The sequence below is a fragment of the Thiovibrio sp. JS02 genome (genome assembly GCF_053485635.1).
Genome location: NZ_CM130715.1, coordinates 1,768,290 through 1,825,145 on the forward strand (window position 1 = coordinate 1,768,290; position 56,856 = coordinate 1,825,145).

The 56,856-nt window shown below is 59.2% G+C and carries 56 protein-coding genes and 1 pseudogene (2 of these 57 running past the window's edge); 18 read left to right on the forward strand and 39 right to left on the reverse strand.

All coding sequences use genetic code 11. The annotated features are described in order from the left end of the window. From ACUUL3_RS08200 to ACUUL3_RS08250, 11 genes are all read left to right on the forward strand, one after another. On the forward strand, window positions 1-284 hold the final stretch of the coding sequence (locus ACUUL3_RS08200) for a transposase (protein ID WP_448556268.1). 1,120 nt of this gene lie to the left of the window's left edge; 284 of the gene's 1,404 nt are visible here — the last part of the coding sequence; the start codon falls outside the window, past its left edge; it ends in the stop codon at window positions 282-284. 199 nt (window positions 285-483) lie between these two features. Further along, on the forward strand, window positions 484-765 hold the full coding sequence (locus ACUUL3_RS08205) for a type II toxin-antitoxin system Phd/YefM family antitoxin (RefSeq protein WP_448556270.1): 282 nt from the start codon (window positions 484-486) through the stop codon (window positions 763-765). Then, on the forward strand, window positions 762-1,091 hold the full coding sequence (locus ACUUL3_RS08210; RefSeq protein ID WP_448556272.1) for a type II toxin-antitoxin system RelE/ParE family toxin: 330 nt from the start codon (window positions 762-764) through the stop codon (window positions 1,089-1,091). Before ACUUL3_RS08205 ends, ACUUL3_RS08210 begins: the two co-directional genes overlap by 4 nt. Window positions 1,092-1,219: 128 nt before the next feature. Beyond that, entirely contained in the window at window positions 1,220-1,663 is a 444-nt protein-coding gene (locus tag ACUUL3_RS08215; RefSeq protein WP_448556274.1) for a transposase, read from the forward strand. Window positions 1,664-1,881: 218 nt separating this feature from the next. Next, window positions 1,882-2,559 carry a DUF4136 domain-containing protein gene (locus tag ACUUL3_RS08220; RefSeq protein WP_448556275.1) on the forward strand — a complete coding sequence of 226 codons (678 nt, stop codon included), beginning with the start codon at window positions 1,882-1,884 and terminating at the stop codon, window positions 2,557-2,559. 78 nt (window positions 2,560-2,637) lie between these two features. Then, window positions 2,638-2,916, forward strand: coding sequence for a type II toxin-antitoxin system RelE/ParE family toxin (locus ACUUL3_RS08225; protein ID WP_448556276.1), 279 nt, complete (start codon window positions 2,638-2,640; stop codon window positions 2,914-2,916). Between the two features lie 10 nt (window positions 2,917-2,926). Beyond that, the gene (locus ACUUL3_RS08230) at window positions 2,927-3,241 is read left to right on the forward strand and encodes a HigA family addiction module antitoxin (protein WP_448556278.1); all 315 of its coding nucleotides are present in this window, start codon (window positions 2,927-2,929) and stop codon (window positions 3,239-3,241) included. Window positions 3,242-3,676: 435 nt separating this feature from the next. Next, window positions 3,677-5,131, forward strand: coding sequence for a NapC/NirT family cytochrome c (locus ACUUL3_RS08235; protein ID WP_448556280.1), 1,455 nt, complete (start codon window positions 3,677-3,679; stop codon window positions 5,129-5,131). 6 nt (window positions 5,132-5,137) lie between these two features. Next, window positions 5,138-5,950 (forward strand): sensor histidine kinase, encoded by an 813-nt coding sequence (locus ACUUL3_RS08240; RefSeq protein WP_448556282.1) that lies wholly within the window; start codon window positions 5,138-5,140, stop codon window positions 5,948-5,950. Between the two features lie 136 nt (window positions 5,951-6,086). Continuing rightward, window positions 6,087-6,470, forward strand: a complete 384-nt coding sequence (locus tag ACUUL3_RS08245; protein ID WP_448556284.1) for a response regulator — start codon at window positions 6,087-6,089, stop codon at window positions 6,468-6,470. Between the two features lie 707 nt (window positions 6,471-7,177). Beyond that, the gene (locus ACUUL3_RS08250; RefSeq protein ID WP_448556286.1) at window positions 7,178-7,993 is read left to right on the forward strand and encodes a hypothetical protein; all 816 of its coding nucleotides are present in this window, start codon (window positions 7,178-7,180) and stop codon (window positions 7,991-7,993) included. Between the two features lie 136 nt (window positions 7,994-8,129). Here ACUUL3_RS08250 and ACUUL3_RS08255 read toward each other — a convergent pair whose 3' ends face one another. From ACUUL3_RS08255 to ACUUL3_RS08265, 3 genes are read right to left on the reverse strand one after another with little or no spacing between them, the layout of a single operon-like run. Then, entirely contained in the window at window positions 8,130-9,251 is a 1,122-nt protein-coding gene (locus ACUUL3_RS08255) for an NAD(P)/FAD-dependent oxidoreductase (RefSeq protein ID WP_448556288.1), read from the reverse strand. Between the two features lie 43 nt (window positions 9,252-9,294). After that, on the reverse strand, window positions 9,295-10,476 hold the full coding sequence (gene chrA / locus ACUUL3_RS08260; protein ID WP_448556290.1) for a chromate efflux transporter: 1,182 nt from the start codon (window positions 10,474-10,476) through the stop codon (window positions 9,295-9,297). Further along, window positions 10,463-10,897 carry a DsrE family protein gene (locus ACUUL3_RS08265; protein ID WP_448556292.1) on the reverse strand — a complete coding sequence of 145 codons (435 nt, stop codon included), beginning with the start codon at window positions 10,895-10,897 and terminating at the stop codon, window positions 10,463-10,465. The genes chrA and ACUUL3_RS08265 overlap by 14 nt, the downstream gene beginning before the upstream one ends. A 287-nt stretch (window positions 10,898-11,184) precedes the next feature. Here ACUUL3_RS08265 and ACUUL3_RS08270 point away from each other — a divergent pair, with 287 nt between their 5' ends. After that, window positions 11,185-11,886 carry a PEP-CTERM sorting domain-containing protein gene (locus tag ACUUL3_RS08270; RefSeq protein WP_448556293.1) on the forward strand — a complete coding sequence of 234 codons (702 nt, stop codon included), beginning with the start codon at window positions 11,185-11,187 and terminating at the stop codon, window positions 11,884-11,886. Between the two features lie 32 nt (window positions 11,887-11,918). Here the strand turns inward: ACUUL3_RS08270 and ACUUL3_RS08275 are convergent, their stop codons facing one another. From ACUUL3_RS08275 to ACUUL3_RS08300, 6 genes and pseudogenes are all read right to left on the reverse strand, one after another. Next, on the reverse strand, window positions 11,919-12,617 hold the full coding sequence (locus tag ACUUL3_RS08275; protein WP_448556295.1) for a rhomboid family intramembrane serine protease: 699 nt from the start codon (window positions 12,615-12,617) through the stop codon (window positions 11,919-11,921). A 17-nt stretch (window positions 12,618-12,634) separates the two neighbouring features. Then, window positions 12,635-14,032, reverse strand: coding sequence for a sensor histidine kinase (locus tag ACUUL3_RS08280; protein ID WP_448556297.1), 1,398 nt, complete (start codon window positions 14,030-14,032; stop codon window positions 12,635-12,637). A gap of 91 nt (window positions 14,033-14,123) precedes the next feature. Beyond that, window positions 14,124-14,657, reverse strand: coding sequence for a bifunctional pyr operon transcriptional regulator/uracil phosphoribosyltransferase PyrR (pyrR, locus tag ACUUL3_RS08285; RefSeq protein ID WP_448556299.1), 534 nt, complete (start codon window positions 14,655-14,657; stop codon window positions 14,124-14,126). 133 nt (window positions 14,658-14,790) lie between these two features. Beyond that, the gene (gene purN, locus ACUUL3_RS08290) at window positions 14,791-15,357 is read right to left on the reverse strand and encodes a phosphoribosylglycinamide formyltransferase (protein ID WP_448556301.1); all 567 of its coding nucleotides are present in this window, start codon (window positions 15,355-15,357) and stop codon (window positions 14,791-14,793) included. A gap of 48 nt (window positions 15,358-15,405) precedes the next feature. After that, window positions 15,406-15,981, reverse strand: a pseudogene (locus ACUUL3_RS08295) (IMP cyclohydrolase); the annotation flags it as partial. Between the two features lie 100 nt (window positions 15,982-16,081). Next, the gene (locus ACUUL3_RS08300; protein ID WP_448556303.1) at window positions 16,082-16,474 is read right to left on the reverse strand and encodes an RNA-binding S4 domain-containing protein; all 393 of its coding nucleotides are present in this window, start codon (window positions 16,472-16,474) and stop codon (window positions 16,082-16,084) included. Between the two features lie 105 nt (window positions 16,475-16,579). On the opposite strand from ACUUL3_RS08300, the gene folE2 reads away from it, so the two are divergent. After that, entirely contained in the window at window positions 16,580-17,317 is a 738-nt protein-coding gene (gene folE2 / locus ACUUL3_RS08305) for a GTP cyclohydrolase FolE2 (protein WP_448556305.1), read from the forward strand. Window positions 17,318-17,322: 5 nt separating this feature from the next. Here the strand turns inward: folE2 and ACUUL3_RS08310 are convergent, their stop codons facing one another. Next, the gene (locus ACUUL3_RS08310; protein ID WP_448556307.1) at window positions 17,323-18,702 is read right to left on the reverse strand and encodes a sensor domain-containing diguanylate cyclase; all 1,380 of its coding nucleotides are present in this window, start codon (window positions 18,700-18,702) and stop codon (window positions 17,323-17,325) included. A gap of 206 nt (window positions 18,703-18,908) precedes the next feature. On the opposite strand from ACUUL3_RS08310, the gene ACUUL3_RS08315 reads away from it, so the two are divergent. Beyond that, a complete protein-coding gene (locus ACUUL3_RS08315; protein WP_448556309.1) occupies window positions 18,909-20,558 on the forward strand; it encodes a Na/Pi cotransporter family protein in 1,650 nt (549 codons plus the stop codon). 31 nt (window positions 20,559-20,589) lie between these two features. Here the strand turns inward: ACUUL3_RS08315 and nadD are convergent, their stop codons facing one another. The 21 genes from nadD to ffh form a co-directional block, all read right to left on the reverse strand. Next, window positions 20,590-21,258, reverse strand: a complete 669-nt coding sequence (gene nadD, locus ACUUL3_RS08320) for a nicotinate-nucleotide adenylyltransferase (protein ID WP_448556311.1) — start codon at window positions 21,256-21,258, stop codon at window positions 20,590-20,592. Between the two features lie 11 nt (window positions 21,259-21,269). Then, complete coding sequence (locus ACUUL3_RS08325) at window positions 21,270-22,526, reverse strand: glutamate-5-semialdehyde dehydrogenase (RefSeq protein ID WP_448556313.1); 1,257 nt, start codon at window positions 22,524-22,526, stop codon at window positions 21,270-21,272. 173 nt (window positions 22,527-22,699) lie between these two features. After that, window positions 22,700-23,857: a glutamate 5-kinase gene (proB, locus tag ACUUL3_RS08330; RefSeq protein ID WP_448556315.1), complete on the reverse strand. Its 1,158-nt coding sequence runs from the start codon at window positions 23,855-23,857 to the stop codon at window positions 22,700-22,702. Then, entirely contained in the window at window positions 23,841-24,860 is a 1,020-nt protein-coding gene (gene obgE, locus ACUUL3_RS08335) for a GTPase ObgE (protein WP_448556317.1), read from the reverse strand. The genes proB and obgE overlap by 17 nt, the downstream gene beginning before the upstream one ends. 182 nt (window positions 24,861-25,042) lie before the next feature. Beyond that, window positions 25,043-25,306, reverse strand: coding sequence for a 50S ribosomal protein L27 (gene rpmA, locus ACUUL3_RS08340; RefSeq protein ID WP_448556319.1), 264 nt, complete (start codon window positions 25,304-25,306; stop codon window positions 25,043-25,045). 27 nt (window positions 25,307-25,333) lie between these two features. Beyond that, window positions 25,334-25,645 carry a 50S ribosomal protein L21 gene (gene rplU / locus ACUUL3_RS08345; protein WP_448556321.1) on the reverse strand — a complete coding sequence of 104 codons (312 nt, stop codon included), beginning with the start codon at window positions 25,643-25,645 and terminating at the stop codon, window positions 25,334-25,336. A 261-nt stretch (window positions 25,646-25,906) separates the two neighbouring features. Beyond that, window positions 25,907-27,451, reverse strand: coding sequence for an Rne/Rng family ribonuclease (locus ACUUL3_RS08350; RefSeq protein WP_448556323.1), 1,545 nt, complete (start codon window positions 27,449-27,451; stop codon window positions 25,907-25,909). A gap of 198 nt (window positions 27,452-27,649) precedes the next feature. Further along, entirely contained in the window at window positions 27,650-30,202 is a 2,553-nt protein-coding gene (locus ACUUL3_RS08355) for a TIGR03960 family B12-binding radical SAM protein (RefSeq protein ID WP_448556325.1), read from the reverse strand. Window positions 30,203-30,306: 104 nt separating this feature from the next. Beyond that, complete coding sequence (locus ACUUL3_RS08360) at window positions 30,307-31,092, reverse strand: hypothetical protein (RefSeq protein WP_448556327.1); 786 nt, start codon at window positions 31,090-31,092, stop codon at window positions 30,307-30,309. Window positions 31,093-31,127: 35 nt separating this feature from the next. Beyond that, entirely contained in the window at window positions 31,128-32,882 is a 1,755-nt protein-coding gene (locus ACUUL3_RS08365) for a tetratricopeptide repeat protein (RefSeq protein ID WP_448556329.1), read from the reverse strand. Between the two features lie 58 nt (window positions 32,883-32,940). Next, window positions 32,941-33,552: a dTMP kinase gene (gene tmk / locus ACUUL3_RS08370; RefSeq protein WP_448556331.1), complete on the reverse strand. Its 612-nt coding sequence runs from the start codon at window positions 33,550-33,552 to the stop codon at window positions 32,941-32,943. A gap of 12 nt (window positions 33,553-33,564) precedes the next feature. Further along, complete coding sequence (gene pdxA / locus ACUUL3_RS08375; RefSeq protein ID WP_448556458.1) at window positions 33,565-34,602, reverse strand: 4-hydroxythreonine-4-phosphate dehydrogenase PdxA; 1,038 nt, start codon at window positions 34,600-34,602, stop codon at window positions 33,565-33,567. A gap of 11 nt (window positions 34,603-34,613) precedes the next feature. After that, window positions 34,614-34,991 (reverse strand): YraN family protein, encoded by a 378-nt coding sequence (locus tag ACUUL3_RS08380; protein WP_448556333.1) that lies wholly within the window; start codon window positions 34,989-34,991, stop codon window positions 34,614-34,616. Continuing rightward, window positions 34,988-35,638 (reverse strand): ribonuclease HII, encoded by a 651-nt coding sequence (locus ACUUL3_RS08385; RefSeq protein WP_448556335.1) that lies wholly within the window; start codon window positions 35,636-35,638, stop codon window positions 34,988-34,990. Before ACUUL3_RS08385 ends, ACUUL3_RS08380 begins: the two co-directional genes overlap by 4 nt. A 174-nt stretch (window positions 35,639-35,812) precedes the next feature. Next, window positions 35,813-36,160 (reverse strand): 50S ribosomal protein L19, encoded by a 348-nt coding sequence (gene rplS / locus ACUUL3_RS08390; RefSeq protein ID WP_448556337.1) that lies wholly within the window; start codon window positions 36,158-36,160, stop codon window positions 35,813-35,815. Window positions 36,161-36,224: 64 nt separating this feature from the next. After that, window positions 36,225-36,818, reverse strand: coding sequence for an RNA methyltransferase (locus tag ACUUL3_RS08395; RefSeq protein WP_448556339.1), 594 nt, complete (start codon window positions 36,816-36,818; stop codon window positions 36,225-36,227). After that, the gene (gene trmD, locus ACUUL3_RS08400; protein ID WP_448556341.1) at window positions 36,815-37,591 is read right to left on the reverse strand and encodes a tRNA (guanosine(37)-N1)-methyltransferase TrmD; all 777 of its coding nucleotides are present in this window, start codon (window positions 37,589-37,591) and stop codon (window positions 36,815-36,817) included. Before trmD ends, ACUUL3_RS08395 begins: the two co-directional genes overlap by 4 nt. Window positions 37,592-37,658: 67 nt before the next feature. Next, window positions 37,659-38,207 (reverse strand): ribosome maturation factor RimM, encoded by a 549-nt coding sequence (rimM, locus tag ACUUL3_RS08405; RefSeq protein ID WP_448556343.1) that lies wholly within the window; start codon window positions 38,205-38,207, stop codon window positions 37,659-37,661. Between the two features lie 6 nt (window positions 38,208-38,213). After that, window positions 38,214-38,444: a KH domain-containing protein gene (locus ACUUL3_RS08410; protein ID WP_448556345.1), complete on the reverse strand. Its 231-nt coding sequence runs from the start codon at window positions 38,442-38,444 to the stop codon at window positions 38,214-38,216. Between the two features lie 6 nt (window positions 38,445-38,450). Further along, a complete protein-coding gene (rpsP, locus tag ACUUL3_RS08415; protein ID WP_448556347.1) occupies window positions 38,451-38,696 on the reverse strand; it encodes a 30S ribosomal protein S16 in 246 nt (81 codons plus the stop codon). Between the two features lie 88 nt (window positions 38,697-38,784). Continuing rightward, a complete protein-coding gene (ffh, locus tag ACUUL3_RS08420) occupies window positions 38,785-40,149 on the reverse strand; it encodes a signal recognition particle protein (protein WP_448556349.1) in 1,365 nt (454 codons plus the stop codon). Window positions 40,150-40,751: 602 nt separating this feature from the next. Here ffh and ACUUL3_RS08425 point away from each other — a divergent pair. Next, window positions 40,752-41,573 (forward strand): PEP-CTERM sorting domain-containing protein, encoded by an 822-nt coding sequence (locus ACUUL3_RS08425; RefSeq protein WP_448556351.1) that lies wholly within the window; start codon window positions 40,752-40,754, stop codon window positions 41,571-41,573. 358 nt (window positions 41,574-41,931) lie between these two features. Beyond that, window positions 41,932-42,624: an outer membrane beta-barrel protein gene (locus ACUUL3_RS08430; RefSeq protein WP_448556353.1), complete on the forward strand. Its 693-nt coding sequence runs from the start codon at window positions 41,932-41,934 to the stop codon at window positions 42,622-42,624. An 89-nt stretch (window positions 42,625-42,713) separates the two neighbouring features. Here ACUUL3_RS08430 and fabD read toward each other — a convergent pair whose 3' ends face one another. The 4 genes from fabD to ACUUL3_RS08450 all read right to left on the reverse strand — a co-directional run bounded on the left by fabD (window position 42,714) and on the right by ACUUL3_RS08450 (window position 47,341). Continuing rightward, window positions 42,714-43,655 carry an ACP S-malonyltransferase gene (gene fabD, locus ACUUL3_RS08435; protein ID WP_448556355.1) on the reverse strand — a complete coding sequence of 314 codons (942 nt, stop codon included), beginning with the start codon at window positions 43,653-43,655 and terminating at the stop codon, window positions 42,714-42,716. A gap of 59 nt (window positions 43,656-43,714) precedes the next feature. Then, window positions 43,715-44,191, reverse strand: a complete 477-nt coding sequence (lspA, locus tag ACUUL3_RS08440) for a signal peptidase II (RefSeq protein ID WP_448556460.1) — start codon at window positions 44,189-44,191, stop codon at window positions 43,715-43,717. Window positions 44,192-44,208: 17 nt separating this feature from the next. Then, window positions 44,209-47,001 carry an isoleucine--tRNA ligase gene (ileS, locus tag ACUUL3_RS08445; RefSeq protein WP_448556357.1) on the reverse strand — a complete coding sequence of 931 codons (2,793 nt, stop codon included), beginning with the start codon at window positions 46,999-47,001 and terminating at the stop codon, window positions 44,209-44,211. Window positions 47,002-47,158: 157 nt separating this feature from the next. Beyond that, window positions 47,159-47,341: a hypothetical protein gene (locus ACUUL3_RS08450; protein ID WP_448556358.1), complete on the reverse strand. Its 183-nt coding sequence runs from the start codon at window positions 47,339-47,341 to the stop codon at window positions 47,159-47,161. On the opposite strand from ACUUL3_RS08450, the gene ACUUL3_RS08455 reads away from it, so the two are divergent. Further along, window positions 47,340-48,098 carry an ATP-binding protein gene (locus ACUUL3_RS08455; protein WP_448556360.1) on the forward strand — a complete coding sequence of 253 codons (759 nt, stop codon included), beginning with the start codon at window positions 47,340-47,342 and terminating at the stop codon, window positions 48,096-48,098. The genes ACUUL3_RS08450 and ACUUL3_RS08455 overlap by 2 nt on opposite strands. A 240-nt stretch (window positions 48,099-48,338) precedes the next feature. Continuing rightward, entirely contained in the window at window positions 48,339-50,222 is a 1,884-nt protein-coding gene (locus ACUUL3_RS08460) for a flagellar hook-basal body complex protein (protein ID WP_448556362.1), read from the forward strand. 576 nt (window positions 50,223-50,798) lie between these two features. Here the strand turns inward: ACUUL3_RS08460 and ACUUL3_RS08465 are convergent. From ACUUL3_RS08465 to ACUUL3_RS08480, 4 genes are all read right to left on the reverse strand, one after another. After that, a complete protein-coding gene (locus tag ACUUL3_RS08465; RefSeq protein WP_448556364.1) occupies window positions 50,799-53,273 on the reverse strand; it encodes a flagellar hook-basal body complex protein in 2,475 nt (824 codons plus the stop codon). Window positions 53,274-53,315: 42 nt separating this feature from the next. After that, window positions 53,316-53,987, reverse strand: coding sequence for a flagellar hook assembly protein FlgD (locus ACUUL3_RS08470; RefSeq protein ID WP_448556366.1), 672 nt, complete (start codon window positions 53,985-53,987; stop codon window positions 53,316-53,318). A gap of 18 nt (window positions 53,988-54,005) precedes the next feature. Then, window positions 54,006-55,817, reverse strand: coding sequence for a flagellar hook-length control protein FliK (locus ACUUL3_RS08475; RefSeq protein WP_448556368.1), 1,812 nt, complete (start codon window positions 55,815-55,817; stop codon window positions 54,006-54,008). A gap of 364 nt (window positions 55,818-56,181) precedes the next feature. After that, on the reverse strand, window positions 56,182-56,856 hold the 3' portion of the coding sequence (locus tag ACUUL3_RS08480) for a response regulator (RefSeq protein WP_448556369.1). It continues 396 nt past the right edge of the window; 675 of the gene's 1,071 nt are visible here — the last part of the coding sequence; its start codon lies beyond the right edge, outside the window; its stop codon occupies window positions 56,182-56,184.

Genomic DNA, 56,856 nt, shown 5'->3' on the forward strand with positions numbered 1-56,856 from the left:
TGAGCCACTGTGTATGCCCGGCAGGAAAACGGCTGTACCGCAGCGGCAACAATGTCGCGGTGAGAAATTTTTTGGCCACCAAATTCAAGGGGCCGGAATCGGCTTGTGTTCCCTGCAAGCTCCGCACGCAATGCCTTCGGCATCCCGAGCGGAATATGGGGGTCAAATCTTTATCCTTGACACAACATCCCCCCTTCTCTACCATCATGAAAAAAAGAGAAGGTCAAAGGACAAGCAGCTGCAAGCCATATACGCAAAAGCCGAAGCGCTGCCGTCAAGAATAAAGATTTGCCCCCGCCCCACAATGACTCATAAGTGCTCAGGGTCTAATAGAATACTACCTAAAGCAAATACAAAATTAAACACTGAAAAATCAAACACATAACAAGGCAATACCTTTAGGCGTTAACAGTCTAAAAGCGCAAAAATCCAGGTTGACAGTCAGTCTTAATGTGGTACTATATTCGGACAGGAGGTCACAACATGAACATCTCATCCGATATCAAACCAATTTCCTTCCTCAAATCCCACGCTGCTGATATTCTAAAACAAATCAACGACACCCACCGCCCGGTTGTCATTACCCAAAATGGCGAACCAAGGGCCGTTCTTCAAGATCCCGAAAGCTATGACAACATGCGTAAAGCTATTGGCCTATTGAAACTCATTTCCCAAGGCGAAGAAGACATAAAACAAGGGAAAACAAAAAGCCAAGAGCAAGTTTTTAAAGGCATTGAAAACATTTTGGCAAAACATGACAAATGAACCCAACATACAAGGTAATTTGGGCCAGTGTTGCAGAGGATGATCTCAAAAATATCATTTTGTATATTGCCGAAGACAGTCTCGCTAATGCCGAAATAATATTTGAAAAAATAAAAGAAAAAGCATCAAGCCTCAAGCAGTTTCCAGAGAGAGGCCGCTTTGTTCCTGAACTCCAAGAACAGGGCATTTTCCTTTACCGGGAACTTATTGTCTCGCCTTGGAGGATTATCTACAGAATTTCAGACAAAAAAGTTTATATATTGTCAGTACTGGATTCACGCCAGAACGCTGAAGATATCCTGCTGAAAAGATTAATAAAACAATAAAAACAAAAAGACTGTTAACAAAAGTATTAAGCCCTTCTCTACCATCATGAAAAAAGGGGAAGGTCAAAGGACAAGCAGCTGCAAGCCATATACGCAAAAGCCGAAGCGCTGCTGTCAAGAATAAAGATTTGACCCCCGCCCCACCCTTCGCCAGCCAGATCCTGCCCGGCACCTTTGACAGGAGCGGCAACAATGTCGCGGTGAGAAATTTTTTGGCCACCAAATTCAAGGGGCCGGAATCGGCTTGTGTCCCCTGCAAGCTCCGCACGCAATGCCTTCGGCATCCCGAGCGGACGAAAATCAGACAGGTTGCCTACTTCCATGGCCGGTCCGCCAAGGGAAAGGAAACATTCACCGAAAAGATGAAGCGAAAGATCGACTCCACCGCAGGTCGTGCCCTGTACAGCATGCGTGTAGCCATCGCGGAGCCGCCCTTTGCCAACATCTGCCACATCATGGGCCTGGACCGTTTTACCTTGCGGGGCAAGAGAAAGGTGAACATCCAGTGGAACCTGTTCTGCATTGTCCACAACCTGAAAAAAGTGGCGAGATACGGACCGAGTATGGCGTAATAGGCGGTAACAAGCTGAAACTGTTTGACAAAAAAACTGGTTCTGGCAAAGTAATGGAGCCGGAGGGCAGGAGCAGGCAAGAAAGAAGCTGGAAACAGAACAGATAAACCGGGAAGCCAGATCGGAAGCGGTAAAAAAATCAATCCGCCATTAGAGGGCGAACCATTTGAAATCGGGTTTTTCTACAGACTCGTTAGCCTGAAGAAAAGAGGTTGAAAATGAATCAATCAAGAATCAAGAGTTCATTATATTTTTTACTTTGGACCACGATTTTTGCGCTGGTAAGTAGTTGCGCAACAGCACCGTCAACGCCCACAGATCCGAGGATGCTCATAGGTTACGGATTTCCGGTAAAAATCGATGCAATTGCGGATCCCAACTCGAATTTAAAGGGCAAAACCTATCTCATTATATCAGCTATGCAAGGCGTCAAAGACAATGATTTGCAGTTTCAGGAGTTTGCGAGATATTTATCGAATGCTTTGTCTTCTAAAGGATGTATGCGGTCAAATGACCCCAAAAACGCTGATCTTCTAATCCGATTGGCTTATGGAATTGGAGAGCCGCAAACAACCTCAAAGACCTTTGTTACGTCATATGGGTATAGCTATCCGGTCGGATGGATGTGGTTTACTGTTCCTCCGAGTACCGAGACAGTTGAAAAAACGGAGTACACGAAAACACTGGTATTGGAAGCGTACGACCTGAAAGATCATAATCGACAGGCACAATTGTGGAAAACAACTGCCAAAACAATTGGCCCTCAAGATGACTTGAGAATTATGCTTGCTTATATCATTGCGGCTTCAGCCGATTATTTTGGAACGAACCAAGGACGTCTGATAGATGTTCACATAAATGGGGATGACCCAAGAGTATTGGATATTTGGAAGTGATTTAGGGCTAATCGGCGCTCGCTGTAACCATAAAATTCACACATTGACATATGTAACCTGTGAGGTTACAATTTATTCATGATCAAATCATTCAAGCATAAAGGGATAGAATTTTTTTTTTATTCCGGCACCAAGAAAGGCATTAAACCTGAACATGCCAGCAAATTGGAAAGAATATTGGATCGACTCAATGCAGCGAGTGATTTAAAAGATATGAATTACCCTGGCTCAAACTTACACTCATTGAGCGGTGACCGAAAAGGCCAATACTCAGTAAGAGTTTCAGGAAATTGGCGTATAATTTTCGAGTTCGTCAATGGAGACGCATACGTAGTTGATTATGACGATTATCATTAGGAGGTGTCACATGGGAACGATGAAAAGACAACCAACACACCCCGGCAATATTTTAAAAGAAGACTACCTGAAACCACTATCCATCACAATTCAGGACATGGCTTCCATTTTGGGTGTTTCAAGAAAAACATTGTCAAAAATTATTAACGCCCATGGAGCTGTCACGCCTGACATGGCATTGAGGCTGTCGAGGGCATTTGATACTACTCCGGAATTATGGCTCAACCTCCAAAAAAATTATGATTTATGGCACGCAGCTCATGACTCAAAAGAATGGAAAATGGTTAAGCCAATTCTTTCTGATTTCATGAATTCTCACACATAAAAACAGCGAACAAAGCGCTACCTTAAGGCGTTAAAAGTCAAGCCTCTCCTGTAAAGAGGAAAAAATTACAATAGACGCTCCTTCAAGTTTAATGACTGTACTGAGATGGTATTCACCCGACACCGCCTCCCGGCGGGGACAGAATCCAATTCTCAACCTCTGTTCTCATCCTGGCCGCCTTTCCCATACGAAATCAGACTCCCCGCAAATGACTGATGACATATCCTTCTTGCTGTGTAAGATGTGTAGGAATGGCAGGGTCTTTTCAAGCGTGGGTGGCCCGACTCCCAGACACACCAGAAACTTCGCCACATCATGAGATTAGGCCAGGATATTCACCCCAATGGTGAATGCCCCATGAGGAAAAAACTGACTGCGTGAACGACTCGGTCCCTGCTGCCACCGACCGGCGTCAGTCCGTAACGGAGTGGAATCTTGCATAGACAAGGCGGAATAATCCTGACGCTGCTGCGGGTAATCTTTCGCAGACCGGCCACCCTGGTCGGGGCGACCATTTTCGCCCTGCTCTTTCCGATCCTGGTGCTTTCCACCCTGATCGATCTGCAGGGCGGCATCGAAAACCCCTATTTCAGCCTTTTTATCTATCTGATCCTGGGGCCCCTCGCCCTTGTCGCCCTCATCCTCATGGTGGCCGGCCTGGTCCGCGCCAGAAGCAAGGTCGCCCGGGAGCCCTATACCTATGAATTTTTCAAGGAACAGCTCACCAATCCGGAGCGCTGCAAGGGGATTCGTCGGCTTGTCTACACCGCCACCATTCTGGTGGCGGCGTTCCTGCTGTTTTTGGGGGTTGTCGCCTATTCCGGTCACCGCTATACCGATTCCACGCAATTTTGCGGAACGTTCTGCCATACGGTCATGGCGCCCGAATTCACCACCTTTAAAAACTCCCCCCACTCCCAGGTACCCTGTGTTGCCTGCCACATCGGCAAGGATGCCCAGGGGGCGGCCAAGGCAAAGTTCACCGGGCTCAAGCAGCTTTACTCCACCCTGTTCAACGCCCATGAGCGGCCGCTGAAAACACCGCTCGCCAGCCTGCGCCCCAGCCGGAAGCTCTGCGAAGAGTGCCACCGACCGGAAAAATTCCACGGCCACATGCTCTATTTCATCGACAGCTTTCTGCCGGACGAGGCCAACAGCCACGTGCAGACCGCCATGATCATGAAGATCGGTTCCGGCGGCTACCTGGGCCGCTCGGCCCAAGGGATCCATTGGCATATCTCCGAGCAGCACCAGCTCTTCTACGAGGCGGCCGACCGGGAGGGGAAAGAGATCACCCGGGTGGTGCTCCAGGACGCCGCCGGAGTTCGCACGGTTTACAGGAATAAGAATTATGAATCCCGGGAAAAAACCACCGGCGGCAGCCAACGCCTGATGGACTGCGTCGATTGCCACAACCGGCCCACCCATGTCTTCCTTGCCCCCGGCCCGGCCCTCGACCAGAAAATTCTTGCCGGCCAGATCCCGGCCGAACTGCCGTTCATCAAACGTGAGGCCCTGGCCGTGATCACCCGGCAGTACCCGGACCCGGAAACCGCCCGCCAGGCAATCGCCGATCAGCTTCGCCAGTGGTACGGCACGCACTACCCGGAGCTGACCGCCTCACGGAGCGACCTCCTTGCCCAGGCCGTTGCCGGAACGCAACAGGCGTATGCTGAAAATGTTTTTCCGGAAATGAACATCCATTGGGAAACCTATCAGAGTTTCATAGGACACCGGAACGGCTCCGGGTGTTTCCGCTGCCACAACGACGCCTTTACCAGCGAGGACGGCAAGGTCATTTCACGGGATTGCGATCTCTGCCATCTCATCCTTGCCGAAAAGGCGCCGGCGGAAAAGAGCCTGGAGATGTTCCGGAACCTTGGCCGGTAAACCACCATGAAAACCAGCATATTCACCGTTCTCCTCTTCGGCGTTTTCATCATCATCCTCGCGGTGGCCTTTCTTTTTTTCTTTGAACTGCTCTTCCGGCTCGGGCAGCAGCTCATGGAAAAAAGCAATGCCCTTGAAGAGGAGATTGCCCAGCGGCAGGCGGCCCAGAGCCAGGCGGAAACCTCTCTTTGGGAAAAGGAGCTGCTGCTCAAGGAGATTCATCACCGGGTGAAGAACAACATGCAGATCATCTCAAGCCTGTTGCGCATGCAGGCGCGTCGCCTGGGCGACGCCAGGATTCTTGAGATCATCAACGAAAGCCGGAGCCGGATCGGCGCCATCGCCCTTGTCCATAAAGCGCTTTACGGGCCCGGCAACCTCTCCAGCGTGTCGCTGCATGAATATGTGCAGGAACTGACAACCCAGCTCTTTGATTTTTACGCGGTGGAACAGGACCGCATAACACTGAGCACCGATGTGGAAACGATCTCCCTCAACATAGAAACCGCCACCCCTTGCGGGCTGATCATCAACGAGCTGGTAACGAACAGCTTCAAATACGCCTTTCCCGGCGACCGGAAAGGCGAAATAACCGTTTCCCTGAAGCGCAACGGCCAGGGCGGCTACCTGCTCCGGGTCGCCGACAATGGCGTCGGCCTGCCGGCAGGCTTTGATATCCGCAGCGGCAACTCCCTCGGCCTGCAACTGGTGGTCAACCTTGCCGAACACCAGCTGCAGGGCCGGCTCGAAGTAACCAGCAACGGAGGAACGAGTTTCGCCATAGCCTTCAAGGAAACAGGGTACGTACAACGCATCTGAGGCAAGACAAGAAGAACGGGCGCAGGCCCACCCCGGAAAAACACACCGTTTCACGACGGTAAACCCAAAAGTTGCCAATCAATAACCGTTGGCGTCGCGATTGTTGCGATTCCGACCCACGAACAAGAGGATGAATATGAAAGCGAAGATTCTGGTGGTAGAGGATGAGTGGATTATTGCCAATGACATCAAGGACAGCCTCATCGACATGGGCTATCGGGTGACGGCCATAGCGTCTTCCGGCGAAGAAGCCATGGCCAGGGCGGAAGAAGAGCCCCCCGATCTGATGCTGATGGATATTGTCCTGAAGGGGAGCATGACCGGCATCGATACGGCGCGAGCCATTCTCGCCCGCCGCGACATTCCGGTCATCTTTTTAACCGCGTACGACAATCAGATCATGGTCGATCAGGCAAAAAAAATCCCAAACTCCGGCTATCTTCTCAAGCCCTTCAAGGATCGGGAACTGCACATCGCCATTGATATGGCCCTCCACAAAAAGCAGCAGGCCAGACCGTAGCGGGCTTCGGAGCATTCCGGGGAGGTGGGCCGCGAGTAAAGGCCGGGGGCAAAGTGTTTTCAAGGAATTGTCCCGTGCGGCAAGAAGGCGCGTTTGCCGAGCCGGAGACGTGGCCCCTGCTGGAAGGCGGCGGACCGGGCATCCTTTCGAGCCGTGGCCCGGGGGGGAATCCCTGCGGAATTCCCCCCCCGTTTATTGCCACCGGCGAAATTGCAGAGCCGGCGGGCGAGAAAAAACAACGGGCGCGCCCAGGCCGGAAGCGCTCCCCTCCATCACGCCCCAGGGCCATCAGGACGCGGTGAATCAACGCATCGTCATCCCTCCTCGCCCATGCACCTCTTCCCCTTGCCGAACAAGAACTGCGGCCGCTGATACTTTTATTTTTTCTTTCATTACAGTAAGTTACAATAAAAAATCGCCGGAACGGCTACACCTCTTCCATTTTTCCGAAAAAAAGAAAGGGAAGGCATAATCGGTCGCCTCCCCCTTTCCTTCCTGGCAAACAAAATACGCAATTCCGGAAAACTGAATCCGCGGATCTGCAAATTCTTCTTTCCGACCCATCTTGATCGCCGTAACAGCCCGAAACAACAGGGGGAGTTCTTTATCCTACGCTGGAATATTTCTTGCACCTTTATCGGAACAGGTGCATTGGCAACTCATTGAAAATTCGCGTGCGCGAAGACATCGAAAGATGGGGGGAACACATGAAGACATTGACATGGTTGTTCATGGCGGTATTGCTGTTTGGCTTTGCGCCGGAAGCCTCGGCTGTTTCCGCGGATCTGCACCCGGAAGCGTACCTGCGGGGGGCGGGCAATGGCAGCGGGGAAGCGGACCAGCAGACATATTCCTCTGGCAATGGCGACGGCAGGGAAAAAAGCCGCGCTGGCCGCGACGCCCCTGCCAACGAAAACGGGAGCGCCGGGCAGACGTTGGTCTGGCTGACCGTGGGGTTGCTTCTCTTCGGCCTTGCCCAGTCAGCCGCGGCCGCGCCGGTGAATTTTCATCTGAAAGGGGCACTGAGCGGAACACTCAGCGGTTCCGGTGGACAGGATCAGGGCGCCGGATCCTTGGTGACCGTGGCGATCACCGGAAAAATCTGGGCCGATATCGACGAATCCTTCGCCCTGAACGTCGGAGAATCCCATTTTGTCGATATCGGCGGCAAGGTCCAGACGAGCTATGCGGACCACAGCCCCTACGACCTGGCCAACGCCGTCGTGGAGGCTGTCTTCACCCCGGAGAAAAACGTCATCGCCTCTCTTCTTCATCCCGGCCTCTCCCTCGGCTATTCGCCGTTCTACACTCTCTCCGTCCCGGGGGAGCATGCACACCAGGGCTTCGGCTTTAATGCGCTCCAGGTCAGCAACAACGGCCAGAGCTTTGTCATACAAAACATCGGGGACAGCCGGACAATTTCTCTTGCCGGACACGCCGTTATCATCAGCCCGACAAGAAGCACCTTCGGGGCGGGCGATCTCGGCGCCATGGGAGGGTTCGACATCATTCTGAGTGCTTAACAACCCCTTGAAAAACAGGCGGTGGGCGATACCGGATGCCTCGGCGAAACCCGTGAGGTTACGGTTACGAAAGACCAAGCCAAAAAGGGAACAGGCTGTTTCCGACCTCTCACCAATCCCCGGCGGGCATCTCCCCCTATCCCTTCTCCAGGGCCTGGAACTTCCGCATGAAGCGGCGGTCGATGAAATCCTTGAGCCAGAAGGCCGGGCGGCCGCCGAAAACCAGCCCGCGCTTCCGGAGGATGCCGGTGCCGTCCCCGAGGTTGTAGATGAGGAGATAGTCGCCGCCGGGCGAGAATCTGCGGAGCGGCCTGCCCTCCAGGGCCGCCAGGAGATTGTGACAGAGGACCGGGTTCTGCCTGACCGCATAGACCCCGACCTTGTCCAGGGGACGCGGAGCGAAAAAAATGCAGTCGCCGCCGCCGAAAATCTCCGGATGCTCCGGGCATTGCAGAAACTCGTTGACCAGAAGCCCACCGTCCGGGCCGGTGGCCAGCCCAGAGTCGGCAAAAAGCGGCGAAGGCTCAATCCCGAGGGCAAGAAAGATCAGATCTGCCTCGTGGGCAGCACCGGATGCAAGAACCACTTTCCCTTCCCTGATCTCCCGCACCCGGTCCGCCGTGACTATTTCGATGCCGCGTCCGACAAGCGACCGCCGCGCCCGGCTCCGGATCGCTTCCGGCTGCCGGGCCATGAGGCCTGACCCGGCAAAAACCGTGATCCGCGGCGGCGCGACCCTGGCGTCGGCAAGCAGGCGCCAGACATTGCCGGCAACCTCCACCGCCGAAGGGCCGCCGCCGAGCACGGCGACCCGTATCTGCTTTTGCCCGGCCAGAGCAAGGAGCCGCGCCTGCGCCTCCATCAGCCTCTCGATGGGCTTGACTGAAAAAAGCTCCCGGGCCGTGGCCATGCCCGGCAGGGTCTGTGGTACGGAACTGCCGGCATTGCAGGAGAGCACGTCGTAGGGACGTGTCGTGCCGTCGGCAAGATGCACCGCCCGTGTCCGCGGCTCGATGCGGACCGCCCTGCCGAGCACAAAGGCGGCGCCCTGCTTTTCCACCACCTGCCGGGTGGCGAAGCGGATCTCTTCGGGCCGGTACACCCTGGCCAGCATCCCTGGCCCCATGCCGGAATAGTAATGATGGGGCGAGGGCCCGATCACGGTAACCCCGTAGCCCTTGGCAACGAAGCGATGCAGGTTGGCCAGGGTGGTCAGATGGGCGTGGCCGCCGCCGATCAGAACAAGCTGCTTTTTCATGCCCCCCTCCTTTTCGAGACCGATACATCGTTTTCCATCTTACTCAAAAGAGAAGGTAGGAGGCAAGCCCGGCCCCGGCCACGACAAAAAGCAGATCCACCTTGAGGACCAGCGCGGCGAAACTCGCCAGCAAAAGGAGCAGGTGCCTGAGATCCCAGCTGATGGCCAGGGCGAATTTCACCGTTACAAAGAGCAGCAGCCCGACAAAGCAGGCGATGACGCCCCGGATAAACCGCGGGAAAAAAGCGGAGCTGCGCAGCCGGTCAAACAGCGGCAGCGCACCCGCCACCAGGATGAGGCCCGGGAAAAAGATCCCGAGGGTGGCCACGATTGCCCCGGCCAGGCCGCTGACAAAGTAGCCGATGAAGGTCGCGGTGTTGAGAATCGGACCCGGAGTCAACTGTCCCAGGGCAACGCCATCGAGCAGGGTCTGGTTGTCGAGCCAGTCCCTGGCCGCAACCACCTCGTGAAACATGAGGCTGATGGCGGTATAGCCGCCGCCGAAGGCAAAAAGCTCGATCTTGGCCATGACCCGGGCCAGCTCAAAAAGCCCGGGCGCAGCCAGCCAGAGGAAAAGCATGCTCGCGGCAAAGCCGGCCAGGAGCAGGGCCGCATCCCGGCAGGAACCGGGGCGATGACGCCCCTGCCGTAAAAACTCCGTTGCCCGCAGGCGGAACAGCACGAGGCCGAGCAGGCCGCCGCTGAGGATCACCAGAAAGGGATTGACGCGAAAAAACAGGAGAAGCGCGGCCAGGACAGCCAGAGCGAAGTCGGCGGCCGCCTTCAGGCTGTTGCGGCCAAAGGTCAGGCTGGCGTGGGCCACGATGGCGACCACCACCACGGCAAGGCCGGAAAAGATCGCCTCCGCCGCGGGCATGGCCCTGGTCGCCTTGTAGATAACGGAGAGAAAAAGCATCAAAGCAAAGGCCGGCAGGCCGAACCCCAGAAAAGCGAGGAGCATGCCGGGGATCCCGCGACAGCGGTAGCCCGCATAGGCGGCCATGTTCACGGCAATGGCGCCGGGCAGGGTCTGGCAGAGGGCGATGCCCTCCTGAAAGATGTCAGGGGCCAGCCACCTTTTTTTCACCACCACCAGTTCCCTGATGTGGCTCACCATGGCAGGGCCGCCAAAGGCGGTGAGGCCGACCTTGAAAAAGGCCGGAAAAATCTCGCCCAGGCCCGGCGGCGCCTGCCGGCGGGGATCGTCGCCCTCAGGGTTTGACATAGGCATAGCCTGCCTGCTGCCTTTCCACCAGAGCAAGTATGCCGGCAGGCACCACCTGAACGAAATCCGGCAGCCCCTCCTCGCCGATGCTGATCTTCTTCTCCTCCTTCATCTTGCGCATGGAATTGCGGCAGGCCAGAAAAATTACGCCCTTGCCGGCCAGCTCGCGCATGGTCGCAACCAGGGCGGCATCCTCATAGGCGAGCACCGCGCTGCCGTTGGCAAGACAGACAGCTTCCGCCTTCTCCTCCCCCGCCGCCTTGAGCAGGTTGGCGGCGTTGCCCAGGGCAACCTGCCAGCGCGCTGTTTCATTGATGTGCAGAACAACCTTGTACTCTTTCATCATTCCCCCTGTCTTTTCACGAATGCTTTTTTCCGAGACGCCGACCGATTTTTCGGTCAGCAGGACGCTGTCTGCCAATACTTAGAAGCAATTTCCTTTTTTTGCAAGAAAGGCCAGAAAATAATTCCCTCCCAGCCCTTTCCACCTAGCACATATGTTCCGCATTTCCGGAAAAACAGAATCGCTTTATCTGAAATTTCCTGTTTTGGGGAAAACATCCCAAACCGTAAACCACGTAATATCCTGAAATAACATATTTATTATTTTAACAAGACCAGAGGAATACTTTTTGCAAGACAAATAGCGATAATTCACCCAACTCCAGAAATTTCGCCGTGCGAACAGGGCATCACGAGGGGAAAATCATGAAGGCTTTGACAGGCTTGACAGTGGGAATGTTGCTGTTTGGATTTGTTCCGGGCGCGGAGGCCGTGCCGGTGGATTTTCACCTCACCGGCTCCCTGTACGGCACACTCGACGGAAGCGGCTATCAGGATCAGGGTCCGGACGGCCTGGTGGAAGTGGCGATCAGCGGAGAGATCTGGGCGGATTTCGACTACCAGTTCACCCTCAACGATGGCGAGTCCTACTTTGTCGATATCGACGGCAAGGTCCGAACGAGCTACAACGGCAACAGCCCCTACGACCTGCAGGACTCCAGCGTCAGCGCCTTTTTCTCCCCCGGGGAAAACACCCTGGCCTGCCTCCTCAATCCAGACCTTTCCGTGGCCTATTCACCCTTTTACGGAATGTATATCCCGGGTGAATACGTGCACCAGGGGTTCGGTTTCTGGGGGCTCGAAGTCACCGCCAACGGCCAGAGCGACACCCTGTCCCAGATCGGGGATGAACTTTCCCTCTTTCTCGGTGGCCACCATCTGATCATCAGCCCGACCAGAAGCACATACGGCGTCGGCTATCTCGGCGCCATGGGCGGTTTCACCATCACCCATCTCGGCACCACCGACCCGCCGCCGGCCCACACGCCGGAACCGGCCACCATCCTGCTGTTTGGCGCCGGCCTTGCCGGTTTTGCCGGAAGACGGCTGACGAGAAAAAAACGGTAACAACCCCCGCCCGCAGCCAGGTCACCCGGCAGCTACAACCAGACCTGGCCTCTCTTTCCCCCTTCCCTGCGCCGTTTGAAGAACTGCAGCAGAAAAACACCGGCGAGAAAACCGCCGATGTGCGCCCAGAAGGCGACTCCGCCTTCGGCGAGACGGCCGACGGCGAACTGGGCCGTGCCCTGGAGGAACTGCATGAGAAACCAGAAACCAATGAAGAAATAGGCCGGAATCTCAACCAGATAAAAAAGGATGAAAATCGGGATGAAGGTGAGGATCCTTGCCCCGGGATACAGGAGTAGATAGGCGCCGATCACCCCCGAGATCGCGCCGCTGGCCCCGATCATCGGCACCCTGGCCTGGGGGCTCACCCCGAACTGGGTGAAGGCCGCGGCAACGCCGCAGAGCAGATAGAAGAAGAGATAACGGCCGTGGCCCATCCGGTCTTCCACATTATCGCCGAAAATCCAGAGCATCCACATGTTGGAAAAAACATGCAGCAGGCTGCCGTGCAGGAACATGGAACTGAAGATGGGCACCACGCTGCCCGGAAAAAGGTTCGCCCGCAGCTCGGCGACAAAGCGGGCCGGAATAAAGCCGTAGTCGACGACAAAGGGCTCCAGGCCCGGACCGAGGCTCAACTGGTAGAGAAAGCAGAGCACATTGACAACGATGAGCCAGAGATTGACGACCGGGAAACTTTTGGAGGGGATATCATCCTTGAGGGGGAACATCGGCGGCCGTCACCCGCTCAAGGCTTGCTGACCTGCTCTTCCCCGGGATCGGGAACCGGCAGGACAAAATAAAAGTTGTTGCCTTCCTCGGTGGCCTCATAGCCGACCACGCCGCCGTGGATCTCCACCACCTGCTTGACAAAGGCCAGACCATGCCCGGTGCCGGGCTGATTCTTGCCCCGTTCGCCGCGCACCCCGTCGGCGAAAACGGCCTTTGCCTCATTGTCGGCAAGATGCTCGCCGGTGGTGAAGACGTTGAACTTGATGCCGTCGCGGCCCGGCCCGAAGCAGCCGGGGATGATCTCGCGGCCGTAGGCCACCGCCTTGCGCAGCTCGCCGCGACGGTTGGTGATCGCGGTTGTGTACTTGACGGCGTTGGAAAAAAGATTGGCATACACCTGGGAGAGCAGCCCCACGTCCACCCGCAGGTACAGCTCCTCCTCCTGCATGTCCCGGGGCTTTTCCACCACAATGCCCCTGGCGTTGAACCTGCTCAGATAATGGTCCAGCTGCGGGGCGACAATCTCCTGATCAATGGCGCACTTTCTGGGCCTGAGCACGAAACGACCCTTGGCAAAATGGTCGCGCCTGAAGAGGCTCTCCAGAAACAGGCTGTAGTTGGCATGGTGTTCCAGGAGTTCCCGGTGGTTCTCCAGGAGAAGCCGGTGCAGCGTGCTCACCTTGTTGATCACCAGCTCACAGCTGGCGGAAGGAACGCCCTGTCTCTCTTTCAAGCCGCCGATCAGTTGTTCCAGCTCGTCGATATCCCCGATCCGCGCCTTGAGCTGGTTGAAGAGGTGCTTGAAATACATGTTGGGGGTGATGACGTTGTGCTCGATATCCATCACCAGATTGTTGATGAACTTGAGGTGGCGGATGTTTTCGTGGGAGATCATCCGGTTGTGCAGGTTGTAGCCGATACGGTTCGTGTACTTGCGGAGGAAAAAACGGTCCGCCTTGGAGATCTTCTCCAGGGGATACACCTCCAGCACGCCCATCACCAGCGAGCTGATGGTTTTTTTCTGCCCATCCCGCAACTCGGTGGGTTTCCGGTGGATGGGGATCAGAACGGAGTGCTCGGTTTCGTAAGATTTGCAGCCCAAGTGGATATAGGCCGGCGTCTTTTCCGGCTCCGACAGGAGTCCGCGTCTGCTGTCACAGCAAAGAAGCAGTTCCTCGCCGTGCCTGTCGAGAAGGTAGAGCCTGCTCTCCAGGCCGAGAAACTCGGAAAGAGCCACCACGCAGACCCGATAAAAATCCTCGTTGGAATCGACCTCCTGGGCGAGATCGAAAAAGGCGCGCAGGAGGTCGTTCTGGGCAGGGGTGAAGTTGTAGGTCGCGTAACTTTCCCGCTTTTCCCTGATCCGCTTCCTGATCCGCGCCAGATCCTGGCCTGTCTGGATTTTTTGAGCCATTGCCCCACCGACGGATACGTTATCACCAGCCCACAGCTTTGCCCACCCCGGTCAACTTCATCCTAGCACGCCCCGCGGTCAGAGAAAAAACTCAATCGCGACCCGTGAGCACAATTTCGTCAATCCCGCTGTTTTCCGCCAGGAGAACATGGATATGCTCGTTGGCCTTGACATGGATGTCCATCCCGACATAATCGGGTTGGATGGGCAGCTCGCGCTCGCCACGATCCACCAGAACGGCAAGCTGGATGCAGCGGGGCCGGCCGATGTCCATGAGAGCGTCCATGGCGGCGCGGATGGTGCGGCCGGTAAAGATAACGTCATCCACCAGCACCACCACCTTCTCCTCCACCGGAAACTTGATGTTGGTTTTCTTCACCACCGGATTCTGGGCCACCAGGCTCCAGTCGTCGCGGTAGAGGGTGATATCCAGGGTGCCGGTGGCCAGCTCGATCTTCTCCCGGTCCTGGATCAGCTTCTGAATCCGGTCGGCCAGAAAGACGCCGCCGGTGTGAATGCCGATGATGGCCAGGTTGGCGACACCATGGTTGTTTTCCACGATCTGCAAGGCGATCCGCTGCAGGGAGCGGTCGATGTCCGCCGCCGTCATGATCTGCTTTTTCATCAGACTTCCCTCCGAAAACAAAACAGCCACCGGCCCGATGCCGGTGGGCGAGTCGAAAACAAGGTCCGGGCGCCAAACGACAGGCCCCGGCCCCGACAAGCACCGGAGGCCGGGCAGCGGGGTTCCTGCCGGCTTACGGCCAGAAGTGATCGATCCCCTTTGCCGCGACCTTGGCGACCGCCTCGGGATACGCCTCGCACTCCGCGACAAAAACCTTGCGGGCGATATCGTCGGGGGTGTCGGCATCGTCCAGGGCCACGCACTTCTGCACCACGATGGGCCCCTCGTCATACACCTCGTTGGCGAAATGCACCGTGCAGCCGCTCACCTTGACGCCCCGGCTCTTGACGGCCCTGTGCACCCGCATGCCATACATGCCGGCCCCGCAGAAGGAGGGGATCAGGGAGGGGTGGATATTGAGCACCGCCCGCCGCAGATGCGCTGGCGGCTGGTAGAGCTTGAGGTAGCCGGCGAGCAGCACCAGTTCAACCCCGTAATCCTGCAAAATGGCGTTGGCGGCGGCATTGTCCCTGGCATGGAAGGCCGGATAGCCGTACTTTTCCGCCTTGGCAAGCCCCAGGGCATCGGCCACGTTGGAGACGACCACCTCGATCCTGCCCGGCATGACGCCGTCGGCAATGCGGTCGTGGAAATTGTCCAGGGTCCGTCCGGAGCCGGAAAGCAACACCGCCATTTTCATCGCTGTCACCTATTTGAAATAGGGGTTGGCGTCGACATCCACGCTCTTCAACCAGTTGACGATGGTGGTGTCGTACCTGCCGGTCAGGTCAAATACCTTGACTGCCAGGCGGAAGCGGGTCTTCAGGGTGGTGTTGCCGCCGGCCTTGATTTCGGCGAGCACCTGCGGATAATCGGCAGGATCGACGATGACCGTGACATCCTGGAAATTCTTGGCCGAGGAGCGCAGCATGGTCGGGCCGCCGATATCGATGTTCTCGATGGCGTCGGCCAGGGAACAGTCGGGGTTGGCCACGGTCTTTTCAAAGGCATAGAGGTTGACCGCCACCAGATCGATGGGCTGCAGGCCATGCTGCTCCATCTGCCTGAGGTGGTCGGGGTTGTGTTTCTGGGCAAGGATGCCGCCATGCACCTTGGGATGCAGAGTCTTGACCCGGCCGTCCAGCATCTCGGGAAAACCGGTGAACTCGGAAACATCCTTCACCCTGATGCCGTGGTCGCGCATTTTCCTGGCGGTGCCGCCGGTGGAGAGGATCTCGATCCCCAGGTTCTCAAGCTCCTTGGCAAATCCCTCGATTCCGGATTTATCCGTGAGGCTGATCAGTGCTCTTTCCATCCTTCTCATTGTCCTTCTTCCTCCCTTATGATCTCGCTGAACAAAGCCGTTATCCGCAAACGCAACAGAAAGAAATGTACCCTGAACCGTATCCCGATTGCAAGAATACTCACTCATCTTTTCGGGTAAACTTCTTGATCAGCCGCCGGTCGCGCTTGCTCGGCCGCCCCGGCGGGGCAATGCCTTCGGCCCGCAAGAGGCGCCGGTTTTCGCGGGCCATCTCCCTTTGCGCCCGGCTCTCCCCGGACTCCTCATAGAGCCGCTGCGCCTCCGGGGCCCCCCGGCGCTGGCCGGAAACGGCGCGGATCACCAGCAGATATTCATCATGATCCTTCTGGATGCGGACCTCGTCGCCCACCGCGGCGAAACGGGCCGGCTTGACCCGGGCGCCGTTGACATGCACCTTGCCGCCGCTGATGGCCTGGGAGGCCTGGGAGCGGGTCTTGAAAAAACGGGCGGCCCACAGCCACTTGTCCAACCGCACCCTGCTCTCCTCGGTCATTCTCCCGCGAACCTCATGAAGCCCCTCCCGTCGCCTCCGGCCGGGCCGGCCCGGAACGTTTACCACTTTGCGCAGCCATCCAAATGGTGTATATACCTTTCCAGCATGAAGCTCAATACCGTTGGCATAAAAGATATCAATTACCCGGTCAGGGTGCGCGAAAAATCAGGGGGCATGCAGCAGACCGTGGCCAGCGTCAGCCTGCAGGTCAGCATGCCGCGCCAGTACCGGGAGTCGTGCGTTTCCACCTTCATCGAGGTCTTGAACAAGTATCAGGACGAGATGAGCAACCGGATCTTCAGGACCCTGCTGGCCGAGGTCAAGGAAGAGCTGCGGGCCGAGTCGGCCCATGTGGAGATGACCTTTCCCTATTTTCTGGAAAAAAAGGCGCCTGCCACCGGCACGGCCAGCCTCATGGAATACACCTGCCGTTTCACCGGCGGCATCGGCAGGGATGAGGACTTCATCCTCTCCGTCTGGGTGCCGATCACCACTCTCTGCCCCTGTTCCAAGGAGATCAGCGCCTACGGCGCCCACAACCAGCGGGGCGAAGTGAATCTCACCGTCAAGTATTCGGGGTTCATCTGGATGGAAGACCTCATCGCCCTGGCCGAGGCCGGAGCCTCCAGCGAGGTCTATGCCCTTCTGAAGCGCCCGGATGAGAAATACGTGACCGAAAAGGCGTACGACAATCCGATGTTTGTCGAGGATGTGGTGCGCAAGGTTGCCGAACAGGCCCTGGCCCATCCGGCCATCACCTGGTTTTCCGTGGGGGTGGAGAGCTTCGAGTCCATCCACAAGCACAGCGCCTACGCCTACGTGGACAGCGACGAGATCCGCTGAACGGTTCAGGCCGCCAGCCGCACCGTATTGCGCCCATCCCGCTTTGCCCCGTACAACGCCCTGTCGGCCCTGTTGATCAGAACATCCACCGTATCGCCGTGGCGGTATTCGGTGAGCCCGCAGCTGATGGTCACCCCGAAGGCAAGCCCCTCCACCAGGCGGCGCAATCGCTCGGCAATGGCCACCGCCTCCTCTTGCCCGGTCCCCGGACAGAGTACCAGGAACTCCTCGCCGCCCCAACGGCCCAGGGCATCGGTTTCCCTGAGCTGCCTCTGCACCGCGGCGGCAATCTCCTTGAGCACCGTATCACCGACGGAATGGCCGAAACTGTCGTTGACCTTCTTGAAATAATCAAGATCCAGAAGCAGGACGGCGAAAGGCTGCCCATAACGTCCCGCCCTGGCAATCTCCTGCCTGAGCAGTTCCTCGATCCTGCCCCGGTTATAGACGTCGGTCAGGGGATCGGTGCTGGCAAGCCGGGTGAGGGTTTCCTCCATCCTCTTGCGTTCGCTGAGATCCTGGATGGTCTCGATCACGGAAACCAGCTGGCCGCGGCTGTTGTAAATGGGCACCGCATCGCAGGAGAGATAGAGACGCTCGCCGTCCGCCCTGTCGAACCAGCCTTCGGCATGCACCCCCTCCTCCTGCAGCTCCGACTTGCCGATGGAAGCATACAGGCTGGCAAGCCGGTTGCGATCCACGGAATGGATGACCACATCGGCCAGACAGGGGCGTTTTTCCGGGTAGAATGCCCGCCAGTGGTCGGAGGTGCCCACCACGGACCGGGCGCTCAGGCCGGTAAGCATCTCGCAGGCCTTGTTCCAGTCGGTGACCACATGCTCGGAATTGAGAACGAAGATGGGAACCGCGGCATGGCAGATCAGCCTTTCGGTGAGCAGCTTCTGTTCCTTGAGCAGTTCCTCCGCCTGCCTGCGCTTGCTGATATCGCGGAAGATTCCCCGGGTGGCCAGCCGTTCGCCGTCGCAAAAATCGGTGCTGATATTGCCCTCCACCGGGATGCGGCGGCCATCCTTGGCCACAAAGACCACCTCATAGCGGTGCGCCTTCTTTCCTGAAGAAATATCCCTGAACAGGGTATGACACTTGTCGCGGCAGCCGGGGTCCAGAATATCGAAGATGGAGAGTGCCGCGATTTCGCCTTCCTCATAGCCCAGGGTCTTGCGCCAGGATCTGTTCACATAGAGGAACTTCCCATGCTGGTCGATGCTCTGGATAAGGTCGTTGGCATTGTCGAGAAAATTGCGAACCTGCCACTCGGAAACCCGCGCCGGGCCGGAACCCTGTTGCCCAGACGCACGGCCGTTGCCGGGAATCAGCCCTTCGCCGCCCGTCGTCTCTACTGGTTCGGAATCGCGCCTGTTCATACGGATACCATGAAATCCCTTTGCTGGAGTGCATTCCCCACCGGCGACAAAAAGGATGAGTCGAGGGCGGGATCGGTAATTATACAGATTTTAATTAAATTGTTAAACACTTTTTTCCCCTTTCTCTCCTTTTCCCTTCCCCGGGAAAAAACGTATGATAAAAAAAGAAAAATATTTCCATTCCCCTTGGCGTCAGGATTTTTCCCATGCTCAATACCGCAATGATTGGCAGCCTCATCGGCGGCATCGGCCTCTTCCTGCTGGGCATGCAACTCATGACCGACGGCCTGAAGATCGCGGCAGGCCAGACCTTGCGCAATATCCTGGAGCGCTCCACCAGCACCCCCTTCAAGGGAATTCTCTCCGGCGCCTTCATCACCTCGCTGGTGCAGTCCTCCGGCGCGGTGACCGTCGCCACCATCGGTTTTGTCAATGCCGGTCTCATGGACCTCATGCAGGCCATCACCATCATCTACGGCAGCAACATCGGCACCACCATGACCGGCTGGCTCGTGACCCTGGTGGGTTTTCAGATCCAGATCAAATTTTTTGCCCTGCCCCTGGTGGGGCTGGGCATGTTCCTGCGCCTGGGCAGGGGCAACAACCGCTACGGCGCCGTCGGCGAGGCCCTGGCCGGCTTCGGCATCTTCTTTGTCGGCATCGATCTCCTGAAGACCACCTTCGAGGGTCTGGGCAGCGGTATTGATTTCAGCAACCTGGGGGGCGGCGGCCTGGCCAGCCATCTCCTCTTCCTGGCCATCGGCTTTGCCCTCACCGTGGCCATGCAGTCCTCCAGCGCCGCCATGGCCATCGCCCTCACCGCCACGGCCGGCGGCCTGATTCCCATCGACAACGCCGCCTCGCTGGTGATCGGCGCCAATATCGGCTCCACCTCCACCGCGGCCTTCTCGGCCCTCGGCGCCACCCCCAATGCCAAACGGGTCGCGGCCGGCCACGTCATCTTCAATCTGGTCACCGGCCTGGTCGCCCTTTTGCTCCTGCCCCTGCTTCTCAAAGCGCTCATCGTCCTGCCGCACACCATCAGTCTGGAGGCGGACGCCCCCACCCTGCTCGCCCTGTTCCACACCATTTTCAACGTGCTGGGCGTTTGCCTGATGTGGCCGCTGACCAGACCCATGGTCAACAGGCTGCAGACCATGTTCCGCTCCCACGAGGAAAATGAGGCCCGGCCGCTCTACCTGGACCGGAACATCGCGCCGACCCCGGTTCTGGCCTTCCACGCCCTGGCCAAGGAACTGGAAAGGATGGGAAACATCGCCCGGCGCATGGCCAAGGGCGCCATGAGCAGCGAGGCCGGCCCCAGCAGGCAGCTCGAATCGGACCGGCAGATTCTTCACCGGCTGGAAATCGAGGTGGGCAACTTTATCAATCTGGTCCGGCGCGGAAATCTGCCCGAGGAGCTGGACCATGTCCTGCCCAATGCCCTGCGGGTGACCAGCTACTTCCGGGAAATCGCCGATGTCTCCCTGCGGGTTGCCCAGCAACAGCAGCAGAGCCATAAGATGAGCAATGAGAAAATAGCCGCCGAGATAAGCGTTTACAAGCAGATGGTGGTCAGGCTGCTGGATCAGGCCAACGCGGAGCGGAAGGAGTACACGGTGGAGGAATGCGGCGCCCTGTTCAAGGAGACCGAGGAGCTGTACAGGCAGCTCAAGGCGAGCCTGCTCAAGGCGGGCACCAAGAACCTGTTGCCCGTTGCGCAGATGGTGTATCAGATCGATCTGATGAGCGACATCAGGCGAATCGCCGATCAGATGGAAAAGGGGGCCCGTTATCTGAGCACCCTCACCGCGGCTGCCCCGGACAACGGGGAGGAGCCACCGGCCGCCCCCTGACCATTCTCATGCCCGGAAGAGCGGAAGCCTGTCAGGCCGAATAAAGACGGTGGCCGGCGATATACTCCGCCACCGCGGCAGGGACCAGATCGCCGATCGCCTCGCCCCGGGCGACCCGCTGCCTGATCTGGGTGGCGGAAACCGCCTCGGGCGGAAAGGCAAGGGGAATGATGGTTCCCGGCCGCGGCCCGCGAAAGACCCCGCTGGCCGCATCCTCCCGGTAAGCCGGAAAATTGACGGCGACACTCTGCCGGCAGGAAAGCGGACATTGATCAGGCCGGCCAGCCACCACGAAATGCGCCTGATCGAGGAGGTGCGGATACTGCTTCCAGGAGGTTATTTCGGCAAAGGCATCCATGCCGATGATGAAGAAAAGTTCGGTGTCGGCGGGCAGAGCCGCGCGCAGCGCGCGCAAGGTGTCGATGCTGTAGGAGGGCCCCAGCCGCTTGCCCTCCATGGCGGAAAGGAAAAAACCCTGCCGCCCCTCGATGGCCAGGGCCAGCATGGCCAGCCGGTGACGGAAGGGAGAAATCGGGTAGTTGAGTTTATGGGGCGGCAGGCTGGCCGGCACGAAGAGGAGGGCATCGAGCTTGAGCTCCTCCCGCACCGCCCGGGCAACGGCAAGATGCCCGTTGTGCACCGGATCGAAGGTGCCGCCCAGGATGCCCACCCGCCTCCCGATATGTTCTGGAAGATCCATGCCCCCCGCGCCTAGCTCCGCACCTCTCCGGCCCCGTAAACGATGAATTTCCGGGTGGTAAGCTCCTTGAGGCCCATGGGACCGTAGGCATGCAGCTTGGTGGTGCTGATGCCGATCTCGGCGCCCAGGCCGAACTGGCCGCCGTCGGTGAAGCGGGTGGATGCGTTCACCATCACCGCCGAGGCGTCGACCTCGCGGAGAAAACGCTGGGAGTTGGCGTAGTCGTTGGTGATGATCGCCTCGGTGTGCTGCGAACCATACTGGACGATGTGGTCCATGGCTTCGGCAAGATCGGCCACCACCTTCACCGCCAGGATGAGATCAAGGAATTCCCGGCCGAAATCGCCGGGCATGGCCGGCGTCACTTCGGGCAGGATGGCCCCGGTCCTGGCGCAGCCCCGCACCTCAACCCCGGCCTTCCGCAATTCCGCCCACACCCGGGGCAGAAAGGCATCGGCAATCTTTTCGTGCACCAGCAGGGTTTCCAGAGCATTGCAGACCCCGGGCCGCTGCGCCTTGGCGTTTATGACGATGTTGATGGCCATGGCAAAATCGGCGCTCTCGTCGACAAAGGCGTGACAGACGCCTTTGTAGTGTTTGAGCACCGGAATTCTTGAATTTTCGGCAACAAAACGGATCAAGCCTTCGCCGCCCCTGGGAATGATCAGATCGATCTGCTCGTCCAGACAGAGCATGGCGGTGACCGCCTCGCGGTCGGTGACCGGAATGACCTGGATGGCCGCCGCCTCGATCCGCTCGGAGGCGAGGGCCTCCTGCAACACCTTGGCCAGGGCCAGGTTGGACTGGATCGCCTCGGAACCGCCGCGCAGGAGGATGGCATTGCCGGCCTTGAGGCATAAGGCGGCGGCATCCACGGTGACGTTGGGCCGCGACTCGTAGATCATGCCGATAACCCCCAGGGGAATGCGCATCCGGCCCACGGTGATCCCGGAAGGCCGTTTCACCATCTCGCCGACCTCGCCCACCGGATCCGGCAGGGCGGCAACCTCCTTGAGCCCGCCGACCATGGAGTCGATCACCTTGTCGGAAAGGGCCAGACGGTCGAGCATGGCCGCGGACAGCCCCTTTTCCCGGCCAGCGGCCAGATCCTTGGCGTTTTCCGCCTGGATATAGGCCTTCTGGGCAAGCAGCGCCTCGGCCATCTTCAGCAGGGCGTTGTTCTTGGCCGTGGTGGAAAGATTGGCCATGTTCCGGGAGGCCTTTTTAGCCGCCATTGCCATCTGTTTGATTGTTTCCTGGATGGACATGCCTTGCCCCCTCACTCGTCTTTGTTGGATGGAAAAAAACTACTCAAAGCCAAAACTCAGACACCCAAAGTTGTAACCGTTCAATAGTGCCATAGAAACGCGAAAGAGGCCGGCGAATTGTGTATTGCGCATGAGCCGACCGGTGACAAAGCGGATGTGGTGCCATTGGACGGTTACAGGATCACCAGATTATCGCGGTGGATGACCTCGTCGCTGTCCTTGGGCCGCTCAAGCATTTTCTCGATGTGGCAGGTCTTTACACCCTTGATCTTCTCCACGTCCGCGGAGGCATAGTTGACCAGACCCGCCGCGATGGCCGCGCCGTCCTCGCTCAGGCAATGGACCGGCGCGCCGATGCCGAACTTGCCGCGCACTTCGAGAATGCCGGAAGGGAGCAGGGATTTGCCGCTCTCCTTGAGAGCCCGACAGGCCCCGGCATCGAGAACCAGATAGCCTTGCGGCCGCAGGGTATAGGCGATCCAGTGTTTGCGGCTGGCAAGCTTTTCCGCCTGGGGCAGGAAGAAGGTGCCCACCAGCTCGCCGGCGAAGAGACGGCCGATGGTGTCACCGGCCCGGCCCGGCCCGATGAAGGAACAGCCGCCGCGGGCAGCGACCATTTTCGCGGCGTTGATCTTGCTCCGCATGCCGCCGGTGCCCAGGGCGCTCTTCACGTTGCCGACCATGGCCTCCACGCTGTGGTTGATGCTGCGCACGGTATAAACCGGCTTTGCCTCGGGATCGGTGACAGGGTTGGCCGTATAGAGACCGGGGACATCGGTGAGGCAGATGAAGATATCCGCCTCGGTCAGGTTGGTGACCATGGCGCCCAGGGTGTCGTTGTCGCCGAAACGCAGCTCTTCCACGGAAACGGTGTCGTTCTCGTTGATGATGGGGAGCAGCTGCCAATCCAGCAGGGTAAAAAGGGTGTTGCGGACATTGAGGTAGCGGTCCCGGTGGGAGAGCGCATCGTGGGTGAGCAGAACCTGGGCCACCTTCTGCCCCAGCTGTTCAAAGATTTTTTCGTAGATCCGCATCAGGCTGCTCTGGCCGATGGCGGCGGCGGCCTGCTTCTCCCTGAGCAGCAGGGGCCGGTCCGAAAGATTCATCTTCCGGCGGCCGGCCGCCACCGCGCCGGAGCTGACCAGAATCACTTCCCTGCCGCTCTGCCTGAGGGCGAAAAGTTCCTGGGCCAGGCTGTCCAGCACCGGCAGATTCAGCCCTTCCCTGGTGGTCAGCACGGCGCTGCCGACCTTGACCACCACCCTTTTCACCCTCTCCAGATACCGGCGCCTGAGCGCCAGGCTCTCGTCATGGTCAAGTACCGTGCTCATGCTCTCTATCACCCAACATGTCGGCAAGGGCCTGCTTCAGTCCGGCAAGCCCCTTGCCGGTGAGGGCTGAAATGGCAAGCGGCGTGCTCCCCTCCTCCTGACGGAAAAGATCGAGCAGCCGGGAAAGCCGCCCTTCATCCTCAAGCAAGTCTATTTTGTTGATAACCAGCAGACGATGGCGGCCCAGCAGCTCTTCCTTGTAGTTGCGCAACTCGTTCTCCAGGATCCGGTATTCCCGCAGAGGCTGATCATCCGGCGTCGAGCCGTCGATGACATGGAGGAGGATCCGGGTGCGCTCGATGTGACGCAGGAATTTATGCCCCAGACCGGCCCCCTCGGAGGCCCCTTCGATCAGACCGGGAATGTCGGCGACGATGCAGGAGCCGAAGTCGTCAAACTGCAGCACGCCAAGCTGCGGCTCCACGGTGGTGAAGGGATAGGGAGCAACCTTGGGGTTGGCGGCGGAAAGTCTGGACAGCAGCGTGGATTTACCGGCATTGGGCAGGCCGATCAGGCCGACGTCGGCGAGAAGTTTCAGCTCGATTTTGAGCCAGCGTTCCTCGCCGGGGTTTCCCTTGGTGGCGATGCGCGGTGCCCGGTTCTGGGCGGTGGCGAAATGGACGTTGCCCTTGCCGCCCTGGCCGCCGCGGGCCGCCAGAAAGCGGTCCCCGTCGTTGAGCAGTTCGCAAAGGACCTCGCCGGTTTCGGCATCCTTGAGAACCGAGCCACAGGGCACGTTCAGGACAAAGTCCTCCCCCTTGCGGCCATACATCTTCTTGCCTCTGCCGGGAGTGCCGTTCTGTGCCAGAAAGTGGGATTTGTAACGAAAATCAAGAAGAGAAGAAAGGCGGCTTGAGGCCTCGATGAAGAGCGTGCCGCCGTCCCCGCCGTCGCCCCCGTCGGGACCGCCCTTGGGAACATACTTTTCACGCCGGAAACTCACGCACCCATTGCCGCCGTCTCCTGCCTTGACAAAGAACTTTGCCTCGTCGATAAAAGCCATTGTCGTCGTCAGTGGGGGAGCTTTGCCGCCGGATGGGCTGCCGCACGCAAGAAAAGACCGCGCGGCAGCTGGCAGGCGTTATCTGGGGGCCGTCGGAAAATGACCTGCCTTGCCGGCCGTTTCGCCAAGGCCCCCTTGTTCCGGAACCGCCTCAGCGGGTTCCGGGTATTTATCACTACGGCTCAGTTGGACTCAACGGGGTAAACGCTGACCCTCTTTCTGTTCTGACCGAACTCCTCGTACTTCACAACTCCGTCCACCATGGCGTAGAGGGTGAAATCACGGCCAAGGCCGACGTTCTTACCGGGATGAATCTTGGTTCCCAACTGACGCACCAGGATATTGCCGGCCCGGACAACCTGACCGCCGAACCTCTTTACACCACGCCGTTGCGAATTACTGTCACGACCGTTTTTCGAGCTGCCGCCCGCTTTCTTATGTGCCACAGTTACACCTCGTGTGCTTCAATTCCGTTACGCGGAAATTTCCTTGATCTCAAGCGCAGTATACTGCTGCCGATGGCCATTCTTCACGCGATAGCCCTTGCGGCGCTTCTTCTTGAACACCAACACCTTTTTGGCCTTGTCCTGTTCCACGATCCGGGCCATGACCCTGGCGCCATCCACCACGGGCTGACCGACCTTGACATTCTCGCCGTCGGCCACCAGGAGCACGTCGGACAACTCAATGGTATCGCCAACGGAGCCGGCAAGTTTCTCAACCCGGACACGTTCACCAGGTGCTACCTGATACTGCTTACCGCCGGTACGAATGATTGCGTACATAATTCCTCCAACAACTGAACTCTTCAAAAAGACAAACGGCTGGGCTGCAGCCGATTCAGGAAAACCACTCTTCTCAATTCCACGCAAAGACGGGGAAAATCGCCTTTGACACCCGACAAAAACAGCGGCCGGGGCAACCGTCGTTTCACCGGGTGGGTGAAACCGACATTGATACCATAATAAGCCGAATTGTCAAGCGATAATAATCAGCTTTTCTTGCGGCCCGACAAGAAAACAGCCCCGCGCCGGCAGAGCCCTCCGCTATTCGGTGCCCCAGAAAATATCATACTTCTCCAGATGGATCTCCTTGACCGGCTCAATGGTTATCTGCTTGCCGGTGGCATTTTCCAGATAGTCGATGGTGGCGGCCTCCTCCTTGAGCATCATCGCCGCCACCTTGGGATGCACCCGCAGAACGACGGTGGCGGAGGCGACCTTTTTCGCCTCTCGCTCCACTTTTCGGAAGATTTCGTAGCAGATGGTGCGGCTCGACTTGAGCATGCCCTCGCCGTGGCAGTACAGACAGGGCTCGCACATCATATGGGAGAGATCCTCCCTGTTGCGCTTTCTCGTCATCTGCACCAGGCCGAATTCGGAAACCTTGAGGATGTTGATCCGGCTCTTGTCCTTCTTCGCGGCCTCCTTGAGGGCGGCGAAGACCTCCTCCCGGTGGCTTTCCTCCTCCATGTCGATGAAATCGATGATGATGATGCCGCCGATGTTGCGCAGCCTGAGCTGGTAGGCGATCTCCTTGACCGCCTCCATGTTGGTCTTGAAGATCGTCTCCTCAAGCCCGCTCTTGCCCACGTAGCGGCCGGTGTTCACGTCGACCACGGTGAGGGCCTCGGTGGTTTCGATGATAATGTAGCCGCCGCAGCGCAGCCAGATCTTTTTATCCAGGGCCCGGTTCACATCCATTTCGATGCCATAGGCGTCAAAAAGAGGGGTATCGCTGTCGGAAACCATCACCCTGCCCTGCAGCCGCGGGGCAAAGGTCTCCACGAAACGGAGCACCCGGCCATAGGTCTTGCGGTCGTCCACCACCACCCGGTCCACTTCGGGAGAAAAAATGTCGCGCACCACCCGCAGGGTGATGTCGAGATCCTCGTAGACCAGGCTGGGCACCGCCGCCCTGGTGGCGATATCCTGGATCTCGCTCCAGGTGTGGAGGAGAAATTCCATATCCGCCTCGAGATCTTCGTTGGTGGCGTTTTCCGCCACGGTCCGCACGATGAACCCGGTACCGGCCGGGCGCAGATTTTCAATGTCCTGGCGGAGCTGCTGCCGGACGGATTCGTCCTCGATCTTTCTGGAGATGCCGATGTGATCGGTCATCGGCATGAAGACCAGATTTCGGCACGGCAGGGTGATATGGCAGGTAAGCCGGGCCCCCTTGGTGCCGATGGGCTCCTTGCAGATCTGCACCAAAAGATCCTGGCCCTCGCTGAGCAGATCCTCGATGTTGAGCCCCGGGGTCCGCCGGCAGAGGGATTCGGGCGGCTCGTTGCCGCAGCAGCCGCTGCCCGCGCCATCATCGTGGCGGTCGCATTTGGCGAAACGCTTCTCGAACTCGTCGGTGCTGATATGGACATCGTCCACGTAAAGGAAGCCGGTGCGCTCAAGGCCGATGTCGACGAAGGCGGCCTGCATGCCGGGCAGAACCCGCACCACCCGGCCGCGGTAGATGTTGCCGACCAGCCCCTTCTCCCGGGGCTGCTCAAGATAGAATTCCACCAGATTGCCATGCTCCAGCAGGGCAATCCGGATCTCATAGGGGGTGGCATTGATCAACAGTTCCGTGGACATGGCGGACACGCTCGCTTGAAAAAATTATTAAAGGAAACAGGCTGTTTCCCTTGTCGTTCCAGGCAAAAAAGGGGCTGCTCAAACCGCCGACAAAGTATTGCCGGCGGCATCGCGGGCAAGCCGGAAATTGCGCCCCCGGCGCCAAAAGCCGGCAGAGGGAGCTTGGCGGGCCTGATATTCCCTTGCGCTCCCAACAAATTATTGCGCAATAGTATACGGTTCGCTTCCTACTTTCAAGACCCGAGAAGAAATGAGCATCGCCGCCGGTAAAGCGAAGAGGGCGGCGACCATCTCCAGGGGTTTGACGCCGGGCTGGCCCGGGGCGCTGAGCATGACCAGCTCAAGCTGACCATCCGCGCTTTGCCCAAGGCCGGCAAGAAGCGGCCGCAGATCGATCTCCCGTTCCCTGCCCTTGCGGACAACCACGGCCGGCAAGGTTTCCCGCGCCAGCACCTTTGCGATCTCCCCCTTGCCGGGCATTGCGGCGAGACCGATCCGATAGGTGGTGGCCACCTGCCCGACGTGCTCCTTGCCGGCAAGCAGCACCGTGTTGACCCGCAGGCCGTCCGGGAGCTGACGGTTGATTTCCGCCGCAAAACCGGCAAGGTCCGCAAGCGGCTCGGACAGCTCGATAATGACGAACTCGGCCAGGCTTTCGGTGCCCAAAGGCAGCGCCGGGCTGAAGGAAACCTTGGGGGTGGGGTTGAAGCCCTTGGAAAAATTGAGCGGCACCCGGGCCCGGCGGAAGGCCCGGAAAAAAACCTGCAGCAGCTCCAGATGGCTGAGAAGCCTGGCATTATCCAGGCGCGAATAATTCAATTTATAAAGAAATCGGGGGGGCGGCGCGCCCTCCTTCTCCTGCCCCGCCGGGGTCGCCGCTGCCGTCGCCGGCGCGCCGGCGACGGAGATTGGCCCGGTCGTGCCCGCCTTTTTCGCCTGCACGATGGGCTTGAGCCTTTTCAGGTCGCAAACCCCGCACTTCTGGCAGCCATGCACCCGGCAGTCCGGCGTGTATTCCTCATGGAGCGCCTTGGCGTACTCCTCGGCAAAAAAATCATCCCGCACCCCGACCTTGAGGTGCTGCCAGGGCAGCGGCTCGTCGGCCCGCCTTTTGCGCAGATAGGTCTCAAGCTCGACTCCGCACGCCTCGGCGGCCGCGAGCCAGAGCCCGATATCAAAATGGTCGCCCCAGGCGTCGAGCCGTGCCCCGCGCCGCCAGGCCTCTTCCAGCACCGGGGCCAGACGCCGGTCGCCCCGGGAAAAGACGCCTTCAAGAAAACTCATCCGCGGGTCATGCCACTTCAGCTGAAAATTCCGGCCCTTGAGCCGGGCCCGCAGGAAATCGACGCGCTGGTGGCCTTCCGCCACCGAAAGCTGCGGCTCCCGCTCAAAAACCGTATGCGGCTTGGGGACGAAGGTGGCCGCGCTCACCGTCACCTTGCAGTTTCCCCAACGGGTGGTGTGCAGCACCTTGTGGGCCAGGGCCGGGATTGCCGCCAGATCCTCCTCGCTTTCCGTGGGCAGGCCGAACATGAAGTAGAGCTTGATCAGCTTCCAGCCCAGGGCAAAGGCAGCCTCGGCCGTATCCAGGAGGTCGGCCTCGCTGATCCCCTTGTTGATCACCCGGCGCAGCCGGTCGGTACCCGCCTCGGGCGCCAGGGTAAAGCCGGTCTTGCGCACCCGTCGGATCTGCTCCATGATTTCCGGGGTCAGGGTGCCGACCCTCAGCGAAGGCAGGGAGACGGAAACCTGCTCCCTGACAAAGGTGTTCATCAGCCGAACCAGCAGGTCGCTCAGACAGGAATAGTCGCCGGTGCTTAACGAAAGCAATGCCAGCTCCTCGAAGCCTCCCTCGGCGATTCCCTTCACCGCCCGCTGGAAGATCTTTTCCGGGCTGCGCTCCCGCACCGGCCGGTAGATCATGCCGGCCTGACAGAAACGGCAGCCGCGGGTGCAGCCCCGGGCGATCTCGAGACCGAGACGGTCATGGACAATGCGGGTGAGCGGCACCAGGGGAGGCTGGTCAAAGGCGACGCTTTCCAGATCGACGAGAATCCGGCGGTTCACCTCGGTATAACCGGGGACAAGCGACCTGATCCCGGAAAAATCACCCTCGCCGTCATATTCGGGGGCAAAGAAGGAAGGGACATACACCCCTTCAATCCGGCTGAGGCGCAGCAGGGTTTCCCACCGCCCTTCCCTGTTTTTCCTGGCGGCCAGCAGGGCATCCGCCATTTCGAGGATCGCCTCCTCGCCGTCGCCCAGGAGGATCGCATCGAAAAAATCCGCCACCGGCTCCGGATGAAAGGCGCAGGGCCCGCCGCCGATCACCAGCGGATACGCCTCGCTTCGCTCCGCGCTGCGAAAGGGAATGCCGGCCGCGGCGAGGATGGTGAGGACATTGCTGTAGCAAAGCTCGTAGGCAAGGGTGATGCCGAGCACATCGAACTCGGCGAGGGGCCGCCGGGACTCCAGGGAAAAGAGGGGCAGGTCATGGGCGCGCAACAACGCTTCCAGGTCGCGGTCCGGCGCGTATACCCGCTCGGCCAGCAGATCCTCCCGGCCGTTGACCAGATGGTAGAGAATCTGCAGCCCCTGGTGGGACATGCCTATTTCGTAAAGATCGGGAAAGGCCAGGACCATGCGGAGCGCCGCCTTATCCCATTCTTTGCGGATCACATTGAATTCATTGCCGCCGTAGCGACTGGGCTGCTGCACCTGCGGGAGGAGGGAATCAATCTCGATACGCATGAAATACCCATGGCAACCCGGCGCAAGGCCGGGGATTTTTTATTGCGAAGATGCCTTGCCAACGCTGTGAAAAAAAGAGACTTACGCTGAAAAAGGAAAAAAAGCTACTTGATAATGACCCGTTCGAAACCAGGGGGCAGGCTGACGCTGAAGTCCTCCTCGACAAAGCCAGGCGCCCGCAGCCAGTCGCTCATGGTTATTTCCATGGTCGCGCCGCTCTTGCCGCTGTCCTCGACAGCGATGAAACCCGGCAGCACACAGCCGTTTTCGGCATCGCCCCAGCGGAGATAGTGGCTGTAGCGGACAGCCATGACGATCCTCCCATCGTCGACGAGGAGATGGCGGCGGATCACCTGCTCGACAGGATCAAAAAGCAGATGGTGGCGCATTTCCTCGCCCGGATACCCCGCCTCAAGCCACTGGCCGCCGCTCTCGGCATCCCGGGCCACCGAGAACACCCGCAGCCCCTTGCCGGGCAACCGGCCGGTCAGCCAGTAAAACCCCTGCGCGGGGTCAAATCCTTCCGGCGCATACTTCTTAAAGAGAGAGGAGCCCACCTCCCCCTCGTATCCCTTTGCCGCCGGCACCACCACCGACCGGAAGAAACGCCCATCCGTGGCCATCACCAGGAGGGGCTGTCCCAGGGGATTGATGCCGACAAACTTGAGAAAGGAAGGGGACATGGCCTGCAGATAACCGGTAAGGCTGCCGTTCTGCAGCACCGAGCGCAGCACCAGCTGCACCTGGACGTCAAGGCAGCAGCCGCAAGCCTCCTGACGGGCCACCGTCTCGAGAAACAGGGTCGCGGCGCGCTCCTGCTCAGGGCCGGCCAGGGGCCGGGTCGCCGGCAGGGTGGCGCAGCCGCTTGCCAGCAAAAGGAAAACCAGCAAAAGAAACCGCGACAAAAGCAAAATTACCGGCCGCTTCATTTGCCTTTGTCGTCCAGGCCGCCGCCGGCGGGCAACGCATCAAGCTTACCCCGGACGACCGCCTTTTTCTCCTCCTCCTGATACAGCTCGATGGATTTCGTATAGGCGTCGCGGGCGCCGTCATAGTCGTTGTTCTTCGCATGGGCGTCGCCGAGGTGTTCATGGATGGTGGGATCCTCCGGGGACATGCCCACGGCCTGCTCCAGAGCCTCCACGGCCTTGGCGTATTCCCCCAGCTTGTAGTAGACCCAGCCCAGGCTGTCCCGGACAAAACCGTCCTTGGGCAAAATGGAAACCGCTTTTTCGATATATTCCCTGGCCTGGTCGAGGTTTTTCCCCTCGTCGGCCCAGCTGTACCCCACATAGTTCAGGGCATGGGCATGCTCAGGGTCAAGTTTTAAAACCTCCTCCATCTGTCGCAGGGCGGCGGGGATGTCGTTCATCCGGTGGTGCAGGAAGAGGGCATACTCGTAATAGGGCGCCGCGTCTCCGGGGAAATCGGCAAAGGCCTTCCCGTACACCTCGCCGGCTTTTTCAGCCTTTCCCTGCTGGTGATAAATATCGGCCAGGGCCACGTAAAAATTCAGCACCCGGCTCGCCGGATCCGCCATGGCCTGTCGCAACACCTTTTCGGCCCCGCTGAAATCCTTTTCATCCTGCAGGATCCGAACAAGCATCAACAACGACTCCTCGTAGGCATGGTCGCCCGGCTTGACCTGCTGGAGAATTTTCTTGGCCGCGGCCAGATTTCCCTGCTGATAGTAGGAAAGGATCAGCATGGAGCGGGCGCCTTCCGCCTTGGGGTTCTTCTTGAGAATGGCCTTCAGGCGCCTGACCGCCTCGGCGTACTGCTCGTTGTCGATAAGGATGCGGCAGATGGTGAGATCGATCTTTTCGGGATCCGTGCTTACGGCCCGCAACTCTTCAAGCTCCTGCAACGCTTCGGGCAGCTTGTTCTGTTTGAGGTAGACCGTGGCAAGGTAGCCCCGGGCCCGCTCGTCCGCCGGATCCTCCTCCAGAATCCGTCGATAGAGGACAATGGCCTCCGCGAACCGCCCCTCCTGCTCATAAAGATCGGCCGCCTCATAGGCCAGCAGCGGCGACCAGTTCAGGACAAGGGCCTTTGCAAAGGCTTCCGAAGCCTGGGGGTAGAGGCGCATCTCCTGATAGAGCTTGGCCAGATAATAAAAGCCTGCATAGGAGTCCGGATTGGTGGCGACCAGATTTTCCAGGACCTGCCTCGCCTTGTCGTACTGGCGGAAACGGGCATGGAGCCCGCCGAGGAGCAACATCACATTGAAATTCTGCGGCTCCTCGGCAAGGATGGCGTTATAAATGGCCGCCGCCTCTTCCGGCCGCTCCATGACACTGTACAGATTGGCGAGCAGGGCGCGGGCCCCGGTATCCTTCGGGTTTTGCGCGATGATCTTGTTGATCCACTCGATGGCCTGGTCCCGTTGCCCGGTTTTGATGAGGAGCATGGCCAGGGAGCGCATCACATAATCGGCGCGCCGGTCGCAGAGCAGCGCCTGCTTATAGGCATAGACCGCCTCTTCGAGGCGGCCTTCAAGTTCCGCGGATTTCCCCCAGAGGAAGTTGAAGTAGGAGCAGCCCCTGTCCAGGGCCTCGTCGTACGGCTCCAGTTCCGCCGCATAGGAAGGCTGGGCCGGCCCCACCTCCCCCTGCATGGCCGGAGTGCAGGAAAGGCACAACAAGGCCAATACCGGCAAAAACAGAAGGCGTTTCAACATACGGCCTCTCCCCTGATTCCCAAAAGCGGTTGCGTTCCATCGATCTGCACGGAAATTCTCATTTTCCATTCGCCAGCAGCGGCGCCACCTGTTCCATGATCTTGGCATGTACGCTTTGCGCATCGCCGCTGCCGTCGATGCGCCGGATATACTCCCCGTCCAGGCCGGCAAAAATCTCCGCCACCCTGGCCAGCATTTCCTCCTGTTCGAAGTCGTTCAGGCTCTCCCCCCGCAGCTTCTGGACCCGATGCACCCCCAGGGCGACCGGCGCCTCCAGCATGATGACCAGATCGGGCCGCGGGGCGAACAATTCGTTGGCAACGATGATCTGGCCAGGATCGTGGCCGGCCGCGCCCTGATAGGCGGCAGTGGAAAAATAATACCTGTCCGTGAGCACCACCTCTCCCCTGGCCAGGCCAGGCGCGATCACCTGCCGCACATGTTCGCGGCGGTCGGCCAGAAAAAGCGCCAGTTCCTCTTCTGGAGTAACACTATTCCTGTTTTTATACAACCGTCTGATTTTCTGGCCGTACTCGCCGTCCGTGGGTTCCCGGGTTTCCACCACGCTGAAGCCGCGACCACGCAGGGCTTCCGCCAGCAGACGGATCTGGGTTGTCTTGCCGGTGCCATCGATGCCCTCAAAGGCAATGAGCAGCCCTTTCTTTCCCATGCCGGTCACACCTCATCTTCCGTTGTTTTCCTTAGCGGTCGCAGCCGATTTTTTTCTGTTGGCGGCTATCTCAGCGGCCATGAAAAAGGCGGCTGAGAGGCTGGCCGAAGATGCCAGCCCCCTGCCGACAATGTCATAGGCCGTGCCGTGGTCCACCGAGGTGCGGACAATGGGCAGACCCAGGGTAACGTTGACCCCGTCGCTGAAATGCAGCAGTTTGAAAGGGATCAGCCCCTGATCGTGATACATGGCGACCACCGCATCGTACCGCCCCTGCACGGCCTTATGAAAAACCGTGTCCGGCGGCAAAGGTCCTTCCACCTGCCAGCCGAGCCGGCGGGCCGCCGCCACTGCCGGAGCAATGATCCGGACCTCCTCATCGCCGAAGAGACAATTCTCGCCGGCATGGGGATTGAGGCCGGCCACCGCCAGGCGCGGCCGCTGCAGGGCAAAGTCGTTGCGCAGAGCCTGGCCGGTGATGGCGATCATCCGCAGCACCGCCTCCTCGCTTACCGCGGCGGGCACCCTGGCCAGGGCCTGATGGATGGTGACCAAGGTCACCCGCAGCTTGCCGCCGGCCATCATCATGGCATAATCTTTTGCCTGGCAGAGATCCGCCAGCATTTCCGTATGGCCCGGATAATCATAGCCACCAGCCCTGAGCGCCGTCTTGCCGATGGGACAGGTTACCATGGCGGCAAGCTCGCCCGCCCGCGCCAGCCGGACCGCCTCTTCGATATAGCTCCCCATGGCGCGGCCGGTTTCCGCGGTGGGATTTCCCCAGCCAAGGTCGTCGGGCAGGGCGGAGAGGGAAAGCACGTTGATCGCGCCGTGCCGCCAGGCCCCCCCGGGTTGCCAGTCAACGACGATCTCGCGGGAAAGGCCGAGCTGGACGGCACAGCGGCGCAGCACCCCGGCATCGCCGAGAATCACGGGACGCAAAGTCTGAGCGGGGCCGGCCCCGGCCAGAAAACGGAGAATGATCTCCGGGCCGATGCCCACCGGGCAGCCCATGGTGATGCCGATGGGCACGGCTTGCGTTTCAGGTATTGTCACGGCGGTCACACTCCATAACTCAAATCGAAGGCATTACGAATCAGCTCGATTTCCGGGGAGGAATCGGCGGGAATGGTGACGGCGACCACATCGAATCGGGCATCCTGCCCTTCCCTGCCCGTTTCGCCGAGATACTGCAAGGCGGCCTTGGAGATCTGCCGGCATTTGGCCGGAGTGACAGCCTCGGCCGGATGCCCGCACTGATGGGCGCGGCGGGTTTTCACTTCGACAAAGACCACCACCCTGCCCTCCTCGGCAACGATATCGATCTCGCCCAGCCGGGTCCGGTAATTCCTGGCAAGAAGCCGGTAGCCGAGCCCCGCGAGAAAGCGGCTGGCAAGCTCCTCTCCCGCCTGCCCCAGGGACAGTTTTCCGCTCTTCATTTTCCGGTCAAACATTCCCGGACCGGAGCGAAACTCTGGCGATGGATGGGACAAGGCCCATGTTCGCGGAGAAGCCGAAAATGTTCGGCCGTGGGATACCCCTTGTGCCTTTGAAAATTATATTGGGGATACTCCGCGTGATATTTTGCCATCAGGGCGTCCCGCCGTACCTTGGCGACGATGGAGGCAGCGGCGATGGAGGCGCTGCGGGAATCTCCCTTGACCAGGGCCTGCTGGGCAATGGTCACCGGCGCGGGAAACTTGCCGTCCACCAGCAGAAAATCAGGGACGACCGCCAGGGATTCCACCGCTTTTTTCATGGCGAAAAGCGATGCCTGCAGAATATTGAGCCGGTCGATCTCGGCGGCGGTAACAATACCAACGCCAATGACGGCTCCGATGGCGACAAGCTCGCTGGCGAGTTGCACACGGACCTTTTCGTTAAGCGTTTTGGAATCTTGAAATTGCTGATACTTACAGGAGGAAGGCAGAATCACGCAGGCGGCGACCACCGGCCCGGCAAGGGGACCACGCCCCGCCTCGTCGGTGCCGGCGACAATGGCATACCCTTGAGTCTGAAGGGAACGCTCGATGGCGAAGGTATCATCCCCGGGAGCATGGGGCCACAGTCTTCTCGCCTTTGCCAAGACGCACCACCTCTCGCAACCACGCAGAAGGGCCCGCCGCTGCCGTTATGATTGAACGGCTACCCGGTGTGAAAAAAGGAGGGCCACGGCAAGCCATGGCCCCATATCATGCGGCTACAAAACCCCAGGAGCAGCTGCGGCCCTGCCGCCACTGTTCCTGGCGATTGCCAAAAATCAGCTGAGGCCTTTCTCTCTGATCCTGGCGGCCTTGCCCTTGAGTTCGCGCAGGTAGTAGAGACGGGAACGGCGGACACGGCCTTCGCTCACCAGCTCGATCTTTTCCACGCGGGGAGAGCTGAACGGAAAGGTCTTCTCGACGCCGACGCCATGGGAAATCTTACGCACGGTGACGCTGGCGCCCACGGTGCCGCGACGGCGGCGGATAACAACGCCCTGGAAGATCTGAATCCTCTCCTTGTTGCCCTCAATGATGCGGATATGCACCTTTACGGTATCACCGGCCCGAAAATCGGGCATGTCATGCCGCATGTTCTCTTTTTCAATCTGCTCGAGTACGTTCATAGCTTTTCCTTACCTCTTGTTAACGGATTCCACGCGGGCCATTATACACGCCCTGATTTTTTTTTCAATGTTTACCCAACAGTCTGTCCAGGACGATGGCGGCGGCCGATCGCACGGACAGATGATTATACTCGCCAAAACCGGCAATGGGTGGCAGCAGCGCATCCACTCCGGCAAAAACCTCCGGCGCCATGCCCCAGCCCGTACCAAAGAGAATCAGCACCGGCTCCCCGGCAAAAATCGACTGCCGCAGCGCGGTAAAACTCCGAGTCCTTTCCTGGTGTCTGGCACTGGTCGCCAGCACCGTGGGTCTTTGCCGCCATTTTTCCCCGACCAGCCCGTACACTTCGGCCAAATCCGCACAGACCCGCACCAGGGCGAGAGCATCCTTCCGCTTGCGGTTGTAAGTGGCCCCATACCCCGTCTGCCAATGGTCCAGAATATCGCGAACCAGTTCCTGCTGATCGGCAAAGGGGGTGACGATGTAAAGGGTGTCGATCCCGAAGGTGCGTCCCGCCCTGGCAATATCATGCAGGTCAAGGTTGGTCACCGCCGAACCGATGGTTTCCCCGTTCTTGTTGGTGACCGGGTAATGCACCAGGGCCAGATCCACGCGAAAATGTCCGTGATCGGCGCCGTATACGTTCTCTTCCGTCACTTGGCTTCCGGTCGGCCATCCCAGCCGACCTCCCGCAGCCTGGCGACGAGGCCATGCCGCTCTAAAATCTTCAATTCCGCCGCGCTGAAGCGCATGCCCGGCGCCAGATCCGGCCTCTTGGCCAGGGTCCGCTCCACCGAGACGATGAGCCGCCAGCGGCCAATGGCCGCGTGATCGCCGGAGAGAAGCACCTCCGGCACCTCCGCCTCTTCAAAAACCCTGGGCCTGGTATATTGCGGGTACTTCAGGCCGCCGCGACTGAACGTGTCATACTCGGCCGAGTCGGCGCAGCCCAGAACCCCGGGCAACAATCTGGTGACGGAATCGATCAGCACCAGGGCCGCCAGCTCGCCGCCCGTCAGGATATAATCGCCGATGGAGATTTCCTCGTCGACGTAATGGGCGGCAAAACGTTCATCCACCCCTTCATAGCGACCGCAGACAAGGAGCAGCCGGGCACAACCGGCCAACTCCTCGGCCTTGGCCTGGGTGTAAGGCCGACCCTGCGGGCTCAACAAAACGACCCGCCCTTTTTCCGGACCTTGTGCCTGCACGTCCCGCACCGCCGCGGCCAGAGGCTCCGGCTTCATCACCATGCCTTCCCCGCCGCCAAAAGGGCGGTCATCGGTCATGGCGTGTTTGTCAAGGGCGTAATCCCTGACATCGTGGGCGACGATCCGCACCTGTCCGGCCTGCTGGGCCCGGCGGATTATCCCCTCCTTGAGGGGAGAGTCCAGCAACTCCGGAAAAATCGTGAGGACATCGAATCTCATCCTGGACAGTTCCGCCGGCAAAGCCTTGCCGCAAAAAAGGGGCCGCTTTGCCAAAGGAGAAAGCGGCCTACCTGTTTAATTCCAACAATCCCGGCGGCGGGGTGATCACGAGGGCCCCGCCGTCGGCGGCAGGGCCGGCAACGATTTCGGCAACCGCCGGAATCAGATATTCGCCGGCCGGGCCGGTAACCACAAGAATCTCCTGCGACCCGGTCGACAGACGTCCACCGACCTTGCCAATCTCCCGGCCATCATCGGTGCGCACCGTCATGCCGTCCAGTTCGTGCCAGTAGTAGATCCCCGGCGCCAGCGCCGGCAGGCTCTCCCTTGCGACAAGCACTTCCCAGTTCCGCAGGGCCTCGGCGCCGTTCCGCTCCGAAAGCCCAACAAGCCGAAGAATGGCAAGATTGGCCAGACAGCGGCTCTGGGCAATCTCAAAGGAAACGGTCCGCCCCTGCCGCGGCTCGACCAGCGTTATCCGCCGGTAGCCGGAAAAATCGCCGGGCCGGCCGGAAAAGGGGTAAACCTTGATCTCGCCTTTGATGCCATGCGCCTTCACGACCTTGCCGACGGCTATCTGCCCGTCGCGGGAAGGTCCGAGATCGCGGATTTCCAAGAAATCCTACTCCATGATCTCGAGGCGGGCCTTCTTGTTGTCCTTGCCTGCCGCGGCGGTGAGCAGGGACCTGATGGCCCTGGCCGTCCTGCCCTGCTTGCCGATGACCTTGCCGAGATCGTCCTTGGCGACACGCAGCTCAAGGACAACGGTGTCTTCGCGCTCTTCCTCGGAAACCTGCACTGAAGCGGTATCGTCCACCAAGGAGGAGGCGATAAAAGTTACCAGCTCTTTCATTGGCTCTTATTCCGCGGCAACGCCCTTGGCGAGCAGGCTCTTCACCGTCTCGGTGGGGGTGGCCCCTTTGGCCAGCCACTCGTTGACGCGCTCCTGCTTCAGGATCACTTCGGCGGGCTGCTTGCAGGGATCGTAGGTGCCGACCACTTCAAGGAACTGCCCATCACGGCAGGCCTCGGAATTGGCTACCACGATGCGGTAAAAAGGTTTCTTCTTACGGCCCATTCTGGTCAAACGAATCCGTACAGCCATGTTTTCATTTCCTCCTGATACGTTTCTCAGCAAACATTTTTGCCCCAAAGGCGAAAGCCCGCTGAATCTCTGTTCTCTTGTAAACCGACTATCGAAAAAGCCCTTTGGGCCGCTTCCGTTTCTTCTGGCCGCCGACAATGGCCCCCAGGCCACCGGGCTTGCCGCTCATCTTCTTCATCATCTTGAGCATCTCGGTGTAGCTCTTCAAAACCTTGTTCACATCCTGCACCGAGGTGCCGCTGCCGTTGGCGATGCGGACCCTGCGATTGGCATTGATCATGGCATGGTTCCGCCGTTCCTTGCTGGTCATGGAGTTGATGATCGCCTCCACCTTGACCAGCTCCTTCTCGTCGGGCTTGGGCATATCCTTGATCTGCTTGATCCGGTTCAAACCGGGGATCATGCCCATGATCTGCTCAAGGCTGCCCATCTTCTTGATCTGCTGGATCTGATCGCGGAAGTCCTCCAGGGTGAAGCCTTCCTTTTTCAGTTTCTTGGCGAGTTTTTCCGCCTTTTCCTTATCAACGGCAGCCTCGGCCTTTTCGATAAGGGTGAGCACGTCGCCCATGCCCAGGATCCGGGAGGCGATACGATCCGGATGGAACGGCTCCAGGGCATCGAGCCCCTCGCCCATGCCCACGAACTTGATGGGCCGGTCGGTTACCTTTTTGATGGAAAGGGCGGCACCGCCCCTGGCATCGCCATCCATTTTGGTAAGGATCACGCCGGTGATGGCGAGATCCTGATTGAACTTGTCCGCAACCGTCACCGCGTCCTGGCCGGTCATGGCGTCGGCCACGAAAAGGATCTCCGCCGGGTTGACCTCGGCCTTGATCCGGGCCAGTTCGGCCATGAGTTCCTGGTCCACATGCAGGCGGCCGGCGGTATCGATGATCAGCGTATCATGGCCGCCACTCTGCGCGGCGAAAAAGGCCTGCTTGCAGATCGCCACCGGGTCCTGGGCCGTGGTGGAAGGATGCACCGGCACCCCGAGGCTTTGCGCGAGGATGGTGAGCTGATCAATGGCGGCCGGGCGGTAGACGTCGGCCGGCACCAGATACGGTTTGCGGCCGCGCCCCATGAGCATCCTGGCCAGCTTGCCGGAGGAGGTGGTCTTACCGGAACCCTGGAGACCGACCATCATGATGACGACGGGCTGCCGGCCCCCGAGTTCAAGGGCGGCGGTCTGCCCGCCCAGCAGTTCGACCAGCTCGTCGTGGACGACCTTGACCACCTGCTGGCCCGGCGCCAGACTGCCGACCACTTCCTGTCCCACCGCCTTCTCGGCGACAGAGGCGACAAACTCCTTGACGACCTTGAAATTGACGTCAGCTTCCAGAAGCGCCATGCGCACTTCGCGCAGGGCTTCCTGGATGTTCTCCTCGGTCAGTCTGCCGTGGCCACGGAGCTTCTTGAAAACGTCATTGAGGCGGTCTGATAAATTCTCGAACATGGACAAACTCGTTTTATATCAACAGAATCCCGTCGGGCCGCTGCGCCGGAAACAGAACAGACATTTTGCCACCCGAACATCGGCGGCCTCTTGACAGTCCGTTTCACAAGGGGCTGTCAGCACTGCACGGCGGCGGCTTCCGGCGGCAAGCGCGCATGATCCCGTAGCAAGGACGAACCCCTCCCTTCTCCGGACCGGAAAACGGACAAAGATACTTGGATCTCCCCCCCTTGTCAAGCAACAATTAGCAAGGACCCGGGACACATCCCGCCCCGCGAAAACACGCGGCACATTCCGGACAAAGCATTTACCGGCGCGAATCCCATGGGGCTTTGCCAGGACCACCGCAATTCCGTATTCCCGGAATAGATTTCAGGAGATGGAAAAACGGAAAATACTGTCTTCTCAAGAAGTTACACAGAAATAATGTTCGGATTTCCGGATTTCTCGACAGAAGTCGTCACACCCCGCCCAGACCAGGAAACAATCAACAATTTGATTTTATTCAACAAAAAAAACATGGCATGCTCCTTGCTTAACCTTCAGACAAAAACCATGACCACCAACCCAACAACACACATCTCCTTGATGGAGAAAAAAACATGAAAACCAAGCTGATCCCCTCTCTTCTCTTTTTGGCCCTTTTCTGCTCCGCGGACAAGGGAGATGCCCTGCCCTGTTCCGTGGACGGCTCACTCAGCGAATACGGCATAAGCTCGGCGATGCTGACAGACAAAAATCAGGCCTTCGGCCCTGAGAACAACTTTGTCTCCACCAACGGCAAGTATTACGACGCCTGGGCCTACGTGAACCCCGGCTATGGCGGCCAGGCATTTGACGCGGAAGGCATCGGCGGGGCAACCGACGGAGGGTATCTTTATATTTACCTGATCACCGGCTTTGACCTCACCTCCCCAACCGGCGTCGCGGGCTGGACAGGAACACAATACCTCGCAGGCGACATCGCCATCGACACCGACCGCAACGGCACCTATGACTACGGTCTCGATGTCTACAGCGGCGACCTGATCGCGGCCACCGACTGGACCCTGCCCAGCCCCTATCCCCAGTCAACGCCGTTTCAGGCCATCGGTTCCGTGAGCCAGGCCGACGTGGAGCGGACCGTGCAGGGTGTGCATACCGACGCCACCTATGTGAACGTGCTCGACTCCGGCGGCGGCGCAACCTGGTATACCGGCAATCCGACTTACGACCGCTGGATCTTTGAGGCGAGAGTTTCCTTGAGCTCTCTCGGTGTCGATCCGGCGACGGCATCCAGCATCATGCTGCACTGGACCATGGGCTGCGGCAATGACGAGGTGGAAGGACAGGTTGACCACCAACCGGTATCGGAACCGGCGACCATGCTGATGTTCGGCACCGGCCTCATCGGCCTTGCCAGACTCAGAAGGATGTATTTCTAGCAGGTTGCTGAAAAAGCCGTCCCGGCTTCATTACAATGACGATCCCGGCGTGGATCGCCCGCAGGCTGCCCCAAAACCCATTTCAAACAGCCTGCACGCCCAGCCCGACGAAGGCGGCCGAACCTCCTCCCCCGGCCGCCTTCTCCTTTTGCGGCGCCCGCCGACCCGGATTATTCCGGACGCACTCCGCTTTCCCCAAACCGGCTCCACCCGCGGCCAGTCGTGCTGCCCGCCGTTTTCCTGAAATTATTTCTTAACTTCCAGCAAGTTACATATTGCCTAACGACCGGATTTACCGTAGAATAGCTCCCCGGCGCCTTGCGGCGAAAAAACAACATCAACAAAAAGGAGAACACCAATGAGGGGATTGTTTACCAAATTGGCGGGAATCACCCTGACGGGCAGCCTGCTGCTCACCGGCGCGGGACAAGCCTTTGGCCAGGAATTGAGCGACGCACCGGAAAGCAGATGGTACATCGGCCTGGGCTGGGGGGAGGCGACCCTGGACAACAGCGTCTCCGGCATGACCGGCACCACGACCCTGGATGAAGATGATGACGGCTACAAGATCTTTGCCGGGTACCGCTTCACCAAGACCATTGGCCTTGAGATCTTTTATGCCGATTTCGGCAAAGGCTCGATCCGGGCAAACAGCGGCGACACCTTTGTTTCCGAGAATGTTCTCTGGACCGTGCTGGCCGACGATGTCGAGATCCGAAACGAAATGAAGTCCTCCGGCCTTGGCCTGGTGCTTTCCTGGCCGCTGAGCTATGTCAGCGAGCAGCCTGTTCTGAAGCGGATAACCCCCTTCATCAAAGGCGGCGGCCATTTCTGGGAAAGCGATGTCAATATCGGGGTCGGCGCAGTGGATCAGGCCGCGGGCGACACCGACGACTTCGGTTTTTACTTCGGCGGCGGACTGAACGTCGATCTCCATCGCAATTTCGCGATTCGGATGGAGTATGAGCACTTTGACACCGAGCAAACCCCTTACAACTGCTTCATCGACAATGTGGATTATATTTCCGGCAGCATAATCTACCAGTTCTGACTGGCAAAGATGGGCAAGCCCCCAACAGAAAAGGCGGCCGGGGAGAACCCCCGGGCCGCCTTTTTCGTGTTCTCAAATTACCGGATTTTCTAGAGCGCTTCCAGAAACGCGGCAAGCCCTTCGGGATTTTCCACCTGAAAGCAACGGTGCTCGTAGTCTGCCGGAATAATCTTTTTCAGCAGCCCGGTGAGCACGTTCTTGGGGCCCACTTCAACAAAGACCCGCACTTCCGCGGCCATCAGTTTCTGGACGATCTCGTACCAGCGCACCGTGGAAGCGATCTGCTCGGCCATGATCCTGCGGATGGCCGCCGGATCATCTTCGACATCGGCAGTGACATTGAAAAGAATCGGGGTCTGCGGCTTTTTGAAGGCAACCCTGGCCATGACCGCTTCAAAATCGGGCACCGCGCCCTTGATCAGCTCGCTGTGCCAGGCGCCACTCACCTTGAGGGGTATGGCCTTGCCGCCCTTTTCCTTGACCAGTTCGGCCGCGGCATCAAGGGCCGCAGCCTGGCCAGAGATGACGATCTGCTCCGCGGAGTTGTGGTTGGCAATGGTGAGCTTGCCCTTGGTCTGGGCAGTAGCGACGATCTCCCGCACCGCCTCGATGGGCAGCTTCACCACGGCATGCATGCCGCCCGGATTTTTATTACCCTCCCGCTCCATGAAACGGCCGCGCTCGGTGACCAGGGCCAGGGTTTCCTCGGCGCTCAGGACACCGGCCGCGCAGAGAGCGCCATATTCCCCCAGGCTGTGGCCGGCGAAAAAGGCCGGCTTCACCCCGGCCCTGGCCAGAGCCTGCCAGCAGATGAGGTTCATCGCGGTGAGAGCCGGCTGCAGATGCACGGTGCGGGTCAACTCCTCCATGGGCCCTTCCATGCAGAGCTTGCTGACAGGGAAGCCGGAAGCCTTTTCCGCCAGGGCCATGAGCCCTCGGGCCTCGGGGTCCGCGTCGAGAAACTCCTTGCCCATGCCGAGAAACTGCGAACCCTGACCGGGAAAAATCACTGCTATCTTTGCATCCGCCATGCCTTTACCTCTTGATATCGTTCAACAATGATGGGTTCCATTACCTCAAAAAAGCCCCTTCACTTCTCCGCGCCCGCCGGCGGATGAAGGATGCTGCCCAGGATAAACAGGGCCACCCCGACGGTGATTGCCGAATCCGCCACGTTGAAGGCCGGCCAATGGTGGTGCTTGACGTAAAAATCCAGGAAATCCACCACCGCGCCGAAGCGCAGGCGGTCGATGAGATTCCCCACGGCGCCGCCGGCGATCATGCCGATGGCGTGGGCAAAGATCCTGCCCTGGTCGCGGAACTGCCGGTAGGAAAAAAACATGATCACGAGCGCCACCAGGGCCACGCCCACGAAGAAAACCTGCCGCCAGAGACTCTCCTGGCCGGCCAGCATGCCGAAGGCCGCCCCAGTGTTGGTCAGGTAGGTGAGATTGAAGAGCCCCGGGATGACGGGCTTCAACTCGTAGAGATTGAAATAGGCCATGACCAGGGCCTTGCTCAGCTGATCAAGGACAACGACCCCCCCTGCCCAGAGCAGGGGAACCATGGGTGAGGATTGCTTTTTCAAATCGCCTTCACCACGGTTGCGCAACGAGTGCAAAGGCCGGGGTGATCGCCGTCATGGCCAACGGTTTCGGAACGCAACCAGCAACGCTCGCACTTTTCACCGCGCGCCGGCCGCACCAGAACGGAAAGGGCGGGCAGTTCGGCACTGACAAAGCCCTCTGCCGGCAAGGCATCCACAAGATCAAGGCCGGAAACAATGGCCACGGCGGACAAGGTTTCCCAGTTGGCGGCCAGAAACTCTTTCAGCTCACCCGTGGCCGCCACCACCACCTCGGCCTCCAGGGAATGGCCGATCACCTTGTCGCGCCGGGCGATCTCCAGTGCCCTGGTCAGCTCGGAGCGGACCTTCAGAACCCGATCCCATTTCTCAGCCAGATTTCTGTCGCCGGTCCGTTCCTCTCTCACCTTGGGAAAGAGGGCGACAAAAACGTTTTCCTCCCGCAGCTCCTTGCCGGGGAGATATTCCCAGGCCTCGGCCGCCATGAAGGTAAGCACCGGCGCCATCAACCGCACCAGGCCGTCGGCGATCTCATAAAGGGCGCTCTGCGCCGCCCGCCGCTCCTTGGATTTGGCTGGCAATGTATAGAGACGGTCCTTCAAAACATCAAGATAAAGGGCGCTCATGCTCACGGTGCAGAAGTTGGCGAGGCCGTGAAAAACGGGATGAAACTCGAAATTCTCATAGGCCTTGAGCACCCTGATCTTCAGAAGTTCAAACTGGTAAAGGGCCCAGCGGTCCAACTCATCCATCTCGGAATCGTCCACCCCATCGACGGCCGGATCGAAATCATAAAGGTTGCCCAGGATGAAGCGGACGGTGTTTCTGATCTTGCGGTAGGCGTCGGCAAGCTGGGTCAGGATGGCATCGGAGATTTTGATATCGTCCCGGTAGTCCTCGGAGGCGACCCAGAGGCGGAGAATCTCGGCCCCGTACTTCTTGATGATCTCCTCGGGGGCAATGACGTTGCCGATGGACTTGGACATCTTCTTGCCCTGGCCGTCCACGACAAAACCGTGGGTGAGAACCCCCCTGTAAGGCGGAATCGCCCGGGTACCCACCGAGGCCAGGAGCGAACTCTGGAACCAGCCGCGGTGCTGGTCGCTGCCTTCAAGATAAAGATCGGCGGGGGCGGCAAGCTCATCGCGCTCCTCTAGAACCGCGGCATAGCTGACCCCGGAATCGAACCAGACATCGAGAATGTCCTCCTCCTTGACGAATTCGCCGGCGCCGCACTTGCCGCACCTGGCATCGGGCCCGATGAAATCGGCCAGCTCGTGGCTGAACCAGGCATCGGCCCCTTCCATGCTGAAAAGCTCGGTGATGCGCTCCATCACCTTCTCGTCGTTGACCACCTCGCCGCATTGCTTGCAGTAGGCCACGGTGAGCGGCACCCCCCAGGCACGCTGGCGGGAAAGGCACCAGTCCGGCCGGTTTTCCACCATGCCGTAGATCCGCTCCATCCCCCACCTGGGAATCCAGGCCACCTTCCTGACGGCGGCCAGGGCCTTTTCGCGCAGGCCATTGGCCTCCATGGAGATGAACCACTGCTCGGTGGCCCGGAAGATAACGGGCTTCTTGCAGCGCCAGCAATGGGGATAGCTGTGGGAGAGCTTCGTCTCCTTGATGAGGGAGCCCTGCCTGGCCAGATCCTCGTTGATCAGCTTGTTGGCCTCAAAGATGAAGAGGTTGGCGTAGGGGCCGGCCTCGGCGCTGAAACGGCCGTCGCTCTCCACCGGCGAAAGCACGGGCAGATTGTAACGGATGCCGGTCAGATAGTCCTCGCGGCCATGGCCGGGCGCGGTATGCACGCAGCCGGTGCCGGTATCCAACGTTACATAGTCGGCAAGAACCATGAGAGATTCGCGCTCGAGAAAGGGATGGCGGCATTTTTTGCCCTCCAGCAGCCGGGCCGAGAAGGTGGCGACGATCCGGTAGTCGCTGATACCCCAGGCGGCAAGGGCCTGCTCGACCAGCCCTTCGGCCAGGATCAGAAACTCATCCCCGACCCTGACCGCGGCATAGGTGAAATCCGGATGAAAGGCCACGGCCAGGTTGGCGGGCAGGGTCCAGGGCGTGGTGGTCCAGATCACCGCGAAGACCTTTGCGCCGGCCAATTCCGGGATCTCGGCGCCCAGATCGTCGGCGACCTGAAACTTCACGTAGATGGAGGGCGAGGTGTGATCGTAATACTCCACCTCCGCCTCGGCCAGGGCGGTCTGGCAGGAGGAGCACCAGTGCACCGGCTTCTTGCTGCGGGTCACCGCGCCGGAAAGCAAAAAACGGTTGAACTCGCGGGCGATGCTCGCCTCATAGCGATAATCGATGGTGAGGTAGGGATGCTCCCAATCGCCCAGGACGCCCAGGCGCTTGAATTCGTCCTTCTGCCTCTTGATCCACTTGCCGGCATAATCGCGGCAGGCGGAGCGGAAGGCGATCTTGCCGATCTCGCGCTTTTTCGGGCCCAGCTCCTTGTCGACATTGAGCTCGATGGGCAGGCCGTGGCAATCCCAGCCCGGCACGTAGGGGCAATGGAAACCGGCCATCCGTTTGGATTTGAGAATGATGTCCTTGAGGATCTTGTTCAAGGCATGGCCCATGTGGATATGGCCGTTGGCATAGGGAGGACCGTCGTGCAGGATGTAGAGAGGCCGGCCCTCGGTTTTCTCCTGAACCCTGGCATAGAGGTTGCCTTCCTCCCAGGCCCTGAGAAACTCCGGCTCCCTTTGGGAAAGGTTGGCCTTCATCTTGAAATCCGTCTGGGGCAGGTTGAGTGTCGCCCGGTAATCCATGGGTTTTCTCCCTATCAAAAAACATTGCGCGCTTTGTCGGCTGTATCGGAACATCCCTCAAGGGGAGAGGGCGGAATCCTCGTTCAGGTCAAGCGGATAAGCATACCAGCTCGCCCGCAACTTGCAAGGGTAAAATAGCCGCGATTCCACGCTTTTCTCACCTTGCCGCGCCTTTGGGTTTGACAATCCCCACCCTGCTTTCTATAGTTAACGGATTGGCTGAAAAATGCTTCGTTCCGACGGCAATACGCGGGATTTCCCCCAACTCTGCAAATAAAACCCGTTTCTTCGCCCCCTGCGCCTTTGCCTTCAAGATCCTCTTTGCGCTGGAGAAAAACATGCCCAAGATCATTGCCCTGGCTGGCAAGGGTGGGGTCGGCAAAACCACCATTTCCGCCCTGCTCATCAAATATCTCACCGAAAAGAATCTGACCCCGGTGCTGGCGGTGGATGCCGATTCCAACGCCAACCTCAACGAACTGCTGGGGCTTACGGTCGCCACCACCATCGGCCAGATCAGGAAGGAACTCAAGGGCGACATGCCCCCCAACATGACCAGGGACCAGTACATGGAGATGAAGGTGCACCAGTCCCTGGTGGAAGCCAGCGGCTTCGACCTCATGGCCATGGGCCAGCCGGACGGCCCCGGCTGCTACTGCGCCGCCAACCAGCACCTGGCCATGACCATGGATCACCTGGCTGACAACTACAAGTACATCCTGGTGGACAACGAGGCGGGCATGGAACACCTGAGCCGGATGAACTTACGAAGCATCGATTACCTGATCGTGGTCTCCGACCCCTCTGCCCGCGGCATCATGACCGCCAGGCGCATTGCCGAACTCACCGGCCCCCTGGCCATCGAGGTGAAAAAGAAATGCCTCATCGTCAACCGGGTGCCGGAACCGGCAAGCGAAGAGCTGATGGCCAAAATTCAAGAGGCGGTGGAATCCACCGACATGCCCCTGGGCGGCCTGCTGCCGGCCAGCAGCGAACTGGTGGGCCAGGAGATTGCCGGCAGATCCTACCTCGAACTGAGCCGGGAGGTTCCGGCGGTTCAAAAGGCCTTTGCCATCTTCGACGCCTTCCTCCCCTGAAAAACGCGATACTTTCCCAAGAAGGGCGACCGGCACCCCGCCGGTCGCCCTTCCCTCTTCACTCCCGGCTCTCTTTGTCCCGGGAATTTTTTTCCCAACCGCCTCCTGCGCGGCAATCGGGAAACACTGCTATCCATCCGTAAGCAAAGGAGAAACTGCAAAAAATCAACACATGGCACGTTTGTTGCTTATATTCGCTGCAGTCATCCTGTATCCGGAAATTACTGCGCGAGGCGAACAATGAACCTGCTAGGCTCCTTCTACAACGGCATCAGCGGCGTCAATGCCATGGGCCAAAAGCTCAATGTCACGGCAAACAATGTCGCCAATGTCAACACCAACGCCTTCAAGGCCGGCCAGACCCAGTTTGCCGACATCCTGGAAACCACCATCAACGACCTTTCCTTTGGCCACGGCGTCCAGCTTGGCAATATCGGCACCTCCTTTTCCGCTGGCTCGCTGGAAAGCACCAGCAAATCGACGGACATGGCCATCAACGGCGCCGGGTTCTTCCTTTTGCGGGATCCCGAAGATACCACGGCGGCCACTTACAGCCGCAGCGGCAACTTCAATCTGGTGGAACATTCGGGCGCCGAGCCCAATGCCTACAATCTGGTGACCCCCACCGGGCAATTCGTGCAGGGCTACAACTTAAGCGCCAGCACCTCGCCTTCGACCGTCATTGACGATATTCTGATCAAAAGCACCTCGCCCCAGTCGGCGACCGGCCATGTGGAGCTGATCACAAACCTGGACAGCGATCCGGCCCTGCAGGAAGCCGCGAGCGTCTCCCTGTTCGAGAGCTGGGACGGCAGAACGTCGCCGCCAATCGCCGCGGACAATTACGACTACAAGTCCAGTATAAAAATCTATGGCCCGGGCAAGGAGACGGACCCGATCACCGCACCCTCCTACGCCTATGACCTGACCATCTATTTCGACGGCACCAGCAACGCCAACGAAAAAGAGTTTCTCATCACCTGCGACCCGCTCCTCGACCAGAGGCTGACCGATGGCGGCGGGCGTTACTCCTCCGCGGCCGACAAGGGCGCCGGCGCCCTTCTCTACGGGGTGCTCCACTTCACCAGCAACGGCGACCTGAGCGACATCCAGTGCTGGGACGTGCCACCCGACGGCAATGTCGCCCCGAGCGACACCAACCAGATCAGCCTTGGCCGGGGCGAATCCTTTTTCAGCTTTGACTACAACTTCGACCCCTCGGGCGCGAATAACAGCTCGACCATCAGCTTCGGCAACACTCCGAAACCGCAGGCAACCACCAGCATAGGCGGCGCCTACCGCGATGAAACGGCGGCGGAGCCCATCAGCGCCACGACAAACTGGAACACGGTCTTTGACTCCCTGGGCAATCAGGTTCAGGAAGGCGACATCATCCACTTCCAGGGCAGCACCGGAGAGGGCAACCCGGTCAGCTATTCCTATACGGTAAATTTTTCCCAGACGGTATCGGATCTTCTCGCCGGCCTTGAGGAGCAGTTTGCCTGCCAGGCCACGATAAGCAACGGCAAACTCACCCTGACCGACACCGAGGTGGGGGAAAGCCGGCTGGCCATTGATTCCATCTCCTACAGCAATAGCGCCGGAGAGACTCCGGCCACCAATCCGGATCTGGCGCAGATCTTTGGCAACCAGGATTCGGCCTTCGTCGTGGATACGGAAAACCGGTATTACGGAGGCGGCCTGGCCACCACCAGCTACGCCACCCCCTCCACCACCATCTCCCAGGACCAGAACGGCTACGGCAAGGGACGGTTGCAGGATATCTACCTAGATTCCCGGGGTGTCATCATCGGCCAGTACTCGAACGGCCAGAACCTCGACCAGGCACAGCTGGTGCTGGCGAATTTCACGAACCAGCAGGGCCTGCGCGCCGAAGGCAATAACAGCTTTGTCGCCACGGCGGAGGCCGGCTCCGTTGTCCTCGGCACCTCTGGCCAGGGCTCATTCGGCACCGTGACCAACAACAGCCTGGAGATGTCCAATGTCGATCTCGGCCGGGAAATGGTGGACATCATCACCACCCAGCGGGCCTTCCAGGCCAACGCCAAGAGCATCTCCACCACGGACGAGATCTACGAGAAGCTGCTGCAGATGGTTCGTTAAGCCGATCCGTTGGCAAGCAATACAGCAACCCTCTCCAGATAATCCTTTCGATAAAAACATACTCAAACCACCACTGCGGCAGGGACAGGGATATCCCCTCTCCCTGCCGCAGTGGTGTCGAGGGCCTGGCCAGGATGCCTGGAACCGCCGGGCGGGATCATCCAACCTGATCCCTCGCCCTTGCCCATCCTTGCCAAACGCTAAAAAATTAAGCGACCCACTCTTTCCTTTCCGCGCCGGCGTCCCTCCCTCCCTTCCTCCTCCACTCCACCCTCAACAGCGCCCCAGCCTCCCCCCCGGACTTACCCCCAATCGAGCCACAGGCACCAAGCAAATCCACACGCGCAAAGAGCAAGGCCATCCCCGGCCGGAGTAAACCTCCATCGACAATGCTGCACGGCAAATCGCCAACCGCACACAAGCAAAAGTCAGGCGGCTCCATGAACAGGGAAGGGGAAACGGTGAATACTCCGACGGCAGCCTGCTGAGAACTGACAGCTAAAAAAAAGCCGGCGGCTCGGAAGGGGATGTCCGAACCGCCGGCCCAGGTTGGGGTGTGGATGCTACAGGAGACTGTTACCGCTTGATGTTGATCAGATCCGCCAACATCTCATCGGTGGTGGTGATTATTTTCGAGTTGGCCTGGAAGCCGCGCTGGGTGGTGATGAGCTTCACGAACTCGGTACCGAGGTCCACGTTGGACTGTTCCAGCGAGTTTGGCGAAATGGAACCCAGGCCGTTGGTGCCGGGCGCGCCGGTGACCGGCGCGCCGGACTCCGTGGTTTCCCGGAAGACATTACCGCCTTCCTTCCTGAGACCGGCAAGGTTGTTGAAGCTGGCCAAGGCGACCTGGGCCTTTTCAAGAACCTGGCCGTTGGAGTAGTTGCCGGTAATAACGCCGGCAGGGTCAACCGAGACCGACTGCAGGAAACCGGCGGCAAAACCGTCCTGATCCTGAAAAATGGTGGTGGAGCTGTTGGCGTACTGGGTGGTGGAGAGCGCCTCGGTATTGAAATCAAGGCTCACCGTGTCGCCGGATCTGCTGCCATCCTCGCCGCTGGTGTCGGCCGCGGTGGTGATAAAGGTTCCGGTCCCGAAAGGCGCGGCCCCGGAGGCGACGCCGGTATAGTCGATGGAGGTCACCTCAAGCTGACTCGAATAGCCGCCGGTGGCGACCTCGTCAGCCCGGCGGTCGGTGAGGACCAGACGGCCGGCGCCGTCGATGCTGGCCTCCGCGTCAAACTGATCCTCAAGCCAGGTGAGCAGATCGCGAACCGTATCGGTCGGCGAGGTCAGGGGCGGGCCAAAACCCACGCCGCTGGTCGTATCGCCCACCGTGAAGGTGGCGGCCACGGGATTGCCGCTGCTGCTGACACCGTTAAAGACGATATCGTCACCGGCGGCCAGGACGTTGCCGGCCAGATCATAAACATTGACCAGCAGGGTGTCTTCGGTGATCACCGGCACATCGCCGCCGGGGTTGTTCACCGCGCGCTCGGTGGAAACCACCTGCTGCTTGGTGGTGCTGACATTGAAGGTGTTGAGGACGGTCGGGTCGCTGACGTCGCAGACACCGAAGGGATTCACCGTGCTGGTGGGACCGCCGCCACCGACATCGAAGTAGAAGGTGGTGACCGCGAGCCCGCTGGGGCCGGTGGTGTCATCGGTCATGCGGATGCGGCCGGCGGCGTCGATGGTGCAGGTGCAGCCAAAGGCGGTGTCCATGGCATCCAGGAGATCCTGCACCTTTTCCGTGGGATCCAGATCATAAAAATTGGTGGTCGGGTCAACATAGGTTCCGTCGTTCATATAGCCCCCGAAGTAAACCCGGGCGGGCGTGGTCGAATCGACCACCGTGCCGGAGGAGCTGTCGTAGACAGAGGTCCAGAGGGTTTCCTTGGTGATGGGGGTGGTGCCGCCGGCATTGGAGGAGGCGCCGGTGCCGCTCACCAGAATCTGGGGAACGCCGGTGGTCTGGCCGCTGTAACGGGCGCCGAGGTTCAGCTCGATCATCTGGTTGGTGGTGGCGCCGGTGAAGTTGGCCGCAAAGGAGTAGTACTGGTCGGTATTGGACAGCACGATGCGGTTGGTGTTCTGGGCAGGATCCACCGCGCCGTCCGGCGGCACGTTCCAGGCCCAGATGTTGTCGATGGCGCCGGAGGTGGAAAAATCGATCACCCCGTAGAGCAGGGCGCCTGCCCCCTTATGGTTCACATAGTTGTAGGTGGTGTCCGGAGTATAGATGGAAACCTCGTCGTTGGTGCCGTCCAGGCTGCCCGCGTCATCGAGACCGTCGGAAAGAACCCGCTTGTCCTCCATGGGCTCGCAGGCGACCAGAAACTCCCACTGGTTGTCCTTGGTGGTCCGGTCGAAATAAATGGTGACATCGTGACTCGCGCCCTTGGCGTCATAGATCTTGATGGCGGTGGTGTACTCGTAGGCATTGACGTCAATGGGCGCCGAAGGTACGACCGCGGCGGCGTTTCTGCCGTCCCAGGCATCGAAGAGGCGTGTCTCGATGGTCTCGTTGGTCTTTCTCGAATCGACGTTGGCGATGACTTGGATGGCGGTGGTTTCCACCGGCGGGGTGGACTTGCCCAGGTTGATATCGCCGATGGTGCCCTCCACCTCGCCGGAGACCGGATCAATGGTCCAGCCCTGGACAAAGCTGCCCGAAGGGTTGATCAGAAAGCCCTCCTTGTCAAAGCGGAACTCGCCGGCCCGGGTGTACATGTCCGCCTCGGCGCTTTCCGGCGCCCGCAGCATGAAAAAGCCCTGGCCGCCGATGGCAAGGTCGGTGGAGCTTGAGGTGGACTCAAAGGAGCCCTGGGCGAAAATACCGTCGATGGTGGTCATGGTCACACCACGGCCGACCTGGGCGGTACCCGCCGCCGTGGCCACGTTCTGGGAAAGAACGTCCTGAAAGGTGGCCCGGCTCGATTTAAAGGCGACGGTATTGACGTTACTGACGTTATCCCCGAGCACACTCATGGCGTTTCCCATGGTGCTGAGCCCGCTGATGCTTGCATACAATGAACTTGATACACCCATATGCTACCTCCTGTTACCTTGCTTCCACGTTATTCCCCTGAATCACTTCACCACGAGGACATCGCTGACATTCATGCTTATATGGTTATCCACGCTGACCCGCGCCACGCCGGAGTCGAACTGAACCCCGGTAACCCGGCCGGTGGTGCGGTAATCCACATCGATCTTCTGGCCCTGACTGTTGAGGGCATTCACCTTGTAGGTGTAAAGCCCGTCGGGAACCGTCTCCCCGTTGGGGTTTACAGCGTCCCAACTCAACTCATGCGTCCCTGAGGCGGCATAGCCGACCTTGACCGTATCGACCATCCTGCCGGCGGCATCATAGATCTCGATGCTGCAGGTGTCGGCGGCGTCGGCCAGGGTGAATTCGGTGCTGGTCGTCTTGCCGTCCACCACGCCCATGCTGTTGCCGTAGCCCTGAACCTCCTTGTCGATGAGGGTCAGAAGCTGCAGGTTATTCTGGGAGGTCTGGTACTCGAGCAGCTTTTCCATGTTGTCGCTCATCTTCATGGTGGCTTCCATGTTGGAAAACTGGGCAAGCTGGGAGGCCATCTCATAGCTGTCCATGGGCTCCAGCGGATCCTGGTGCTGCATCTGGGTGATGAACAGGGTCATGAAATCGTTGCGATCCAACGAGGCCTTCCCGACCGGTTCCGGCATGAAAGAAGTCGTGGCGGTGGGGACTCCTGAACTTGTGCTGTCGATGGTGCTCATTTTTGTTCCTCGCTTTCCTTAGGCAAAAAGATCCACGCCGTTCTCGTTAAGACTTCTGCCACTTCCGCTCTGGTACAAAACGTCCTCGGGCAGGGCCGCGGGATGGCTTACCTTGCGCAGGCCCACCCCCTGTTCGCGCCAGGAGGCCTGAAACTGCTGCCAGGCTTCATTGCCCTCATTCTGATTATTCACGGAAACCATGCACTCACCCAGGACAAATCCCTGTTTTTCCATGTTTTCCTTGAATTGCTCCATGTTCTTCTCAAGCACCTCCTTGACCTTGGAGTTTTCCATGGCAAAGGAGACGGCAACCTGTTCGTCGCGGACCATCAGCTCAACCCGCACCTCGCCCAACTCCTTGGGATAGAGCTTCATGACCAGATGGTGCTCGTTGTTGCGCAGGCCCTGCAGAACCCCCTGGGAGAGCTGGGCAAAGGTGTCCTGCTGGAGACCCGGCGGCAGGTTGGCGATGTGTACGAACGGCCGGGAAACCTGGGCCGCCGCCCCACTGGCGCCGCCTGCTTCGTTTTTCGCCGTTGCCGCCGCACCGGAATGAAGGACGCCACCCTCCTCGCCCATACTGTCGGCAGCAAAGGCGGCGCTGTCGTACTTGCCGTCGGGGCCGGCATTCTTTTCCCCGGCCAGGGCCGCATCCTTTTTCGTCTCGTCGCCAAGAAGCGACTCGGCCTCGTCCAACCCGGAAAGAACTTCTTCCCATGTCTCGCCTTCGGCGTCAGCCTCAAGGTCGGAATTTTTTTCCTGCTGGGCAAACTGATTGCCCTGCCGCAGTTTCACCTGGGCAAGATCAACGCTTTCCAGCAATTTTTCAAAAACAGAGACCACGGCTTCCTGCACGGCAGGGGTCCAGCCCATGTCCTTGGCCGCAAACCCGGACTGATTCAAAACCTCCTGCAGGTCGGCGAGGAAGGAAGGAAGGTCGGCCTGGAGCCGATTCGCCTTCACATCCTTGACCGCCTGGTTCAGAAGATTCTGAAGACGTTCCAGACTCATGGTTACCGGCAGCCCTTCCGCCTCCGCATCAAGCCAGCTCGGGACCAGCTCCGGCAGCAGGGATCGCTGCATGGGTTCGGAAACACCGGCGCCGGCGAGCATCTCCTGCAGTTGCTCCGCCTCAACCTGGGTCAGGGTGGTGGTTCCTTCCCCCTGCAAATCCTGCAACCCGGCAAGCAGTTTCTCAAGATCAAGGCTATTGTCGCCACGTACGGCGGATTCGCCCACCTTTGCCACCTCGGTGGCGGAAGCGCCCAGCCGCTCAAGAATGATCTGCAGAAGAGGCAGATCCGTTTCCGGAGCGCTAACGGGGTTCGTGTCCGAAAGGGACTCGAAGTGGCGGGCAAAGGTGTCGAGAAAATCAACCAGGCTGAACGCCCCGTCCTGATTCTTCATTTTTTCCATGAGCACGGCGAGTTCGGCATCGCTCATCCCCGCATCCGCGGCAATTTTCTGAATAAGCGCCGCATCCGGCACCGAGAAGGACCATTCTCCAGGCCCGGAATCCCCATCGGCGGTGGCGGCGTTTTTCAATTCGGCGACAAACTGGGCAAGAAGCGCCGCGATATTCGAAGCGTCCTGCCCGTCCTCTTTTGCCGCTTGCCGGGCCTCGTTCCTGCCCTCTGCCGAAGAAGAGTGTGCCTTTGCGTTGGCCCTATTGGCGCCAAGAAGGTTGTTTTTCTCCTGACGCTCGTTGGCCATCTTCTTTTCCATATACCTGGAAAATTTTGACACGGGCTCGGGTCTGCCCTGGTTCTTCACCTCAAGGGGGGAAACCTTCTGCTGCGCCGGAACCAGGGGGATCATCAATGCATCCACTGGAAATCCTCTTTTCTGGGGGTTGATCTTCAACGACTCTCCAGCCTGAAACACACTTGCCAACCCGATAAAGCAAGAGGCGTGCCAACGCAACAACCAACGAAGGAAAACACAATTAAAATATAATAAAAACAAATAGATAAACAGATACAGAAGACGGCGGGAAACACAAAGGAAAAAACCTTGCGGAGGCCGAAGGGGAAAAGAATTCCCCTCGGGAAAATGGCTGGACAAAGGAGAGGAAGCAGGTCGGGAAAGAATTGCCGGAGGCGGCAACCCTTTCCCCGGCGGGAGGTCCCGCGCGGAAAAGATCCGTCAGCGCGGGCCGGAGTCAGGCCGCCGATGCGCGCACCGACGGCAAGGGTCAAAAAAGTTCAGGATAGAGCTTTTTTGCGCAATCAGGACAAATACTATGGCTGAACTCGGCATGGGAATGGTTTTTGATATACACTTCAATCTGGCTCCAGTAGCCCTGGTCATCCCGAATCTTTTTGCAGGAAGCGCAGATGGGCAGCAGGCCGCTCAGTGTTTTCACCCTGGAAAGGGCATCGGCAAGCTCGTCATTCTTTTCCTCCAGGGCCGCGGTGCGCTCGGCCACCAGCTCCTCAAGCCTCTCCTTGTGGAGGCGCAGCTCCTGCTCAGTCTCTTTCAGCCTGGTGATGTCGTGAATGAGGACGATAATGAAATTTTGCCCCTGGTCGGCAAAGGGCACCAGCTTCATGAGAAGCTGCCTTCCCTGCAGGACGATGGGCTCGGCGGCCCCTATCTCGAGGGGAGTGTTGTCCAGTTTATCGAGATGGCCGCGGATGACCCCGGCATGGAGCACGGGGAAAAGGTCTGGGAAACGGGCGGAGAGAAGCTGGTCCTCCCGCATGCCGAAGAGCCTGGCCGCGGTGGCATTGGCAAAAATGATGTCGGCCTCCTCGGTGAGTTCCAGAAAGCCGTCGGTCATGTTGCCGAGGGTTACCTCGAAATGTTTTTTAGCGGCAAGCAGCTCCTTGATGATCTCCCGCTCGAAAATCTTTTCCGTGCCAAAAAT

Bases quoted from the DNA above. Each gene is read 5' to 3' on its own strand.
- ACUUL3_RS08205 (WP_448556270.1), top strand. From the start codon at position 484: ATGAACATCTCATCCGATATCAAACCAATTTCCTTCCTCAAATCCCAC.
- ACUUL3_RS08210 (WP_448556272.1), top strand. From the start codon at position 762: ATGAACCCAACATACAAGGTAATTTGGGCCAGTGTTGCAGAGGATGAT.
- ACUUL3_RS08220 (WP_448556275.1), top strand. From the start codon at position 1,882: ATGAATCAATCAAGAATCAAGAGTTCATTATATTTTTTACTTTGGACC.
- ACUUL3_RS08225 (WP_448556276.1), top strand. From the start codon at position 2,638: ATGATCAAATCATTCAAGCATAAAGGGATAGAATTTTTTTTTTATTCC.
- ACUUL3_RS08230 (WP_448556278.1), top strand. From the start codon at position 2,927: ATGGGAACGATGAAAAGACAACCAACACACCCCGGCAATATTTTAAAA.
- ACUUL3_RS08240 (WP_448556282.1), top strand. From the start codon at position 5,138: ATGAAAACCAGCATATTCACCGTTCTCCTCTTCGGCGTTTTCATCATC.
- ACUUL3_RS08245 (WP_448556284.1), top strand. From the start codon at position 6,087: ATGAAAGCGAAGATTCTGGTGGTAGAGGATGAGTGGATTATTGCCAAT.
- ACUUL3_RS08250 (WP_448556286.1), top strand. From the start codon at position 7,178: ATGAAGACATTGACATGGTTGTTCATGGCGGTATTGCTGTTTGGCTTT.
- ACUUL3_RS08255 (WP_448556288.1), bottom strand. From the start codon at position 9,251: ATGAAAAAGCAGCTTGTTCTGATCGGCGGCGGCCACGCCCATCTGACC.
- chrA (WP_448556290.1), bottom strand. From the start codon at position 10,476: ATGTCAAACCCTGAGGGCGACGATCCCCGCCGGCAGGCGCCGCCGGGC.
- ACUUL3_RS08270 (WP_448556293.1), top strand. From the start codon at position 11,185: ATGAAGGCTTTGACAGGCTTGACAGTGGGAATGTTGCTGTTTGGATTT.
- ACUUL3_RS08275 (WP_448556295.1), bottom strand. From the start codon at position 12,617: ATGTTCCCCCTCAAGGATGATATCCCCTCCAAAAGTTTCCCGGTCGTC.
- ACUUL3_RS08280 (WP_448556297.1), bottom strand. From the start codon at position 14,032: ATGGCTCAAAAAATCCAGACAGGCCAGGATCTGGCGCGGATCAGGAAG.
- pyrR (WP_448556299.1), bottom strand. From the start codon at position 14,657: ATGAAAAAGCAGATCATGACGGCGGCGGACATCGACCGCTCCCTGCAG.
- purN (WP_448556301.1), bottom strand. From the start codon at position 15,357: ATGAAAATGGCGGTGTTGCTTTCCGGCTCCGGACGGACCCTGGACAAT.
- ACUUL3_RS08300 (WP_448556303.1), bottom strand. From the start codon at position 16,474: ATGACCGAGGAGAGCAGGGTGCGGTTGGACAAGTGGCTGTGGGCCGCC.
- folE2 (WP_448556305.1), top strand. From the start codon at position 16,580: ATGAAGCTCAATACCGTTGGCATAAAAGATATCAATTACCCGGTCAGG.
- ACUUL3_RS08310 (WP_448556307.1), bottom strand. From the start codon at position 18,702: ATGAACAGGCGCGATTCCGAACCAGTAGAGACGACGGGCGGCGAAGGG.
- ACUUL3_RS08315 (WP_448556309.1), top strand. From the start codon at position 18,909: ATGCTCAATACCGCAATGATTGGCAGCCTCATCGGCGGCATCGGCCTC.
- nadD (WP_448556311.1), bottom strand. From the start codon at position 21,258: ATGGATCTTCCAGAACATATCGGGAGGCGGGTGGGCATCCTGGGCGGC.
- ACUUL3_RS08325 (WP_448556313.1), bottom strand. From the start codon at position 22,526: ATGTCCATCCAGGAAACAATCAAACAGATGGCAATGGCGGCTAAAAAG.
- proB (WP_448556315.1), bottom strand. From the start codon at position 23,857: ATGAGCACGGTACTTGACCATGACGAGAGCCTGGCGCTCAGGCGCCGG.
- obgE (WP_448556317.1), bottom strand. From the start codon at position 24,860: ATGGCTTTTATCGACGAGGCAAAGTTCTTTGTCAAGGCAGGAGACGGC.
- rplU (WP_448556321.1), bottom strand. From the start codon at position 25,645: ATGTACGCAATCATTCGTACCGGCGGTAAGCAGTATCAGGTAGCACCT.
- ACUUL3_RS08350 (WP_448556323.1), bottom strand. From the start codon at position 27,451: ATGTCCACGGAACTGTTGATCAATGCCACCCCCTATGAGATCCGGATT.
- ACUUL3_RS08355 (WP_448556325.1), bottom strand. From the start codon at position 30,202: ATGCGTATCGAGATTGATTCCCTCCTCCCGCAGGTGCAGCAGCCCAGT.
- ACUUL3_RS08365 (WP_448556329.1), bottom strand. From the start codon at position 32,882: ATGTTGAAACGCCTTCTGTTTTTGCCGGTATTGGCCTTGTTGTGCCTT.
- tmk (WP_448556331.1), bottom strand. From the start codon at position 33,552: ATGGGAAAGAAAGGGCTGCTCATTGCCTTTGAGGGCATCGATGGCACC.
- ACUUL3_RS08380 (WP_448556333.1), bottom strand. From the start codon at position 34,991: ATGAAGAGCGGAAAACTGTCCCTGGGGCAGGCGGGAGAGGAGCTTGCC.
- rplS (WP_448556337.1), bottom strand. From the start codon at position 36,160: ATGAACGTACTCGAGCAGATTGAAAAAGAGAACATGCGGCATGACATG.
- trmD (WP_448556341.1), bottom strand. From the start codon at position 37,591: ATGAGATTCGATGTCCTCACGATTTTTCCGGAGTTGCTGGACTCTCCC.
- ACUUL3_RS08410 (WP_448556345.1), bottom strand. From the start codon at position 38,444: ATGAAAGAGCTGGTAACTTTTATCGCCTCCTCCTTGGTGGACGATACC.
- rpsP (WP_448556347.1), bottom strand. From the start codon at position 38,696: ATGGCTGTACGGATTCGTTTGACCAGAATGGGCCGTAAGAAGAAACCT.
- ffh (WP_448556349.1), bottom strand. From the start codon at position 40,149: ATGTTCGAGAATTTATCAGACCGCCTCAATGACGTTTTCAAGAAGCTC.
- ACUUL3_RS08425 (WP_448556351.1), top strand. From the start codon at position 40,752: ATGAAAACCAAGCTGATCCCCTCTCTTCTCTTTTTGGCCCTTTTCTGC.
- ACUUL3_RS08430 (WP_448556353.1), top strand. From the start codon at position 41,932: ATGAGGGGATTGTTTACCAAATTGGCGGGAATCACCCTGACGGGCAGC.
- fabD (WP_448556355.1), bottom strand. From the start codon at position 43,655: ATGGCGGATGCAAAGATAGCAGTGATTTTTCCCGGTCAGGGTTCGCAG.
- lspA (WP_448556460.1), bottom strand. From the start codon at position 44,191: ATGGTTCCCCTGCTCTGGGCAGGGGGGGTCGTTGTCCTTGATCAGCTG.
- ileS (WP_448556357.1), bottom strand. From the start codon at position 47,001: ATGGATTACCGGGCGACACTCAACCTGCCCCAGACGGATTTCAAGATG.
- ACUUL3_RS08455 (WP_448556360.1), top strand. From the start codon at position 47,340: ATGCCCAAGATCATTGCCCTGGCTGGCAAGGGTGGGGTCGGCAAAACC.
- ACUUL3_RS08450 (WP_448556358.1), bottom strand. From the start codon at position 47,341: ATGTTTTTCTCCAGCGCAAAGAGGATCTTGAAGGCAAAGGCGCAGGGG.
- ACUUL3_RS08460 (WP_448556362.1), top strand. From the start codon at position 48,339: ATGAACCTGCTAGGCTCCTTCTACAACGGCATCAGCGGCGTCAATGCC.
- ACUUL3_RS08465 (WP_448556364.1), bottom strand. From the start codon at position 53,273: ATGGGTGTATCAAGTTCATTGTATGCAAGCATCAGCGGGCTCAGCACC.
- ACUUL3_RS08470 (WP_448556366.1), bottom strand. From the start codon at position 53,987: ATGAGCACCATCGACAGCACAAGTTCAGGAGTCCCCACCGCCACGACT.